The following is a 57,671-nucleotide window of genomic DNA, read 5'->3' as shown; positions in this document are numbered from 1 at the left end:
TGCTGACCGAGGTAGTTCGCTCGGCGATATAGAAAAACAAATTGAAAATTTCAAAACAGGGTTTCCTTTTTTAGATATTCAAAAAGCTGCTACTATAGGCGATGGAATTATTCAGCTTCCCTCCGAGCAGATTGATATTCTTAAGGCTAATTATGAACAGAAAATAGCTGGAAAATCTATTTTGAAGTTTGTGCCAGCTTCTGGTGCCGCAACGAGAATGTTTAAGGATTTATTTGCTTACGTTGATAATCCAGATTTAACTTCAAACAAATCAGCATCTACCTTTGTAGAAGGTTTGAAGAAATTCGCTTTTTACAAAGAGCTAAAAGGAAAGTTTGGAAACAACGGGAGTAGTATCGAGTCGCAAATTACTAAAGGAAAATATGACGTCATAGCTGATAAGCTTCTATCAGAAGAAGGTCTTGGCTATGGAAGTTTACCAAAAGCTTTGCTCTCATTTCATAAGTATGATGAAAACTCAAGAACTCCTTTTGAAGAACATCTAGTAGAAGGGGCACTTTATGCAAAGAACGAAACTGGGCAAGTAAACTTGCATTTTACAGTTTCACCCGAACATCAACCAAAGTTTGAATTATTGTTTAGCCAAGTAAAAACTCAATATGAAAAAACATATGGGGTTTCTTATAGTGTGACTTTTTCTCAGCAAAAGTCATCTACTGATACTATTGCTGTTGATGATAAGAATGAACCTTTTAGAGAGCCAGATGGATCTATTCTTTTCAGGCCAGCAGGTCATGGTGCATTGTTGGAGAATCTTAATGACCTAGATGCAGATATTATTTTCATTAAGAATATTGATAATGTCGTTACCGATGATCTTAAGGGTGATACAATTAACTACAAGAAGGCTTTGGCTTCCTTATTAATAGACTGTCAAGAAGAGATTCATGGAATATTGAAAAATGAAATCTCTGACCCAGATACCGTAGCGCTTAGATTAAAACAGAAGTACTTTATAGAAATGTCTGTTGGGTTTGAGAAATTGACCAAGGTTGAGAAAGTTGAAGCTTTAAAATCCAAGTTAAATAAACCAATTAGGGTTTGTGGAATGGTCAAGAATACTGGAGAACCTGGAGGAGGGCCGTTTTGGATTAAAGAGAAGGATGGTTCCTTTACATTGCAAATAGCTGAAACAGCCCAAATAGATATGGGAGATTCTCTGAAAGCTGATATGCTAAAGAACTCCACCCATTTTAATCCGGTAGATTTGGTATGTGCTACTAAAGATTTCGAAGGAAACTCATTTGATCTTTTGAAATACAGAGATGATACAACAGGTTTTATCAGTGAAAAGTCAAAGAATGGTAATGATTTAAAAGCTATGGAGTTGCCAGGATTATGGAATGGCGCAATGGCAGATTGGATTACTTTCTTTATAGAAGTGCCAATTTCAACCTTCAATCCAGTAAAGACTGTAAATGACCTTTTGAAAGAAGCACATCAATAGTTAATAATTTGAAGTTTTAATGAAAGTAAAGTCATTACAGCTTAGGCTTAACATTTTTTAACACCTATTAAAAAACGAACAAAACAAAACTACGGGAACTTCTCGTAGTTTTGTTTTTGGTATAAATCATATCACAATATGGAAGCAACGGTAAACACGGATTTAAAAAAAGAACATCAAGCAAAAGTCAAAGAAGTATATACTGAAGTAGGAAAAGTTGTAGTAGGGCAGAGTTATATGGTCAATAGATTGATGATTGGTCTGTTTACACAAGGACATATCTTATTAGAAGGCGTACCTGGACTAGCAAAAACATTAACAGTAAATACTCTAGCGAACGTTCTTCATTTAGATTTTAAGAGAATTCAGTTTACGCCTGACTTATTACCTGCTGATTTGATTGGTACTATGATTTACAATCAGAAAGCTTCAAACTTTGAAGTGAAAAAAGGGCCAGTATTCTCAAACCTAATACTTGCAGATGAGATTAATAGATCTCCAGCAAAGGTTCAGTCTGCATTACTTGAGGCAATGCAAGAGAAGCAAGTGACAATAGGTGAAGAAACTTATAAGCTTGATAAGCCATTCTTGGTATTAGCAACACAAAACCCAGTTGATCAAGAGGGAACCTATCCGCTACCTGAAGCACAAGTTGATAGATTCATGATGAAGATTCATATCGATTATCCGACTAAGGAAGATGAACTTGAGATCATGCGCAGGATGTCAAATATGTCATTTGATAATGAAGTGAAAACAATCTTAACTAAAGAAGATGTTTTCGCAATTAGGAAAGAAATCAATGAGGTGAATCTATCCGAGTCACTAGAGAAATATATAATAGAGTTAATTTTTGCGACACGTCAGCCTGCAGAGTACGGGTTGAAAGAAGAAGCACATTATATCCAATTTGGAGCATCTCCTCGTGCATCTATTAATATGAATTTAGCAGCAAAGGCTGTGGCATTCTTAGATGGTAGAGACTTCGTATTACCAGAGGACATTAAAGAAATCGCAGCAGATGTACTAAATCATAGAATTATACTCAACTATGAGGCAGAAGCTGATGGTGTTACCACTCATGATATTGTTAACACTATTCTTAATAAGGTTAATATCAATAGATAGATCAAAGAATCATTGTTTTATTAGAGAAGGGAGTGTCAGGTAACTGGCACTCCCTTTTTTGATCGTAATATTTGCATAATACGATATCATCTTTCTTTAACATAAAGTTAATCCTTCAGTTCATCGATGTTAATAAGTGACTGGCAGTTTTGCGGAACAATATTGAATTTCAAAACACAATAGAAAGATGAAAAAACATTATTTACTACAGTTGTTGTTCGCTGTTCTAGCTATGGCAACTATCGTTTCTTGTGACGATGACGAAGATAACAATGGTTCAAATAACGGTGGAGGAGAAGGTTCTGAAACTGAAATTACAGCTAATATTTCTGAAGATGTAACTTGGGAATCAGGAAAAGTTTATGTTCTTAAGCAAAGAGTTACAGTTCTTGACGGAGTTAAATTAACCATTGAACCAGGTACAATTATTAAAGGAGATGCTGACCTTTCTGGTGCTCAAGCTGCTGTTTTAATGGTAGCTCAAGGAGGTTATATCGACGCTCAAGGTACTGCTGATGAACCTATCATTTTCACTACTACAGAAGATGAAATTGAGCCAGGTGAGACTGTTAGCTCAGGAATTGCTGCTGGTGCTAAAGGCCTATGGGGAGGAGTTGTAATTCTAGGTAAAGCTCCTATTAGCCCTAAGACTGGTGGAGCTACTGCGCAAATCGAAGGTGTAGATGCAAATGATCAAAATGGTCTTTATGGTGGAGACAACGCTGCGGATAATTCAGGTATCCTTAAGTACGTTTCTATCAGATACGGTGGAGCTGAAATAGCTGAAGGTTCTGAGATTAACGGTTTGACTTTAGGAGGTGTTGGTAACAAAACAGTAATCGAAAATATCGAAGTTGTAGGTAACTCAGATGATGGAGTTGAGTTTTTCGGTGGATCTGTAAACGTTACTAATCTTGTAGTTACTTCTGTTGGAGATGACGCTATAGATATCGATCAGTCTTATACTGGAACTGTTAAAAACTATGTGGTATATGTAGATGAGAACTCTGATGAGGCTCTTGAAATCGATGGTAGAGAGGATGATTTGGAAGGAAGCTTTAATTTAATGAACGGTACTGCTTCTATTGCTAAGACAGCATCTTCTGATGCTTCTCTTACTGCTGATTTTAAATCAAAAGCTACTGGTACTGTATCTAATCTTTTGTTTGATGGAGGTAAAATCAAGCTAAGAGCTTCTTTCGCTGAAGAGGATCCTACAACTCACAAAGAGGACGGTGCTAAAAATGTAATCGATGAGACATTGGTTTTTACTAGTACTATGTTTGCATCATCTTCAGTATACGCTGACCAAGATGATTTTCCTTCTATGGTAGATGAAGACGAGAACTTCACTCCTACTCAGGAGGTTCTTGATGCAGTGGATGCTATTCAAACTGAAGTTGATGCTGAATTAGTATCTGCAACAGCTACGGGAGCGGATGATTCGTTTATAGGAGATTGGACTGAGACTAGCTCTCTTTTAAAATAAGAAACTTCGAAGTTAACCTTTGAGTAAAAATTTAAGCCTCGGTAATTACCGAGGCTTTTTTGTTTCCTCAATGTTAAGATCGGTATAATGCAATTAAGTCTAAAATAGAAGAGATAGCTATCTTTTGTGTTTTTATCGCCTTTATACATTAATGAATATTGTTAATCAAGTGTTAAAGAACCTGTCAGAATAAGGCAATATTTAAACTATTCTTAAATGCTCTGTTGTGATTTAAATCCTTGATTACCTTCTTCTTTGCGCAAATTTTAAATGCAGATGAAAAAAATATTTCTAAGTGGGGTTATAGTTTGCATGTCTCTAATGGCAATGGCACAAACTGGATTCGTGAGAGGGACAATTATTGATGGAGCTACTGGTGAAGGACTTTTCGGAGCAACTGTAACTAAGACAGGTACTTCTCAGGGAGCCATTACCGATTTTGATGGTAAATTTTCTTTGACATTACCGGTAGGGACTCATGACATTTCTATTTCGTTCGTGTCATATACTACACAGACCATTCAGGGTGTAGTTGTGAAGGAAGGCGAAGTATCTAGTATAGATGTAACATTAGAAGAGAATGTAGCTCAATTGGAGGCAGTAGTCGTAACTGCGGAACAGATTAGAGATAATGATGTGGCTCTTCTTTCTGTGCAGAAAAAATCAGCTAATACTGTAGACGGACTTTCTTCTCAAGCTTTTAAGAAAATTGGAGATAGTAATTTGTCTGGAGCAATGAAGAGGGTGACGGGAGTTACGGTTCAAGGAGGTAAATACGTATACGTTAGAGGTTTAGGTGATAGATATACCAAGACTACTTTGAATGGTATGGTGGTTCCAGGTTTAGATCCTGATCGAAATGATGTTCAAATGGATATCTTTCCAACTGCTATATTAGAGAACGTAATGGTTTATAAGACCTTTAGTCCTGATTTAAATGGTGACTTTGCAGGAGGGTTATTGGATGTTCAAACTAAATCTTTCCCTGATGAAGAAGAGACTAGTATTTCATTGAGTTTAGGATATAACCCATCAATGCATTTTAATAGCGATAACGTTAGTTATAATAGTTCTTCAACCGATTGGGTTGGGTTTGATAATGGTCAAAGAGAATTGACTATTAGTCAAAACGCTGATATTCCTAATCAACCAGGCTCTTCTGAAAAAATTGAAACATTATCATCATTAACTAGGGAATTCGACCCGACGTTGGGAGCTAGTAAGCAAACAAGCTTCATGAACTATGGCTTTTCGGTTGCTCATAGAAATCAAAAACCTGGAGAAAATTGGACACTCGGATATAATGTTATATTAAACTACAAGGTTACAAGTACATTTTATGATGACTATGAGAGAAATCAATTCTTAATTGATATTACAGATGAAACACCTGAGATAGCCAGAGATTATACAAGTGTTGGCTCTGTTGGTAAAGTGAATACACTTTGGAGTGGTCTAGGTTCGATAGCAATGAAAACTGACAATCACACGATTTCAGGTACTTTCCTCCATACTCAAAACGGAACAAAAAACGCCGTTGAAAGAACAATTTCGAGATCGTCTCTAAATAATCCTGGAAGATTTTACAATGATATTTTAACCTATACCCAACGCTCAATGAGTAATGCTATTCTTTCTGGAAAGCATAGAGTAGGTGATTTACAAATAGATTGGTCTAATTCATTATTGTTTTCTAAAATTCATGACTTGGATTATAGGGATACTAAAATTAACACCGAAGATGATCAGCTGGATTTTAAGAATGGTGGAGGAATCAATAGGTTCTGGAGGTATTTAGATGAAACAAGTGAAACATTCAAATTAGATTTGACTTATGAGGTGGCAGAAGGCAATAAGCTTAAAGTTGGAGGGCAAGCCGCTTGGAGGGGAAGGACTTTTGATATTGCTCAATACAATTACCAACCAGAAGAACTTTATAAGCCAGAGACAAATGATGCAAATGACCTGCTAAAAGAAGAAAATCTTATCTCTGAAGACAATATAAATGGCCTTCGTATTTCTGATAATAACAATGATTTCAACGAGTATGAAGGAACCCAATTGGTCACTGCGGGATATGTCATGAATGATTGGAAGTTTACAGAAAAATTCAGAGCTATTTATGGAGTTAGATTAGAGAAAACGGATATGTATTACTCTGGTGATTATAGAGATTCTGAAACTGGTTCTACAGAGACTTTTGATAAAGAGAAGACACTTGATGATTTAAGTTTTCTTCCTTCGGTAGGATTAGTATATAGTGTGACTGAGGATATGAATATTCGTGGCTCTTTTAATAAAACATTGGCGCGCCCATCTTTTAAAGAGAAATCTGCAGCATTTATTGATGACCCTTTGAATCTTCAAATATTTTCTGGAAATCTTGATGTAGAAATGGCAGAGATTCTAAACTATGATTTGAGATGGGAATATTACTTTACACCCTCAGAAATGGTGTCTGTCTCTGTTTTCTATAAGGATTTTACTAATCATATTGCATTAGCTGCTTCACCTTTGAGACCAGAGCAGGTTACTCCCCGCAATGTAGGATCTGCTAACGTGATGGGAGCTGAGTTTGAGGTTAGAAAAGGGTTAGGAAGTTTTACTTCTTCCCTTGAAAACTTTTCAGTAGGTATGAATCTTTCTATAGTAAGGTCAGAAGTAGATAGAAAAACAGTTGTTGTTGATTTTGAAAGAGATGGTACTCCAATAACAGAATATGATGCAGAAGTGAACTTTTTAGAGACTGAAGAAGGAGTGGATAGATACAGAACTATGACAGGTCAGTCTCCATATGCTTTAAATATCTTCATGAATTATGATATGCCTAGTACAGGTCTTAGTGCTAATGTCGCTTACAATGTACAAGGTGAAAATATTGCTATCATTGGTGTGTCAAGTGCGCCATCGGTATATAGTATGCCTTTTAAAAGCTTGAACTTAAAAGTATCTAAGTCTTTGGGACAGGATGAAAGATCAAGTTTAAGTGTATCGGTTAAAAATATACTAGATGATCAAAAAGAGATGTTGTACAAATTCAATGGAGAGGATAGAGTATTTTCTAAATACAGTCCAGGTACAAGATTTGACATTGGATATTCGTATAGATTTTAAGTCAAGAGAACTTAAACAAAAAAGGCAGCTTAAATAAATGGGCTGCCTTTTTTGTTTAAGAAACGTACTAGCATGGCTTGGACGGACAAGAACCCGTTACCACCGACGATGTACTGTACAGATCTTATCAAAAAGGAATAGTTTAAGGCCCTTGCATCGATGAGAGGGTTTTTACTGATTTAAGAAGAGATATAACATTTCCAGTCAGACAATCTTCTTATCATATACAAAAAAAAGAGACTGACTATTTAAGACAGCCTCTCATTCCTTTTATTCCAATGATAGAGACTTTAAACCTCTATATCTACTTCTTCTTCTACTGATGAACCGCCTGTAGGAGTACGATAGTGCTCTCGCAGTTCAGGACTATCAAAATAGACGAACTCAGCTGCCGCATTGAATTCCCTTAAGATTCCGTAGATACTATTTAGCCGTTTTATACGCTCAACTGTTTCCACAGATCGTTGTCCTTTATAAGTCTCTTGATCAGTTTGAGCAGATTTAAGTACTTCTGCTTGTTCTGTTATAGTATCAAGTAAAGTGCTCGGAGTACCAGAAGCTTCCAACGTAGTACGGTACTGGCTGATAGTTTCAGATAACTCGAATAGGAAACTAATCATACCAGCTTGACTTTTTGTGACCTTGTGATACCTACCTATCCCAAACTGTCTTTGAATCGCTTTACTATTTGGGTAAGTTTTAACAATCCAATACCTGAGTTGATTAAAAAGTTGGCGTGAGATATTCATTTCCGATAGAAGCTTTTCGGTACGTTGACCAAGTTCAGCTTTGTTCATGTCATCTCCACCTTCTCTTAAGGCAGTGTCAATTAGGGACTTCAGATTATTGACTTTCTCATCATTTAAATCTGCGTCCATAGTCGTGAAGTCAATTAGATTAGCTTCAAGGTGACCTATTACAGTCATTCCATATTGAAGAAGCTCATCACTGGCGAGGTTAAAATTTCTTTGCATTTAATAATATGTTAAGTTTCAATTAATTTATTTGACTCGAAACTATTTAATCCTAACGGTTTTGTTTAAATGATTGACTCGTTTTTTTAATGTATCAAACAGAAGTTGTAGACTTTGACGAATGGGACTTGACGTATAGAAGTTGAGAATTACATTATGGATTTCAGTAATTGAATTATGATATCAAGAAAGTCTGTTATGATACTTAAGGAATATATTATGGTAATTAAGATTTATATTGTTGTTGACGAGAAGTATATTATTGGATACGCTCCGTTAATTATGAAAGTATAGAAGTCTATTATGATAGAAAGTAGGTGTATTATTGAAGCAAAGAAGTGACTTTTTGGTCACAAGGTGAGTATCTGACTATTCATAATACAACACCTCCGACCGATCACAAATCACTTAATCTTACCTAATAAACTTTTCAATGAGTCTAACCTCAAGTCAGATTGATGTATTTGATATTCGAATGCGTTGATTTGTTTTTTTATTTCAATACTGTCCAATGACGCAATTTTTCTAGAAGTCTGATAACTATCCATCTCATTCCCGAGTTTTTTAGAAACCTTTTCCTGTTTGATGATTTGTGTTTCTAATAAGGTACTGAAGTATTGTGTTTTGAACTCTCGAAGTAGATTTTTTAAGCTCTCATTATCGACATCATCAGCATCTCTATAGGCTATTCGAATGATGGTTTGATTATCACTTTGATGAATGGTATTGATCAAATAAGTAGGTTCTTCTTCAGCAGATTTTGACGGGACCTTTAATACATAGTGAGAAATATGGTTGGTCAGGTACGCTTTAGACTTAATATATCTCCACCAAGCTTTTCTTACATTCTTGTACGGGTGAAGTAATGCAGTACTAGCGCCTTCATAAGACTTTCCTTCCACATGAAACTCTTTGTTGTACATTTTGAGAGAGTAGTATTCTTCTGCCCTCTGAGACAGGGCATTAGAGCAAAACGTACAGGATAGAACGATGCCTAACAGAAGATGCTTGAAAGCGTTTTTTTTATTCATGCGGATCAAATCTACAAACCATATGCCATCCTTACTAAAAAACTAATCGCGAAGCTGGTCTATATAATTTTAAGATTTTCCTTTATTTTCCAATATTGGACTATTTTTGCCGAGTTCAGGTCTAGGACGATGTGCATTTCACACTGGTGGTAATGTGCACAATGGAGAGATAAATTATATCAAACGCGACCATCCTTGTCAATGAGAAAACCCGTTTCTTTAGCAGCAGTAATAAAATATAAGTTCGATAACTACGTCTCGAAGGGTACTGCCGCCATGATCTACGGTCTATTAATATTCTCCGTAGTAGTGATTAGTCTTTTTGGAGGTCTTCTTTTACTATTAGATCTTCACCCCAATTCGGAAGGGGAGTTTGGTTTCCCAGATTCTGTTTGGGTCAACCTCACACACGTACTCGATCCTGGAGTATTAGGTAATCATGATGAAAACTGGCCTTTCAGACTGTTCATGATGGTGACAACAGTAATCGGTCTTGTGATTATCTCTACTTTGATCGGTTTGGTGTCCAATGGTATCCTTGTGAAAATGCAGGAGCTAAGAAAAGGACGATCTTTTGTGATAGAAAAAGACCACGTATTGATCCTCGGTTGGTCTTCCAAAATATTTACCATCATTCCAGAGCTAGTCATAGCCAATGAAAATCAAACCTATGGTACCATTGTTATTCTTGCCGATAAGGATAAGATTGAAATGGAAGACGAGATACGTCTCAAAGTAGGAGATACTAAAAATACCAGAGTAATTTGCCGTACTGGTGATCCTATTGATATTGATGATATTTATATAGCCAATCCATTTGATTCAAAATCAATAATTATTCTTGACAAGGATAATGAGAATTCGGATTCTCAAATCATAAAGACTATAGTAGCAATCGTTACTAACCCAGCACGAGAGGAATTGCGACCAGAGCCATATCATATCACTGCTGAGATTCAGGATAGCAAGAACTTTGAAGTAGCCAAAATGGTTGGTAAGGATGAAGTAGAGTTGATCTTATCGGATGACTTTATCTCCAGAATCATGGTTCAGACAAGTAGACAAAGTGGTCTGAGTGTAGTCTATATAGAGTTGATGGACTATGGAGGGGATGAAATTTACTTCACAGAGGAAGAATCATTGGTAGGTAAGACATTTAGAGATGTAATCTTTGCCTATGAAGACTCTGCCATCATGGGCTTACAGTTTGCTGATGGAACTGTAGCAATTAACCCGCCTATGGAAACAGTTTTCAATCACGGGGATCAAGTGATAGGTATCACTGAGGATGATGATACTTTGATTCCATCGAGGCTGCCTGATTATCGAATAGAAGTAGATAAGTTGGCTACGGCCAACGAACCTGACCCACATGAAGAAAGAATATTAATTATCGGTTGGAATGATAGAGCCAAAAATATCATTCGCGAGCTAGATGAATACGCACCTAATGGATCGACATTGACGGTAGTGTCTAAGTTTGAGGATCCAATAGTGGCCATTCAGAAGCTGAAATCTAAGCTGAAAAATTTAACCGTTGAGTTTCAAAGAGCTGAAACAACAGAACGCGAAACATTGGAGGAGTTGAATATTCCTTCTTACGATTACATTATGCTTCTATGCTATGAACAAAACTATCCAGTTCAAGAAGCAGATGCCCAAACATTGATTACACTACTTCACATTAGAAGTATCGCCGAGAAGACTGACAAACACTTGAATCTCGTGAGTGAGATGATAGATATGAAAAACCGTCAGTTGGCAGACATCACCAGTGCCGATGACTTTATTGTAAGTGATAAGTTGTTGAGTTTATTGATGACTCAGGTGTCAGAGAATAAGTACCTGATGAGAGTATTTGAAGATCTATTTGATGCAGATGGTTCGGAGATCTATATCAAGCCTGCCAAGGAGTATGTAAAGACTGACGAACCAGTTAATTTTTATACAGTACTAGAATCTGCTGCTCAAAAACATCAAGTAGCTATAGGGTATCGCATCCTAGCAAAAAGCAAGGATGCTGAGGCTCAATATGGTGTTGTAGTCAACCCTAAGAAATCTGAGATGATTGATCTCACTGATGAAGATGAAATCATCGTACTTTCAGAAGATTAAAACTCCATAGAAGTTCTGAGCGCCTTTTTTATTTCTTTCAAGGCATCTTTACGATAGGTCTCGTTTCGAGGGTCAATCGCAAAGTGCGTGAACGAATTTTCAGTATCTGTTTTTTGAGCAATTCTGCGGTTTACATGCTTTGCTATTTGCGAAGTTAGTGCTGGGTAAATCATAATTATAAGTGTTTTGGTGGTTGTACAAATGAACGAAGAAAGCTTCGGCTCAGTGATGTACTTCCTGTTAAACATTGTTTATTATATTATTACTCAATTTATAATCAACGCGTTATCTCTGAAATAAGTAATTCTTGGAAAAAAGCAATTAGGAGATTTACTGATCCTGTCAAAACGAGCTTAGAATAGCTTTTTCTACCTAAAAAGCTTAAATCGCCGATATTTGATTTTCTGTCAGATGGAATATTTAGGGTATTCATCTATCTTTGGCTCACAAACTATAAATCTATTAGATATGGCAATGTTAGGATTGATCGTGGTATTGTTCGTAGCAGCAATCGTTTGTTCGTTCGTTTTACCAAACGAAAAAGTAAGCAACCACAAAAAAGACTGGGAGGTTTAATTCTTTCAGTCTTTTTTATTTCACCTTGTCTACAATAGTTTGTCAGCACCCGATTTTTAAATCTTAAATAATATCCAGTGTATCTTATCCATTAACCTCTCGTTATTGAGTTAACACAAGATTAACGTACATACATATGGGTGAAAAGAATTCTAAGTTCGTAGTTCGATTACCAATCATTATTGCAGTATCACTTGCTCTAGGAATAGTACTTGGTGCTTATATGCCTAGAAATGCAGCTCGACCTGTAAGCTTTTCTAAAAGTGTAGGTAAGTTTCGAGAGATCATGGATCACATCCAACGAAATTATGTAGACGAAGTCGAGACAAATGAATTGGTTGAAACGGCTATCACTACCGTTCTAGAAGATTTAGACCCTCACTCTACATATATTCCTGCTAAAGACAAAGAGTATAGTCAGGCAGAGCTTAAAGGAAATTTTGATGGAATAGGTATTGAGTATGGTATTTTTAGAGACACCATATATGTAGTTACTCCCCTGAGTGGAGGGCCATCAGAGGCGGTAGGTTTGATGACTGGTGACAAGATCATAGAAGTTGACAACGAACTTGTGGCTGGAATAGGCATAACAAATAGAGGAGTACTTGACAGGTTAAGAGGTCCGAAAGGTACCGAAGTCACAGTGTCAATTCTGAGAAAGAACTCAACTTCTCTTATGGATTTTGTTATTGTTCGTGATAAAATCCCTCAGTTTAGTGTTGACGCACACTATATGATAGATGATGAAGTAGGGTATATCAAAGTTAATCGTTTTACTGCCACCACCTATGATGAGTTTAAGACCGCTTTGGTTGATCTCAATGAGCGAGGCATGCAAAAGCTTATGCTAGACCTGACAGGAAACCCAGGAGGATATATGGACAGGGCTATCAGTATGGTAGATGAGTTAGTTGCTGGAGATTCAATGATTGTATTTACCAAGGGAAAGGAATACAGATATAATCAAGAGCATCGGGCTGGTGATACTGGAATATTTGAAAAGAGACCTCTCATAGTGTTGATTGACGAAGGCAGTGCCTCTGCTTCAGAAATTGTTTCTGGTGCAATACAAGATAACGATAGAGGTCTTATTGTAGGTAGAAGGTCTTTTGGAAAAGGACTCGTACAGATGCCAATTGATCTATCTGATGGTTCTGAGCTAAGACTTACCATATCTAGGTATTATACGCCAAGTGGCCGTTCAATTCAGAAAGAGTATGATGGGAACTTAGATGAATATTACAAGGATATTTATGATCGCTACAATAGTGGTGAAATGTATAATGAAGATAGTGTTAAAGTAATTGATTCATTAGCATTCAAGACTTCTAAAGGACGTATCGTATACGGAGGTGGAGGAATCGTACCAGATCATTTTGTGGCTATAGATACGACTGGAAATTCAGTATATCTAAACAGATTGTTTACCTCTGGATCTATTCGTGAGTTTGCTTTACAATATGCCAATGAGAACCGTTCAAGACTTGAAGATATGGGATATGATCATTACTTCGATCGATTTGAGGTTTCTCAGTCGATGTTGAATGATTTGATAGAGCTGGCGGATAAAAATGGTCTCAAGTATAAAGAGAGTCAATTTGATAAATCAAAGGACAGAATCAAAATATACCTTAAGGCACAAATAGCCAGAGGGATTTGGGATAACAATGGCTTCTATCCTATCTGGAATCAGACGAATGAAATCTATGTTGAGGCACAAAAACTGTTTGATGAGGCCGAGAATATTCTTCAACTGTGAGGCTGAGGGATATAATTCACTTAATTAAATGGTGTTTTAAGGGAATGGGAAGGCCAGTTGTTGGGTTTAATTGTCTGACCGAGGGGTGAGCATTTAAATAGAATTCCTTAGATACTCCGTTAATTTGATATGGATAACTTCATAGCTCTTGGGTTTTCAAGGAAATTAAGTTTAAGATAAGAGTTAGTTTTCCCAACTGAATCTTTTGATGACCTCTTCTTGAGTTTCTTTTATAAAGTGTGTTTTTTCAACAAATTTTGTCTCTTCAGCAGTTTTTAAGATCATCGTAGAACAACGTGTACCATAACCTTTCATCTCTATATACATAGGAGATAGATTTCGTTCTACTGACAAAGGAACTCCTGTATTGGGTAAGTCTATATCTGCAGCTTGTTCATGATCAATAAGAAGTGGAAAGATTTCTTTGCTACTTAAAGAGTCGTTTGACTTGAGAAATTCCATTTTCCTTTTACCGTTTAGAACTTTTGGCCAAGGTGTGTCGAGTACGGCATTGCTAAGTCCATATGTCCCAGGTGAAAGTGATTTCAAGTCGAAGTTCACATTGTTGAAATACCATAGGCTATCTCGGTTTCCTACGAGAAGGTTAAAACCATTATATTGATCCGCGTCCGTTTTTATTTTATTAAGGTATTCAGATGGGCCGATTTCTCCGGTTATAAAATCAGTGGTAAGCTTCCCTCTTGAAGGAGCATCAGGTTTGATGTTAGCGGGATCTCTATAGTTAGTTAGTGCGGCAAATCTACCTGTCTCTTGATTGATTCCGAGCCATGTACCTCCTCCTAGTAAATCACGACCACCAATTATATTAGGATGTTCTTCCCAAGAGTCTGCTGGTATCGTTTCTCGTTCGTAGAACTCGTCTCTATTGGCTGCAAGTACCAATTCATATGCAGGGTGATCTTTCCAAGAAAAAAGTATTAGACACATAGCCAGTTTTTATTAGAATATGGTGAAAATAAAACGAAGCAATACTGAACATGTTTTATTCAATATTGCTTCGATTATATATCGAGGAGATAACTTCGTTGTTATCTCATATCGATGAATTCTTTACCGTTTAATTCTGCCTGACTAAACGTAAAGTCATTGTCTTTTAAAGTTGAAAGCGCCTGATAAGTTTTTACAGTATAAATGTATTTACTGCCTGATTTGTCAAACACTTTAAAGCTCCTTAGTTCCTTAGTGGTAGCATTGATTTCCATTCTGATTTTAAAGAAACTCTTATTTAGATCGTTAGGAACTAAATCAATAACGTCTGTTTTACCACTGTTTTTAGATTCTAGATATAGATACTTATACCCTGTCTTATAAAGATCAAAGATGTTGGAGATTGATATTTCCTCTTCTTCATCTTCGCTAGATGTAACGGATACTTCTTCAAACTCCGCTGAGTAGGTCCAGATATTTTTACCATCAAACCTCATCTCTTGACCTTCCATCAGGAGTTTATAAAGATCCCCTTTTACAAAAACAGTCCCTTCAAAAGTTTCATTGATATCCTCTTCAATGTTTTCCATTTTGTAAGAAAAATCAGCTTTGAAAGCTGGAGTTTTTCTATACTTAGCACTCATGGCATCTAGGATTTTACCAGCTTTCGGGTCTTGTTGTTGAGCGTATACCGAAGTGAGTACTAATATGCTAAGCGTAATTAATGTGATTAGCTTTTTCATTGCTTAATGTGTTGTTTACGAATTAAGGTCATTCAATAATTGTTCCAAAGCGTATTCATCGCTTACCAAAACTTCTCTAGCCTTGCTACCTTCGAAAGGTCCGACGATACCTGCGGCTTCAAGTTGATCGATTAATCGGCCAGCTCTGTTGTAGCCAAGCTTCAGTTTTCTTTGTATTAGAGAGGTACTTCCTTGTTGGTGTGTGACGATTAGTTTTGCAGCTTCTTCAAATAAAACATCACGATCACTTAACACGCTAGCATCAACTCCACCGTCAGCATTGGGGTCGTTATATTCTGGAAGCATATAGGCTGAGTCATAGCCTTGCTGATCTCCGACGAATTCACAGATTCGATCTACTTCGGGAGTGTCTACAAATCCACATTGTAGACGGATGATGTCCGAACCGAGTGATAACAACATGTCTCCCATACCGACTAGCTGCTCAGCACCACCGGTGTCAAGAATGGTTCTAGAGTCTATTTTAGAAGTAACTCTGAAAGACAATCGTGCAGGGAAGTTTGCTTTGATTACACCAGTGATCACATTGACAGAAGGACGCTGAGTGGCTACTACTAAGTGAATACCAATTGCTCTGGCTAGTTGAGCTAGTCTAGCGATAGGAGTTTCTACTTCCTTACCTGCTGTCATCATTAAGTCTGCCAACTCATCGATCACTAAAACGATATACGGCAAGAACCTGTGCCCTTTTTGTGGATTAAGCCTCCTTTGTGTGAATTTGGCATTATATTCTTTAAGGTTTCTACAGCCAGCATCTTTTAAGAGATCATAGCGTGCATCCATCTCTATACATAGTGAATTTAAAGTATGGATTACCTTGGTCGTATCTGTGATGATAGCTTCTTCACTGTCTGGAAGCATGGCTAGGAAGTGCCTTTCTATCTTATTGAAAAGTGTCAATTCCACTTTCTTAGGATCGACCAATACAAACTTGAGCTGTGATGGATGTTTTTTATAGATCAGCGAAGTAAGAATGATATTCAAACCAACAGATTTACCTTGTCCTGTAGCACCAGCCATCAGTAAGTGAGGCATTTTAGCAAGATCCGTAACGAAAACTTCATTAGATATCGTCTTGCCGAGTACCACTGGAAGTTCAGCCTTGCTTTCCATGAACTTTTCAGTGGTGAGGACGGATTTGATATCCACCATCTCACGGTTTTTGTTTGGTACCTCGATACCTATTGTTCCTTTACCAGGAATAGGAGCTATGATTCTAATTCCTAAAGCTGCTAAACTTAATGCAATGTCATCTTCAAGGTTTTTGATTTTAGATATCTTGACACCAGCTTCAGGCACGATTTCATACAGTGTTACCGTTGGTCCTATCGTAGCTTTGATACTTGAAATACCAATCTTGAAGTTGATTAACGTCTCTACAATTTTGTCTTTGTTGAGTTCAAGCTCTTCTTTCGATACTTGAATGTTTTTTGGAGGGTATTCTATTAAGAGGTCTGGATTCGGATATTGATATCTTGGTAGATCTAAAGTAGGGTCGTAATTTTCTTGCGTTTCGACGACTACTTCATCTCGTTTAGGCTCTTTGACTTCCATTTCCAACTTTTCTTCAGGAGCAGGAGGAAGTTCTACATCTAGTTCTAGGTCCGCAGTTTTTTCAATTTTAGGAGTGGGTTTGGGTTTGGTGACTTCCCAAGAGTTTTCATCTGATTTTTCCCCTCTATCGGTCGTAGCCAATTCTTCTTCTTCAACTTCTTGCTCTATAGATGCTACTACAGCTGCTATATCTACTGAATCTTTTGTCTTGTTTTCTTTCGTGATTAAAACCATTTCGTCTCCCTCATCTAGAGAGTCTTGTGAAGAAATGGTGTTTGATTCATTTTCTTGAGTAGTAGAATGAGGTTGAATACTTTCTTTGATTACAGAAGACTTGGTTAATCCTACAAGTTCAGTAATGTTGAAGAAAAAGATATTAAAAACTAGAAACCCTAATATTAGAATCAATAAAGTTCCCCAACCCGTGAGACTATAGAGGAAAAGAGCAATCTCAAACCCAGTAGCTCCTCCGATAAATCCCCAAGTCAAAAGCGCTTCGGAATTGATCATAAAGTAGCCAATAAGGGTACTGATCCAAACAATGAAAAATGAAGTGAACCAGAAAGTCTTTGAGATAGATAGGATTTCTACTTTGAAAACAATCTTATATCCAATGAAAAATAGTAGTGGGGGAATCAAGAATGAAGCAATTCCAAAGTAGAGATAAATAAAGAAGTGTGAAGCATATGCTCCAGTAAGTCCCAGCCAATTTTCGGCTTCTAGTCCAGCATTTTGTAACCCTTGTTCGGCAGCATGACCTATTAGGCTTTGATCCGCCCTTCCAGTGAATAAATAGGATATGAACGCTGTCAACAAGAATAAACTGAAGATCAGTAGAAATAATCCGAAAGAAAGATGCAACCGTCGATCGTTCAGGAATCCTATAGATTCTATCGAAAAAGTCGGTAAACTAAGTTTCTTTTTCTCTTTGCTTTTCTTTTTGAAAGTATTTTTAGCCATTAAGGGGATTTTTACGGCTTGTAAATTAATTAAAACAGAGTCAAAAGACAGATAAACATTGCTGCTATGGATTGCTGATGACTTTGATTAAAGTTTAATCTTTTTGAGAATATCATGAATTAAACCTGGTCCTTCATATATGAAGCCACTATAGACCTGTATTAGACTGGCGCCTGCATCAATTTTTTCTTGAGCCGACTGGGCTGAATTAATGCCACCTACTCCTATAATTGGGAAAGTACCTTTAGATTTTTCATGGAGGAATCTAACGACCTCTGTTGATCTTTTTTGTACAGGCTTTCCGCTAAGTCCACCAGCTCCAATCTCTTCTATCTTGATTTTAGGCGATTGTAGACCTCCTCTGTCAATAGTTGTATTAGTCGCGATGACACCAGCGATTTTCGTTTCTTCCACGATCTCTACTATATCCATTAGTTGGTCATCAGTCAAATCAGGAGCAATCTTAAGTAGTATTGGTTTTGGAGTATTTTGTTTATTGTTCTCTTCCATTAGGCGATTCAGAATATCAGATAGAGGTTTTTTCTCTTGAAGTTCTCTCAACCCCGGAGTGTTTGGTGAGCTTACATTGACGACAAAGTAATCCACCACATCAAAAAGTTCATTAAAGCAGATTAAGTAATCATTGACAGCTTCTTCGTTTGGTGTGACTTTGTTTTTACCTATGTTACCACCGACTAGAATATTGGATTTTCTCTTTAACAATCTTTGCTTAGCAGCTTGAACACCATCATTATTGAAACCCATTCGGTTGATTAAAGCTTCATCTTTTGGGAGTCTGAATAATCTTGGTTGCGGATTACCAGGTTGACCTTTAGGAGTGATTGTGCCAATTTCAACAAATCCAAAGCCCATAGCAGCGAAAGCGTCAATAGCCTCTGCATTCTTGTCAAGTCCTGCAGCTAGTCCTACTGGATTGGGAAATTTTAAACCAAACAACTCCTTTTCCATGTTTTTTGATTTGCCACCGGATATAGCTTTTATGATACTTAATCCTCCAGGTACGCTATTCAAAAACTTTAACATACCAAAAGTCATGTGGTGTGCTTTTTCTGGCTTGAAGTTGAAAAGGAATGGCTTGATAAGAGACTTGTACATGGGTTTTCAAATTTGCTGCAAAGGTAATTTTTAAGGTCAAAGCAAGAAAAGAAAATTGCTCCTGATCTAGAGAGTGAAGCTGTAATTTGTTTCAAAAGCGAAAAGTTGTCTTGACGTGAAGTGGATTAGGAAAAGTACTTTGAATTTACCTTGCTTTTAACTGGTTAATGTGTGCCTAGAGACAAAAAAAGCCTTGTTCGATACTCGAACAAGGCTTTATATCAATATGTAAACTTAATTCTTAGTGATTAGAAAGGTAATCAGCAACACCTTCTTTAGTTGCTTTCATAGCGTCTTTACCTTCTTCCCAGTTAGCAGGACATACTTCACCATGTTTTTCCACATACTGAAGAGCGTCTACTAATCTGATCATTTCATCAATGTTTCTTCCCAATGGTAGGTCATTGATAGTTTCATGTCTTACCACACCTTCTTTGTCAATCAAGAAAGATCCTCTAAATGCAATAGGAAGACCAGTGAAAGCTAAGTTACCTTCTTCATCGTAATCCCAGTCTCCAGCTAAAACACCATAGTTGCTAGCGATAGTTTTGCTAGTATCTGCTACTAAAGGATAAGTAACACCTTCAATACCACCATTGTTTTTAGGAGTCATCAACCATGCAAGGTGAGTCTCCTCAGTGTCAGTAGATGCACCTACTACAGCCACACCTCTTTTTTCGAATTCAGCTAATTTTTCTTGGAAAGCCAAAATTTCAGTTGGGCATACAAACGTGAAGTCTTTTGGGTAAAAGAAAAATACTACTTCTTTTTGACCAATATACTGGTCTAAAGAAAATGATTCTACGATTTCATCTCCATTGATTACAGCTGGAGCATTGAATACAGGAGCTTTTTTACCTACGAGTGACATTTTAATTTCTTTTTAGTGTTTAAAATTTGTGATACAAAAGTAGAAGCATCAATTAGCATATCATCTAGTATCAGATAAATTTTGTTTATCGAAGTATAGATAGGTTTTGATCATGAATTAATGTCACTTTAATCGAGTAAGATCAGTACCTTTTATATTTATGATTAGATTTAAACCCGAATTTAGAATAGAACTAAACTAAATAATTATGAAAACTATGACTTTAAAGGTAAGTCTCGGAGCATTGCTTCTAGCTTGTACTTTAGGTTCAGTTAGCGCTCAGACTACCGTTCCAGATCCCGATGAACTAGATATTTCTCAATTTTTAAACGTACCATCAGAAGATGCAAGTAAATTGATTGGTGCTTATATGTCTCCACTCATGAGAGGCTTTGGTTTTGCTTCCAATGGTGGGTGGTACAATACTGCTAAGACACACAAAACTCTAGGGTTTGATTTAGGGATTACGTTATCTGCCGTCAAAGCTCCTGAAGAGGATTGGTATTACACCATTGATTCAGATGACTATGAATCTTTTAATGTTCGAAGTGGTAATAGAGGAGCTACAATATTCGGAAGCCCTGATCAGTCATATGAATTAGAGACTGATTATGTTATAGAAGGAGCTTCTTATACTTTACCTGATGGAACAGTTATTTCGAGTGGTGATATTACGGTTAGACAACCATTTTCAGCTCCTCCAGGAGTAGACTATGAATCTATTGGAGCTGGACAGGCTAGAGGATATGCAGTATTGCCCATGTTACAAGGAGGTATTGGTTTGATAAAGAATACTGATTTAAAAATTAGATGGATGCCTACAAGAGACTATTTCGATATCGGGCTTGAAACTGGGATGTTCGGATTAGGAGTGATGCATGATGTCAAGCAGTGGATTCCGGGTATTAAACATGTTCCAATAGATATTTCAGTTTTATTAGGATATAACAGAATCTATAATACGCTTGATTTGTCTCAATATACTACTGATATTTCTTATGTAAGCACAGAAAATGGTGAAGGAGAATTCAATATCAATTCATTTACCTACCAATTATTAGTTTCTAAAAAAATATCAATTCTGACTCTTTATGGAGGCTTTGGGTTGAGTACAGCTTCTATTGATTTAAAAGTACTGGGAGATTATGAATTAAGAGCATCAATAGTTGATGATTCAGGTACATCATATGATAACGTAGTCATTGAATTAGACTCTGACCCCGTAAACGAAAGCTTCACGGCGAATGCATGGAGTGGTAAATTGGGAGCTAGGTTGAATTTAGCAGTATTAACGTTACATGCAGACTACACTTTTCAGAATTATGGAATGTTGACATTTGGTTTAGGGTTTTCAATTAGATAATTCTACAAAAAATTGAAATTTGTTGAAACCGAGATGAGTAATCGTCTCGGTTTTTTTGTGTCACAATTTTGCTTTTTAATATGATTAAAGTCTTACCGTCTTAATTTTTCTTAAAAACGCTAGATCAAAGAAAAATTCTCAAGGTGTGATTCATTCATATTGCTAAATTGCGGGCAATTTTAATATTGCCGTGAAAAAACTCTCATTAGCCACTTTTCTACTTGGTTTTGCATTTTGTGCCCTTGCTTCCCAAGAGCCTAAGAATTCTTACTTTACAAAAAGGGTAGAAGGTGAAGTACCTTCGATTGATGGTGACTTCAAAGATCAGGCTTGGCAACAAGTAGATTGGTCTGTTGAGTTTACAGGTCATAGACCTAATTTTCGATCCATACCGAGCCAAGCTACTCGTTTCAAAATTTTATATGATGCTAAATTTCTATATGTAGCTATTAGAGCAGAGGATACACAGCCAGAGTTGATAGCTCAGCGTATGTCCCGTCGAGATGGTTTTGAGGGTGATTGGGTAGAAATTAATATTGATAGCTACCATGACCAAAGAACAGCATTCTCTTTCTCCGCTTCGGCGTCGGGTGTGAAAGGGGATGAATATGTTTCTAACAATGGTGAAAATTGGGATTCAACTTGGGATCCAATCTGGTATCTAGCTACCAAGGTGGATGGAGAAGGGTGGAATGCTGAGTTTAAGATTCCATTGTCTCAACTAAGGTTTGCGAATCTTCCAGAGCATGTTTGGGGTATTCAACTTACTCGAAGGCTGTTTAGAGAAGAGGAACGTTCAACTTGGCAGCCAGTAGATCCAAATGTAATTGGTTGGGTACATCATTTTGGTGAGCTGCGAGGAATTAAAGGGATTAAGCCTCAGAAACAACTAGAAGTACAGCCTTACATTGTTACGCAATTAGATACTTATGAGAAGGAAGAAGGGAATCCGTTCTTGGAAAGTGGTCAGGAGTTCAAAGTCAATGCAGGAATAGATGCTAAGTTTGGAATAACCTCTGATATCACACTTGACTTGACAGTTAACCCAGATTTCGGTCAGGTTGAGGCAGACCCGTCGGTTGTTAATTTATCTGCTTTCGAACAATTCTTTAGAGAGCAAAGACCTTTCTTTTTGGAAAGTAATAACCTCTTCGATTTTCCTACTAGCGGAGGTCCCAATAATCTGTTTTACTCGCGTCGAATCGGAAGATCAGCCCAAGGTAGTGTGGGGGATGATATAGAGTTTGAAAGTCGTACACCTCCGACCCGTATCTTGAGTGCTGGTAAGCTTACGGGCAAAAATAGTAAGGGCTTTTCTTGGGGATTTTTGACATCTCTTACCAATACTGTTCAATTAGAAACTAGAGATACGCTAGGTCAGGATAGCAAACAAAAAGTAGAACCCTTGACATTGTATAACTCAGGAAGAATACAGCAAGATTTTAATCAAGGTCAAACCGTGGCAGGAGCAATGCTTAATTACATGCAGCGATTTGATAATGAGGGTAATGACTTAGAAAAGTTACATGATAACGCCTTGTCAGGAGGATTAGATTTGATTCATTTTATTTTCAATAGGAAATATGGTTTTAAACTTCAAGTCAGTGGTAGTCAAGTTAATGGTAGCAAAGAGGCCATATTAAAAACTCAGGAGTCAAATGTTAGGCTCTATCAGCGACCCGATAATGATTATCGAAATGTAGATTCTACAAGAACAAGTTTGACTGGTACATCTAGCCGTTTTCAATTTGGTAAGAAGAGCGGAAGTTGGATTTGGGATGTAGGTTTTAATCATCGTTCACCTGGTCTAGAACTTAATGATATGGGTTTTTTGACCCATACCGATAATATTAATGCTTGGGCTTGGAATAGATATCGTATTCAAAAACAGACTAACTTTTTTAGACAACAGAGCTATGACTTTAGTTTTGAACAAACCTGGGACTTTGGAGGTAACCCAACTTATACGGGAGTAGGAACTAATATCAGATTAGAGACCAACGCACTTTGGCGAATTATTATTAATACTTGGCAAGATATTATGGTCGTTAGAAACGCTGACCTTAGAGGAGGGCCAGCTTTGAGAAGGCCTAATATTGGAGGATACGGGATTTCAATTTTTTCTAACAACCGAAAGAAATTCTTTGCTGGGTTTACTCCTAGAGTCAACATTGGAGAAAAGGATATGTTTCGCAGTGTCAGGCTATCTGGGAGAGTTATTTATCGTCCCACTGATGCATGGATGATCGAAGCAAGGCCAACTTATAGGTTTTATCAGGACAAACTTCAATATGTCGATGTCTTAAATGAAGAGACAGATCCCATTTATCTAATGGCTCAGATAGATGGGCATGAATACAGCGCGTCTTTTAGAGTTAATTATAACCTAACTCCCAATTTGACATTGGAGTTGTGGGCACAGCCTTTTATATCTATTGGTGAATACACACAATACAAAGAGGTGACGGATAGTAAGGCAGATAAAATATCTAAGCGATTTAGAAACCTAGGAGAGCATGTTCAGCCGAGTTCAGATGAAGATGACGTATTAACTCTGGTAGAAAATGGACAACAACTTGCATCATTTGATGATCCAGATTTCAATGTTGTCAATTTGAGATCCAATTTAGTTTTGAGATGGGAATATATTCCTGGGTCGACTCTGTTTGCGGTGTGGTCTACTAATGGCTCAGAGGATATAGATTCTAGAAGAAATGATTTTAGAAATTTATCTCCACAGCTATTCGAACTTGGAGGAAGTAGCACTTTTTTGATAAAGTATACTTATAGATTTGTAAGATGAAAAGGTTAGCACCAACGATGCTAACCTTTAACTAATAGAGTTATGTTATGCTAAGTCCATTCATTTTGTGAATCATCTTTTTGGAACGTTGTCGATGCTTCTTTTTAATCATGAGCATGGCATCTTGACCTTCAATCACCTTGAATTTTCTTCCTTTAAAAGTGACGTAATGATGGTTAGACTCCTGTGTAGTAACTAACTGATAACCATTAATGGTCTCCTTGAAGTTGAGATAATCCTCTTCTCCTTTGTCAAATCGAATTTTCAATACTTTGGGATCAATGTCCTCAGCAAGGCATTTTGTGTTTCCCTTAATTTTGATTTGATAATAGGTGATACCATTTCTGGTTTTGAGCATTCCTTCTGAAATATTCTCAGATACCAACCGAGACTGAATTTCTAGTAGAATTGTTCTATCTACATAGAATTGAATTTTTTCTATGTTCTTGGCATCATCAGATTGGATGACTTCTCTTGCTCCTTGATTGAAATAAGTACGGCAAGAAGATAATAATGAAACAAATAATAATACGATAGCGACTTTTAATATGTGCTTATTCATAGGATGAATTTTGGTTTACGAACACCCCTATGCCAAACACTATGCCGCTACTGTAAATCTGATTGCTAAAAAATGTTAAAGTTACTTTGCTGAATATTTTCTAGCGTGATATTAGTATTGGATAACCAATTCTAAGTATACTATTTTTAGCAATTGAATTAAGTCTACATAGGTAATCAATTGTAACCCCATACATGATTGAGATGTCCCAAAGTGTATCGCCAGACCTAATAATGTGTATTTTTTTTACCTTGCTTTTCATGGCTTCATCATAAGATTTACAGACTACGATTTCGCTTTGTTTTTTTGAACTGTGAAGAGCAGGACTAGCCCACTCTTTAGTTACCCAAATACTATTAGCCCTAATTTTATTGGAATTGTCAAACTTGAATAGGTACTCTGGGTTGATAAATACACCTTGATAGCTAACTTCTAAGTGCAGGTGACTTCCTCTAGAATTGCCAGTATTTCCCCCTTTACCTATGACTTGACCTTTTTTAACTAATTCATTGGCTTTTACTAAGGTTTTAGAAAGATGTGCATATCCTGTTTCAAGTCCGTTTGGATGTCTGATTACTACGATTTTACCATGTCCACGTCGGTAACGAACATAGCGCACTTTTCCTTCAAACATTGATTTTACATCATCACCAGTTATTAAGTCTATGTCAATACCTCGGTGAGCACGGTTATTTCTCCACCCATATCTAGAGGTGATTACTTTGTTCCTTAATATAGGCGAAGCATAGGTTTCACTCAAAAATGAGATACAGAATGGAAATTTTTGAGAATGTGATTTATAAGGATTGTAAACTTCATTTTGCCAAAAATCGGAGTTTACTTCTAGTTTTTGAGCAGTGTCTCTTTTAAGAATGAGTAAACTAGAGTCTAATGAAAAGCTAGTTGAGTCTTTAGGGTGAGCTGAGCTGATAAATACAACGGAATGTAGAATAAGCAGGAAAGCTAGATTTCTAATAAGTTTCATAGTCGTCGTGTTTTAGATTTATTCAAATTGAATTTCGGAGCAATTATAAATATATTGTTACGACTATAACTATAGTTGTAGTTATAAAATTATAAAAATAGTTTTACTACTACCTATATCGTTATATACTTGTATTATGAAAGAGTTGACAAAAGCAGAAGAACAAGTAATGCGTATTATATGGAAGCTAGAAAACGCTTTTTTGAAAGATGTAGTGGAGGAATTTCCGGAGCCAAAACCCGCATATACTACAGTTTCTACAGTGATTAGGGTTTTAGTTAAGAAGGAATTTTTAGGTTTTAAGACTTATGGTAAGGTAAATGAGTATTTCCCTAAAGTATCCAAAGATGTCTATTTCAAAGATCACCTTGGAGGAGTGATAAAAAATTTCTTTGATGGATCATCAAGAAAGTTCGCATCTTTTTTTACCGAAAATCAGGATATGAGTATTCAAGAATTAGAGCAGATGAAGGAACTATTAGAGTCTAAAATTGATGAGTTAAAGAAGAATGATGAGTAATCTAATCATCTATTTATTGAAAGTGAGCGCGGTATTTTCACTGTTCACATTGACATACATAGTGTTCTTTAGAAAGCTGACTTTTCATGGACTGAATCGAATTATTTTATTGCTTTCAATTCCACTTTCATTCTTAATACCAGTGTTGAATATTGACTTTCATTCTTCCATCATTCATTCAATTGAAGCGACGGAATGGATCGAGGATGAATTTTTTCCAGTAATAAATGAAGTCAAAGAAACGACTGAATCTGCTTCGATATCGTTTTGGCCGTATCTTCAATATTTTTACGGAATAGGCTTGTTGGTTTACCTATTAATACTCATTGTAAGCGTTTGTAAGCTCTTTCAATATACGCGTAGCTCTGTGAATTCTTCATTTCAAGGATATTCAATAGTAAAATCAAATGTACGGAGTGTTTTTTCATGCTTTAAATGGATTTTCGTTCCTGAAAATCAGCATCTCGATAGTGATCATCCAATGATGAAACACGAACTGGCTCATATAAGATTAAAGCATTCAGTGGACTTATTGGCAACAGAATTATTTATTGCTATCACTTGGTTCAACCCTTTCGTTTTTCTTTTTCGAAGGCTTCTAAGATCTGTACATGAGTTTCAAGCAGACGAGCAGGTGATAGCCAATTCAACTTCCAAATCTGAGTATCTCTCACTAATGCTTAAAAGTGTAATACCTGAGGAGCGTCTTAGTTTGACAAGTAGTTTCGGTAGTTCAAATACTATGAAAATTAGGGTTGAAATGCTGGCGAAGAAAAAGAGTAAAAGACTTAAGTTGGGTATATATAGTTCTTTAATACCGGTATTGATGTTGTCAACTATGGCTTTTAAGCAAAGTCATATTTCAAAAGTTGAAGACTATTTGCCAGAGTTTAGTGTCTTAGAAAGTGACTCGGTAGAAGAGTTGTTAGCTATTTCTGACAATGCTGTACCAAGTATTTCTCCTATTAAAGATGAAGATCTTACTCGTCTTTCTTCAGGGTATGGATATAGGATTCACCCGATATTCAAAGTAAGAAAATTCCATTCTGGAGTAGACTTTGCTGCTCCTAAAGGCACAAATATTTACGCTACAGCTGATGGAATTATTGTTCTGCTAAAGTCCGATTTTGATAAATTTGGTAAGCATATGCAAATCAACCATGGAAATGGTGTCTCTACATTCTATGCTCACATGGATGGCTTTGAGGTACAAGCAGGCCAAAAAGTAAAAAAAGGTGATATTATCGGCTTTGTTGGAAATACTGGAAAGTCCACTGCTCCACATTTACACTATGAAGTAATTGTAAATGGTGAAAAGGTAAATCCAGTTAAATATATGAAACCGAAAAGAGATAATTCAAAAAACTAAAAAACCAAAGAGTCCTTTCTGACCAAGTCTGGAAGGGCTCTTTGGTTTCCGTCACATAATTTAAAGTTGATTACTTATGCCTTTCTTCTAGGACTTTGACGACATCGTTCAGTTCATAACCTTTAGCTCTAAGCAGAATTAAATAATGATAAAGTAAGTCTGCAGATTCATTGAGGAAAAGCTCCTCATTATCATCTTTCGCTTCGATTACAACTTCTACCGCTTCTTCACCTACTTTTTGAGCCACTTTATTAATTCCCTTTTTAAAAAGAGAACTAGTGTATGACTTCTGCTCTTGATTGTCATAGCGGTCTTTGATGACTGATTCTAATGTGTTTAAAAATCCAAAATTTGGATTATTATCTTCTGCCCAGCAAGTATCGTCACCTTTATGGCAGGTAGGGCCGACTGGATTAGCCTGAATCAGCAGTGTGTCGTTATCACAGTCTAGTTTGATATTTACAAGTTCTAGGAAGTTTCCACTTTCTTCTCCCTTAGTCCAAAGTCTTTCTTTGGTTCTACTAAAGAATGTCACTTTCCCTTTTTCTTTGGTAGTGGCCAATGCTTCTTCATTCATGTAGCCAAGCATTAATACATTTTTAGTAGTGGCATCTTGTACTACCGCTGGAACTAGTCCATCTACCTTTTTCCAATCAATTTCCATAATTTGATATTGATGGTCTATAGATTATAGTATCAACCAAGGAGATTGGCTATGACTATTATCTATTGACTAATTTAAATTCTTATTGCAATTCCCTGATCTTTCAGTTCCTGCTTGAGTTTTGGTATTTCAATTTCTTTAAAGTGAAAAACGCTGGCCGCCAATGCTGCATCAGCCTTTCCTTCTTTGAATGTATCTGCAAAGTCTTGCATACTACCAGCTCCTCCTGACGCGATCACAGGAATATTGACCATATCAGAAATTTTTGCCAGAGCCTCATTTGCAAAGCCATTCTTAGAACCATCGTGATCCATTGATGTGAAAAGGATCTCTCCAGCGCCTTTATTTTCGGCTTCCTTTACCCAGTCAAATAAGTCGATCTCTGTGGGGACTTTTCCTCCAACTAAATGAACTTTCCATTTGCCATCAATTTGTTTGGCATCTACAGCAAGTACCACACACTGACTTCCAAATTGAGTAGCTAACTCCTCCAATACCTTAGGTTCTTTTACTGCCCAAGAGTTGATTGATATCTTGTCAGCGCCTCTATGGAGAAGTGTGTACACATCTTCTACCGATTTGATTCCTCCTCCTACGGTAAATGGTATATTAACCTTTTCGGCAACTCTTTCTACTAGGTCAGCAGTAGTTTTACGACCATCACCAGTCGCAGTGATATCAAGAAAAACTAATTCATCAGCTCCTTGTTCAGAGTAAGCAGCAGCTAATTCTACGGGGTCACCCGCATCACGTAAGTTGACGAAGTTGACTCCTTTCACGGTGCGACCGTCTTTGATATCCAAACAAGGAACTATTCGCTTAGTCAGCATAAGCTTCTAATTGTTTCAATGAAATTTTATTTTCATAGATGGCCTTACCTATAATAATACCGTCCATACTTAGCTCAGCAGCATCCTCTACATCTTTGATGTCTTTTACTCCACCACTAGCTATGATTTTTTGACTTGGGAATTCTCCGATCAAATCACGATACAAATCTACAGCTATTCCTTGAAGCATGCCGTCTTTGCTGATATCCGTGCATACCATATATTTATTACCCATAGATTCATATTCTTTGACAAGGTCGAACAAGTCTACTTTGGATTCTTCTTGCCACCCATTGATAGCAATTTTCCGATTTGTTGAATCTGCACTAAGAATAATTTTTTCAGCACCAAACCTCTTAAGCCATTCTTCAAATAGCTCTTTATTTTCCAGTGCAACACTTCCTAAGTTCACTTGAGAAGCACCAGCATTGAAAGCTATATCAATGTCCTTATCAGAACGAATACCACCGCCAAAGTCAATAGTAAGTCCAGTATTAGAAGCTATAGTTTCTAATACTGCAGCGTTTTTGATCTCACGAGCTTTTGAACCATCAAGATCTACAAGATGAAGATATTTGATACCAGCATCTTCAAATTCCTTAGCTACCTCTAATGGGTTTTCGTTGTATATTTTCTTTTGGTCGTAGTCACCTTTAGTTAAGCGAACACATTTACCATCTATCAAATCAATCGCTGGAATAATTCGCATGATTACATTTTTATGAAGTTTTCTAAAATTTTCTGACCTGCTAAACCACTTTTTTCAGGGTGAAATTGACACCCGTAGAAGTTATCTTTATGCAAAGCAGCACTGAATGCTTCTGGATAGTTAGCTTTAGCTATTGTCCATTCGGAAGCAGGAACGAAGTAGGAGTGTACGAAGTAGACGTGCTCGTTCTCTTTTAATCCTTCCATGAGAGGAGTTTTAAGCCCTTCGATTTGATTCCACCCCATATGCGGAACTTTGACTTCATTACCTTCAAAAAGATCTACTGATAGAGGGAAGATTCCCAATCCATCTGTATTTCCTTCCTGCATATAATTACACATCATTTGCATACCTAGGCAGATGCCTAAAAAAGGCTGTTTGGCCTCTTTAATTACATCTATAAGGTTGTTGGCTTTCAAGTCTCGCATAGAGGAACTAGCTTCACCTTGTCCAGGGAATATTAGTTTGTCAGCAGATTTGATAACTTCAGGATCGTTGCTAAGCTCTGCATTGAGCCCCAGTCGTTCGCATGCGAACTTTACAGACTTTACGTTTCCAGCCCCGTAATCGATTATTACTACTTTGCTCATTGTATTTGTGTCAGTGTCATTGCGATAAAGAAGAGGTCTGTTTAGTTGACAGATGGTTTAGCTTCATTTCTTACCTGCATTGACTAATATTTTATAGCATCCCCTTCGTAGAGGGTAATATCATTTTGTCCTTATCTCTTTTTACAGCCATTTTGATAGCTTTAGCAAAAGCTTTGAAAATACCTTCAATCTTATGATGCTCATTGTCACCTTCAGCTTTGATGTTTAGGTTACATTTTGCTGCATCAGAAAATGATTTAAAGAAATGAAAGAACATTTCAGTAGGCATCTTACCCACCATTTCTCTTTTAAATTCTGCGTCCCATTCAATCCAATTTCGACCACCAAAATCCAATGCTACTTGGCATAGACAGTCATCCATTGGAAGGCAGAACCCATATCTTTCGATGCCTTTTTTATTACCAAGTGCTTCATTAATAGCTTCCCCCAGAGCAATACCTGTATCTTCGATTGTATGATGCTCGTCCACTTCAAGATCTCCTTTTACATGGATTTTTAAATCCAAGAGACCATGCTTAGCAATTTGATCCAGCATGTGATCGAAAAATTTCAATCCAGTATTTACGTCAGCTTGACCAGTTCCGTCAAGTTCTACCTGTATATCAATATCAGTTTCTTTCGTTGTTCTCTTTACAGAAGAAGTGCGGCTTCCTTTACTTACAAGATTATAGATCTCTTCCCAGTCTGTAGTGGTCAGTGCAATAGTTGGCTGTAGGTCTTCTATTTTATTAGCAAGTTCTTCTGCGCCTAAACCTTCTTCATTCTGTATAAAAATAGCTTTTGCTCCGAGATTCTTTGCTAATTCTACATCGGTAATTCTATCCCCGATTACGAAAGAATTGGCTAAATCATAATCGCCTTCTAAATACTTAGTTAGCATACCTGTCCTAGGTTTACGAGTTGGAGCATTATCTGCGGGGAAACTTCTATCGATTTTTACGGCATCAAATATTACGCCCTCGTTCTCAAAGGCCTTCATACATTTGTTGTGTGCAGGCCAGAAAGTGTCCTCTGGAAATGAGTCAGTGCCAAGTCCGTCTTGGTTTGTGACCATTACTAATTCATATCCAAGTTTGGAAATTTTTGCCATCCACTGAAAGGCTCCAGGATAGAACTCCAGTTTTTCAAGTGAATCTAGTTGGTAATCGACTGGTGGTTCGAGAACCAAAGTACCGTCCCGATCTATGAATAAAACTTTTTTCATGCTTATTTTTTTGTTCTCCTGATCAGTTTTTAGTCTGAATTTGAGAATAAGAGCGCAAAGTTACTTTATAATCATGAACATGGGAATCTAAAAAAGTATAAGAGACAATGCGAATCACTGCATTTTGAATTAATGAAAGAAAATACAATTTGAGTCATTCATAAATATTGTATTATCCATGTCATAAAGTAAATAAATCAATGATAGTGTAACTATTATTATTGATGATAGTAATATTACCGTGACTAACTAAAAAACTATTTTTGATAATATGCCTGCTATTCAACTACTCTTGAATAAAAATCTATTTGTGAAGGATCCACAGGAAACAGAACTTGGCAAAAAGATAATTAAAGAGAGTGTAACCATGATTGATGAATTGGGTTTTGAAGGTTTTACTTTCAAAAAACTAGCAGCTAAAATTGATTCAACTGAAGCTTCTATTTATCGATATTTCGAAAATAAGCATCGACTGTTAGTATACGTAATAGCTTGGTACTGGAATTGGCTTGAATATAAAATCGATTTTGGTACTCACAACATTGAAAATCCAGTAGATAGGTTGAAAGTAGCTCTCAAAATAATCACGGAAAAAAAAGAGCCAGATCCACTATTTCCTCAGGTCATGGAAGATGCGCTTCATAGAATAGTAATTTCCGAATCCAACAAAACTTTTTTGACTAAGACAGTAGATGAGGATAATAGAGATGGTTTATTCAGAGGTTTTAAGTCTCTTTGCGAAAAAGTTGCTTCTATAGTGACAGAGATTGATGCTTCATTTAAATATCCACATTCACTTATTAGTACAGTGATGCAGGCAGCACACCAACAAGTGTTCTACGCGGAACATATACCTACGCTTACTGATCTAAACCAAGAAGAAATGAATATCTATCAAAAGAATGAAGATTTTCTACAGAACGTAGTGTTTAATTGCATAAAAACCAGCTAAAGCATTTATGAGAAGTGATCATATAGTACAAATAATAAAAGAGTCTGCTGCTATTCTTCAGCATGAAGACTTTACAGTTACTAATATTCAGCCCACACCTAGGCACTATGAAGTAGTGGATAGAGCTGAATTTAAAAGAGACTTGATAGAAGCTGCTAATGGGCAAGGCATCGTTTATCTAGAAAATACATTGGGATATGACGAATTCGTATCATTTTTATGCGAATCACACATTCCAATAGTTGCTTTCGAAGAAAATGAGGATCAATTGACTCCTTTGATATTTTATAATGTCAAAAGGAAAAATATGATGCTTAGAATTCGCGAAAACTCTTCTGAGGTGGTAGAAATCAGTAGAGAAAATCTTCCCAAGATTCACGTAGAAGATGGTATAGTGATTTTTCTTGGAGTCTTTGCATATAAAAGTTTAGTGAGTAATGATGAAGAGAAGACTCCTCTTACTCCCTTTCAGCGACTGATAAGACTACTTTCAGAAGAGAAAAAGGATATCATATACATTTACTTTTATGCTGTTTTAGTCGGGCTTATAAGTTTGTCACTACCAGTTGGTATTCAAGCCACTGTTGGTCTTATATCTGGAGGTGTGTTTTTTAGCTCAGTCTATGTTTTGATAGGCCTGGTGATAGTAGGAGTTTTAGCTGCTGGTGGATTGCAGATCACACAGATAACCTTAGTGGAATATTTACAACGGCGAGTATTTACGAAAGCTGCATTTGAATTTGCATTTAGAATTCCTAGGATAAAATCTGAAGCACTCTTAAAGTACTATGCTCCAGAGTTGATGAATAGATTTTTTGATGTTTTGACCATTCAAAAGGGTCTTCCTAAACTTTTGATTGACTTATCAGCTGGTGTGATTCAAATTCTATTTGGTCTCATGCTGCTTTCTTTCTATCACCCGTTTTTTGTCTTCTTTAGTTTGTTCTTAGTAGGTCTACTTACTTCTATATTTTATGCCACCGGTCCAAAAGGGCTCAGTTCTTCAATTAAAGAGTCTAAGTTCAAGTACAGAGTGGTCTATTGGTTGGAAGAATTAGCTCGAACAATTAATTCTTTTAAGCTATCTGGTAACACACCACTTCCAATGAGAAAGACGGATTTTATGGTGAATAACTATTTGAAAAATAGGAAAATACACTTCCGAATACTGCTGAGTCAATATTCATTTGTTCTATTATTCAAGACCTTAGTTACAGGAGGGTTGCTGATCATAGGTACGATGTTGGTAGTACAAAGAGAGATTACATTGGGGCAGTTTGTTGCAGCAGAAGTGATTATCATTTTGACCTTAAGTTCTGTTGAGAAGATTATCATGTATATGGATGTTGTCTATGACATGTTGACCGCAGTGGATAAGATATCTCTAGTTACTGATTTACCACTAGAGAAAAGCGGAGGATTGGATATTCCACCTTCGCATATAGGAAAAGGGTTTGCCGTTCATATGAAAGGGTTGAAATATAAGTTTCCAGGTAAGTCTAACTACGCACTGAATAATATAGATCTCAAAATCGAAAAGAGAGAACGAGTTTGTATAGCAGGAAGAGGCGGATCTGGTAGAAGAGTATTGACTAGTACAATTTCTGGATTTAATAATCATTTTGAAGGTTTGCTGACCATTAACAACTATTCTCTGAGAGATTTAGATTTAATGAGTCTAAGGGACTTGATTGGTAAAAATGTTTCTCAGGATGATATTTTTGAAGGGACAATTTTAGAGAATATCATATTGTCTAAACCAAATGCAATTCCTGAAGATGCGCTGTGGGCATTAGAGAAAGTAGGTATTCTTGATGCGATTAACGCTATGCCTGACGGATTGAATACTACTATGATGAGTAGTGGAAAAGGTTTGTCTAGGGATTTAATAAATAAAATCATTTTAGCAAGGTGTCTGTCCAAAAGGCCAGAGCTTTTGATTTTGAATGATTTTTTCAATGATTTCTTGAGATCTGAACGAAGAGAACTCATGAATATGCTAGCCGACCCGGATAACCCTTGGACACTTGTTGTAGTATCGAACGACCGTTTGATAATGGATAAGTGTGATAGAGTGATAATAATGGAAAAAGGAACTATCAAAACAGAAGGTACTTATCAAGAACTTCTGGAACAAGGTGAGCTAGATGCTTTAATTAACTAGGACATGGAGAATAAAGCCCAATATACAGAGACTGAGATCTATACACTAAGAACACTCAAGACTCCAGGGACAGGTAGAGTGCTTGCCAGATGGTTGATGGGACTGTCAGCCGTTTTTATTATTCTACTCTTCCTACCTTGGCAACAAAACATTCGTGGTACTGGAAAAATTACTGCATTTACTCCAGCGAATAGGCCACAATCGGTAGAATCGGCCATTGCTGGTAGAATAGCAAATTGGAATATTAGAGAAGGACAATTTGTGAACGAAGGAGACACTATTTTGACTTTAAGTGAAATAAAGGACAAATATTTTGACCCTGACTTACTTTTAAGAATGCGGGAGCAATTAGAAGCAAAAGAGCAAAGTATCTCTTCTAAAACTTCAAAATCTGAAGCTTTGAGAAGTCAAATTAGGGCTCTGAATCAAGCAAAAAACGTCAAGTATAAACAAGCACAAAACAAGCTGAAGCAAACTAGACTAAAGTTGACTAGTGATAGTGTTGATTTTCTTGCTCAAGAAGTAAGGTTTCAAAACTTCAAAAATCAGTATGAGCGAAATAAAAAGCTGTACGAAGCAGGAAACACCACACTAACTAAGTTTCAGGATAAAGAATCAAAATATCAGGAGGCAAGAATGAAAATCGTTTCTTCTGAAAACAAATATCTTCAAACGAAGGCGGAGGTAATCAATGCAGAAGTGAATCTAGCAGGTGTTCAAGCAGAGTATCAAGACAAAATCAATAAAGCAGAGTCAAATCTGAATGCCACTTTAGCTGATATGTTCGATAGCCAAGCTTCTCTTTCTAAGTTAAGAAATGAGTACTCTAACATGCAGATTAGAAACGAACAATACCAAGTGTTGGCTCCACAATCAGGGTATCTGGTTAAGGCTATGCGAGCAGGTATTGGGGAAACCATCAAAGAAGGAGAGGCTGTCGCTACCATCATGCCTGCTGATCCAGATATAGCAGTAGAGATGTATGTACAAGCTATGGATGTTCCTTTGATCTCCATTGGAAGAAAAGTTAGAATTGAATTTGATGGATGGCCCGCATTGCAGTTTAGTGGATGGCCTAGTGTGTCAGTTGGTACATTTGGAGGTGTTGTTCAAGTCATAGATTTTGTACAGAGTAAGCAAGGTAAGTTTAGAATTCTTGTTACTCCGGATCCAGATGATGATCCTTGGCCAGCTTTATTGAGATTTGGCTCTGGCACCAATGGTTGGGTTATGCTGGATAGTGTTCCTTTATGGTTTGAACTTTGGAGACAGCTCAATGGATTCCCTCCTAGCTTGTACATGGAACCAGATGAAGAAAAAGAAAAGAAATCTAAGAGCCAAGTAGCACCTAAACTGAAGGTTAAGTAGATGAGAAGTTATTTATTGACCACATTACTTTTCGTAGCTTGCTTAAGTGTCAAGGGGCAACCTGTTGAGAAGGACTCAGGTAGTCTATCCGATTCAGTGGGTGTATTGACATTTGATGTGTTTTACGCCTATGTTATTGACAATCATCCGATAGTCAAACAGGCAGCATTGCTCAGTGAAAGTGCAGCTCAGGAGCTTAGACTTGCAAGAGGTAGTTTTGATCCTAAATTAGAAGGGTCGTGGGACTATAAAGAGTATAAGAGTAAAGAATACTACAACAAGATTGGAGCTGGATTAAAAGTCCCTACTTGGTTTCCTATAGATCCAAAGGTGGGGTTTAAGCAAAACCAAGGAGTGTTTGCCGATGGAGACGGTCCAGATTATATCTCGGATGATACCAATAATCAGCAACTATACGCGGGAATCTCTTTACCGATAGGAAAAGGTCTTTTTATTGATGAAAGAAGAGCTCTGGTAAAGAAGGCTAAAGTGCTTCAAAACATGGCTGATGCTGAGCAAATTAAGGAAATAAATAAGATCTTGCTTACTGCGGCCAAGGATTATTGGCAATGGTATTTTGCGTACAAGAATTACGATTTGCTTGAGCAAAGTATCACATTGGCACAAGATATATTTGACCGTTCTTTAATGGCATTTGAATTAGGAGAGCTTGCAGCTATTGATACTATGCAAGCAAAAATTACTTTGCAGACAAGAAGTCTTGATTTTCAACAAGCTAATATCGAGCGAATTGATGCTGGTTTAAGACTTTCAAATCATCTATGGAATGAGGGAGGTTTTCCGTTAGAAATTCCAGATGATGTAAAACCAGAAGAGTCACAGTCTGAGACTATGGACGGTGAAATTTTAGGTCAGTTAGTAGAGATGGCTAGGGATAATCATCCTGAATTGGTTAAGCTTGACTTAAAAAATGAGTCTTTGGCGATTGATAGAAAATTAGCAAAAGAGAACTTAAAGCCACAGTTGGATCTTGATTATACTATTCTTGATCAGCCTTTGACACCTCAATCTGATAATGTAGGGATAGATTTTACAGATAATTATAAGTTCGGTGCTACTTTTTCATTTCCTTTATTACTCCGAAAAGAGAGGGCTAAATTGAAACAACTAAACATTAAGATTGATCAGAATCAATTCGAAAGAAGTTTCAGAGAAAGAGAAATTGTAAATGATATATCTGCAAGATATAGATCAGTATTGGTCACTGGGAATATGTTGGAACAGCAAAAAGATATGGTAAGAAGCTATGAATTGATTTTAGAAGCCGAACGCTTGAATCTAGAAAATGGAGAAAGTGATTTATTTAAAATCAATGTCCAATTTGATAAAATGCTAAAATCTCAGACCAAGCTTTTAAAACTTAGATCTCAATATCAAAAAGACGTGGCAGGTTTATACTGGGCAGCTGGTATAGCAAACCTTGGTATTGAATAATAACTATTCATGCATTAAGGCTTTTTCAAGAGAAGTCTATTGTGTGTTTCAAGAGGTATCTTTTAAACTCGAATCAGTAGTAAAAATTTATATACTGCTGCTCTTCTATCTTTCAGGAATTCTTAAAATAAAAAGTTAACTCTAAAAAATTCTGTTGTATTAACAACGTTCTTTTTGAAGGTTGTAGCGTTTTTGTCTAGTCCAGTTCTTCTTCATGCTATACTGAAAATTAATTAATTGTATCACTTAAACTAGTGCAGACAGACGAGTGATGACACTCGTTATTATTTAATTTTCAATTATTAGCTATGAAAAATGTTTACCTATTTACGGTAGCTTGTATGCTATTGTTCAATTATCAAAACGCTTTTGCTCAGTATGAATGGGATAATATACCGATACCAGCGAACCCTGGCAACGGTAATGTGTGGAGTCTAGAAAACTCCTTGTCAGACGATTTTAGTTACACTGCGTCCTTTGGTGCTGGTGAGTTTGCAAGTAGATCTAATTTTGGTCCAAATAACCAGTGGTATAATTTCTATCACAACCCATGGGATGGGCCTGGTTATACTTATTGGGATAATTCTAATGTTTCAGTAGATGGTGATAACCTCGTGATTACCGTAGGATATACACCTGAAACTACTAAAGGAGGTACACATGGTGTTGCTTCTGGCTGTGTTACTTCAAATGCTAGAGTTAGTTATCCAGTATATGTAGAATCATCACTAAGTGTAGCCAATATTTCGTTGGCTTCTTGTTTTTGGCTTTTGAGTCCTGATGATACTGAGGAGATTGATATTATTGAAAACTATGGAGGCGTAGATTGGTTTAAAAATTACACTCACATTAGTCATCATTCTTTTGTAAGAAACCCTTTTACTGATTATCAGCCAAGAGATAGGAATAGTTGGTATCCAATCCCTCAAGTGACCGCTGCTGGTGGTTGGGGACCATATTGTTGGAATGGAGGTAATCGCCGGTATATGAGGATGGGAGTGAATTGGATAGGTCCAAAGCATTGGGAATATTATATTAATGGAGAGTTGGTAAGAGTGATGTATTATAACGCCATGGCGACCAAAATAAATGGGACTTGGCAATACACTTATTATAATTCAGTAACAGCTAATGCCAATGGATACTTTTTTCCTACAAATGGAGGGGATGGCTATTCACTGGTTACCACCCATAGTACTAGTAATAATTACAGCTTTAATACCCTAAAGGCTGCTAGTAATGCTTCAAACGGTTATAGTGTGATTGATACAGGGTGGTTTCAAGGAGGAGATAATACTGATGAAGACGGTAATGGAATTACAGTCGAAGCTAAAGGTTTCACAAAAGAGTTAGATATTATAATAAATATGGAGTCTCAAAGTTGGTTGACTAATGCTACTCCATCGCAATCTGATCTGAACTCGGCGTCTAAAAATCAGATGAAAGTTGACTGGGTAAGAGTATATAAGCCTGTAGGCTCGAATTCTGGTGGCGGAGGTGGGGCCAGTTCCATAACAATAGAAGCAGAGGATTTATCTTCTCATGGTGGTACTTTTGATGATGGTTATGTACCATTTGGAGTAAACATAAATACTGGAACTGGAATCAATTGGGTAAATAAAGGAGACTATGCAGACTATCAAATTACTATTCCTGAAGATGGGGCTTATGAAATTACATACTACGTTTCGTCTCCTATGACAGGTTCAACAATCAAGTTTGGGATGGGGTCGAATGTCTGGAACTCTACCATAGTTCCTAACTCGGGTTCTTGGGAAAACTATCAACCTTTGAAAGCTATTGCCAAGGCAAACTTTACAAAGGGAAAACATGTGGTTAGGCTTTCGGCAGGAGGAACCAACTGGACATGGAATCTAGATAGGTTTGCATTGAAAAAAGTTGGAGCAATTAATTCAAGGGCAATAAGTATGGGAAGCGAATCATCGATGAATGATCAACTCCTTTTGGTACCCAACCCTGCAACGGATTTTGTTGGTATTCAAGGATTAGGACAGGGGAGGTATGAGGTCTCGATATTCTCTATGGAAGGGATAAAAGTTTCGACTCAGACTATAAATGGTTCTTTCCCTAATCTGTCATTGGACAATTTATCTCCTGGCCTCTATCTAGTTAAAGTATCAAATAAAACAATGAGACTAGTAGTAGAGTAATCACATCAATTCAAGAGGAGGGATTTTATCAGAATTTCCTTCTCTTGAATTGTACATCAAAGCAATGGACTTGATGTACATATTGAGATATCATTCGGTTTATGCTGTTCCAATAGAATTTACTAAGTTCTACTATTTTCAGTCTTCTATTGAGTAACCTTAGAATCAATGCAATGTCTTTACCTCCCCTATGCGGGACAAGTGTTGGACAGCATAGGGGAACAAATCTGTCCTGCATAAGGGACAATTCTCTTCGAAATTTTATCAAAGTCTCAAAATCTCTTTTGAATAGATTGTTATTAATCTAAAACTACTATAATTCATACTTAAAGAACTATCATCAAGTCACATTACCAGTATCATCCATTTCTAGAAATGGATTGAAAGCTATTTCCCAAAGGTTATCATCAGGATCTGCTATATAGCTACTGTAGCCACCCCAGAAAACCTCTTGTGGTTCTTTTACTATTTTGACGTCTTTAGATCTTAAATTAGCTATAGTCTTATCCACATCTTCTTTGGATCTACAGTTGTAGGCCAACGTAAACTTTTTGAAGCCTATTCCTTCGGGTGATACTTCAGCATCTTCTGCTAATTTATCCTCAGGATAAAGAGATAATAATATTCCATTCAATTGAATAAAAGTGATTGACTCTGTACTGCTTGGTAGTTTGGCCCATCCAAACTTTTCTTCATAGAACTTAGTTGATGAGACTAAGTCTTTTACTCCCAATCCGATAATAGTTAGTCGTTGATCCATATTCCTTTTATTTGAAAGCCTTTATCCCTTCTATCAATTTAACATTCTCCTCAGGGGTGCCTATTGTGATTCTAATACAATCCTTACACAAATACTCCTTGGTTCTATTTCTAACAATGATCTTGTGTTCAAGCAAGAATTCATACAATGCATTTGCATTTGGTACTTTGACTAAAAGGAAATTAGCATCTGATGGATGAATTTTTTCTATCAATTCAATCTTAGCAAGAGCTGATTCCATCTTGTCTTTTTCTTCCATGATAGTTGCCAAGTGCTTATCAAATTCATCTTTATTATTTAATGCTTCTAGGGCTCTTTGCTGAGAAAGCTCATTAACGTTGTACGGAGGCTTAATTGCATTGAGTATAGTGATGATTTCTTTGGATGCATAACACATACCAACTCTTAACCCGGCTAATCCCCAAGCTTTTGAAAGTGTTTGGCAAACAATCAAGTTTGAGTATTGTTTAAGCTTGGTAATCCATGAATTAGCATGCGCGAAATCAATGTAAGCTTCGTCGATTACAACGATTCCTTTTTTACTTTCAAGAACCTTGGTGATGGCTTCCTCTTGAAGCAAATTACCTGAAGGGTTATTAGGAGAACAAATAAAGAAGATCTTAGTACGTTCGTCTGATGCGTTAATTATTTCTTCCGCATTCAGTATGAACCCTTCTTCTAGATTCACTTTTCTCAGTTCTACATCATTGACTTCACAGAGTACTGGATACATTCCGTAGCTAGGGTTGTGAGAAATGATGTTGTCCTGTTTTGGCTCGCAAAATACCCGGAATATTAAATCTAGTACTTCATCACTACCATTTCCAATCAACATGTTTTCGGTAGGAATTCCTTTGATTTCACTCAAGCGATTTTTTACCTGCATTTGGTACGGATCAGGATAGCGATTGACACCATTTTCAAACGGATTCTCATTGGCATCTATATACACTTCTGCTATCTCCGTGAATTCGTCTCTAGCAGAAGAATATGGAGTTAGAGCAAGAATATTGGGTCTTATTAGTTTTTTTATATCCACTTCTAGATAGAAGAATAGTTTTTCGACTTAAGGTAGGGACTAAACTTTTAAAAATGTAATTACATCTCTTTTTTAGATTCCTACAGAAAGTCGAAAAAGCAGTTAATTATTTATTTAAATAATCAAGCCTTACTGTTACGGCATTTTTGTGCGCTTGCAACAGTTCAGCTTCGGCCATATGCTCTATTGCTGGGCCAATGTTCTGAATGCCTTCAGCACTGATTTTTTGGAAAGTGATTTTCTTAAAATAGGCATCCAAGTTTACACCACTATATGATCTAGCATAGCCATTAGTAGGAAGTGTATGATTCGTGCCAGAGGCATAATCACCTGCACTTTCAGGAGTGTAATTCCCGATAAATACGGATCCAGCGTTTTTCAATCCATTCAAATAGAAATCTTCATTTTCTACGCAAAGGATATAATGTTCAGGAGCATAATCATTAATGAAGTCAACGCAACTTTGATCATCGCCAATACAAATGATTTTAGAATTGCTAATTGCTTTCTCGGCAATTTCCTTTCTTGGCAAAACTGATATTTGTTTTTCCAATTCTTTTTGTATTTCAGCAATCTGATCTTCGGATTTTACAACACAGATTACCTGACTATCTACGCCGTGCTCGGCTTGAGAAAGTAGATCGGACACCACAAACTCAGCTTTGGCTGATTGATCTGCCATTACTAAAAGCTCTGATGGTCCAGCAGGCATATCTATTGCTACGCCCAGTTGGGCAGCTCTTTGTTTGGCCGCTGTGACATATTGATTACCTGGACCAAATATTTTATCTACACTTGGAATAGATTCCGTTCCAAAGGTCAAAGCTCCTATTGCTTGAATTCCTCCCGCTTTGAATATTTTTTTCACGCCAGCGTATTGAGCAGCAAAAAGAATAGCAGGGTTAACACTACCATCAGAAGATGGTGGAGTGCATAGTACAATTTCTTCACAACCTGCAATCTTAGCAGGGATAGCCAGCATCAAGACAGTCGAGAATAAAGGAGCCGTTCCTCCTGGAATATATATACCTACTTTCTGTATTGGTCTTGGCTCTTGCCAACATTTTACTCCTGATGCAGTTTCGATTTCTACATTAGACGGCATTTGAGCTTTGTGAAACACCTCAATGTTATTCGCCGCTAACTCAATTGCATCTTTTAGTTCATTGCTGATTAGACCGGCTGCAGCTTCGACTTCTTCACGAGTAGTTGCTAATCCTTCTAACTGAGCTTTATCAAATTTTGCAGTGTATTCTTTGACTGCGCTATCTCCTGCTTTTTTAATGTCTTCAAATACACCATTTACCAAGGACTGAAGATCTTGTTGTTCTAGTTCAGGTCTTTTGACCAAATCGCTCCACTCGGATCTTTCGGGATTGATAGAGACAATCATAGTACCATTTTTTCGATTGGAACGATCAATAAACCTTCAGCACCAGCACCTTTCAGCTGATCTATTACTTCCCAGAATTTACTTTCTTCCATTACAGTATGTACGGAAGACCATCCTTCCTCTGCTAATGGCACTACGGTAGGGCTTTTCATTCCTGGTAATACTTTGATAATCTCATCAACTTTGTCATTAGGAGCGTTCATCAACACATACTTAGACTTTTCACCTTTTTGAACCGCATCTAGTCTAAAAAGTATAGTTTCTAGAAGTTCTTCTTGCTCAGCAGTGAGATTTTTGTTTTTTACTAGAACCGCTTCCGATTGTAGAATAATGTCTTTTTCTACCAAACCATTTTTAAACAAAGTACTACCTGAACTCACTAAGTCACATATCCCTTCTGCTAAACCAATATTGGGTGCAATCTCTACAGAGCCCTTGATGACGTGTACTTCAGTTTTCACACCTACTTTTTCCATGTATTGCTTCACCGTATTAGGGTAGGAAGTAGCAATCTTTTTGCCTTCGAAGAACTCAGGTCCAGGATAGTTAGTGTCCTTTGGAACTGCTAATGAAAGTTTACACTTAGAAAAACCAAGCTTCCTTACTACTTCGACATCGTTGCCAGTTTCAACTAGTAAATTTTCTCCTACAATAGCTATATCTGCTACGCCATCTTCTACATACTGAGGAATATCACCATTGCGTAGGTATAGCACATCAAGAGGGAAGTTGGCTGCACTAGCTTTTAATTGATCCTTTCCGTTTTCGATTCTTATGCCGCAGTTCTTAAGCAACTTGATCGAGTCTTCATTTAATCTTCCTGACTTCTGTACCGCAATTTTTAATGTACTCATTGTGTTTTTAGAGTTTGTCGTCTGAGTTATTTGGGTGGTATAAAAAATCCCGTCCAAAATTAATCAGACGGGATTGAATTGAATATTTTAAGACATTACAATATCACCTCGCCTGAGCGAATGGATGGTGATGATGATGTAATGTTTTGTTGTTCATGTTTTATTATTTCGTGGCAAAGATAGAAATGTTTTGTTAATGAACCATTCTATAGATAATGACTAACGATGACATAGCATATCTATTCAGTTATGTAGTTTTGAACCAGTGACCAATCGATATTTAAACTCTCTTCTTTAAAATCTTCAGGAAGTTCTTTCTCAGCTGATTTTTTTATCCTGTCATTGTTCATGGGATGGGTTTGAATAATCTCTATGTCTGGTATTATGTCATGATCATGCTGTTTCATCTTCAGAAAAAACTGACCAAGTCTTCTTGGGTTTAGCCTACTTTTTATTGCTAACTCTAGTGCATAATCATCAGCCTCTTCTTCATTTTTGCGATCGAAGGCCGTTGAAATACTCAATTTAGCTAGTTCTGAGATTAGCACTGGATCACCGCCAGTAGCGATAGAAAATAGAGTTTCCATTCCAATAATCTTTACCATTTTTTCGATTACATGCTTATTCTCAGCATGACCGATTTCATGAGCTAAAATCAAGGCCATTTCTTCCGCATGATCGAGCTTTTCTATGAGTCCGGTGAAAACATAAAGTTGTCCATTCAATGATGTAAAAGCATTTACCTGTGAGTCTCTGATAATGGTAACTTTGTAATCATAAGATACAGTATCCATTGACTCTGTTAGTCGATCCATGATGATGGAAAATGACGAATCTAATTTTTGATTTTCGATGACATCAAAATCATTCATCAAATAATCTGTAAGAAGCTCAGACATGTCTTCTTCCATTTCTTTTGAAACCGAGAATGGATTTTTATCTACCTTGAAATTGTATAGAGAAAACCCAGCCCATATTCCCCCGAATATTAAGAGGAGGATGATTAAGTCTCTCCAGATTTTGGTGCTCATATTTTGGGTGGCTGATTGACTGGCTCTTTACCTTCTTCATCGCGGATTTGGTAAACAGCATGATAGCACAATTTTCCGAAAAACAGGAAATAATACATCTGACCTTTTCTAGCTTTTACTGCACCGACTATGCTGAAAATGAAGTATGCAATGTTTAGAATAGCACCCATGATTAGATATCCCAAGTACATATCAGTTACTTCCATATTCTTAAATAAGAATATTTGTAAAGTCCAAAATACTGCACCAGCATTAACAAGGGTGGTAGGAATCTGACTATACAAAGATTGCATACTATGAAACCTAACAAAACGAGAATTTTTTTGTTGGACAAAATAGTACACGATAGCGGCAATTAGATTGATGATGGGCAATGGGAGACCTGCCCCCATTGCTGCAAACATCATTAAATAAGATCCCATAGCATCTTCCTTCTCTTTTTTGGAAAGACTGCTAGGTTGTTCCAGTTCGTGGTATTCCATAGATTATTTACCTGAGAACGGAGGGTAATCATCAGACATATAGCTTAGGTATAAGTTCAACCTCAAGCCCCATCTCAATGTGCCTACATTAAACCTAAACCATGATTCTGGATAAGAGCCTGTGAATAATACTACCCAAAATGCAAGAAAGTTTAAAAATAGAGTAGCATAGCTTCTAAGTCCTAAAGCAATTCCATGAGGTAATAGAACATATAACCACCCAAAGAAAGCCTTTAGTAAAAGAGTTCCTCTACTAAGGTTTTCTGGATATGGAATATCAAGTTTAAAGGCCTCATCTTCAGCTGATAATCCAAATGCAGGATAGCCGTCTGACAGGTTATATAGTCTTAAATTTACTCTAGTACTCCATTGCATTAGTTTCACTTGGAAATCAAAAAATGATTCTGGGTAACTACCCGTAAATAAAATGATCCAAAAAGAAATGAATGTCAATATCTGGCTCCAGATACTTAGGAAGAGTAATAAAAAAAGATGAGGTAAGGCTATGTAAAAGACTCCAAATAGAGATCTTAATAATAATTCACCACGTGAATATGATTCTTGGTACTTTACTTCAAAAGTCATAATTAAAGAAAATTAGATTTATAATGTTTTTGCCAATTTATCTCAAAGTCTGGTAGATTCCAACCTTCACTACATATTGGCTAGTTTTATTCAGTTACATCAGTTTCTTTAATATTATTCAATTATCTTACTTGTTTTTCTCTTTTTTTGACCACTCCAAGCTAGCCTAATGTTTAGTTCATTACTGAACTGTTATAGGTGTTGTTAGCTGAAAATTCGAGATGACATAGTAGTAGTAATCTTATACGAGTTAGTCTAGTCAAAATTATTGGACATGATTATAGTCATGCTTGAAGTAGTATGATTTAAGGGAATCCTCTATTTTCATTCAGATTCATCAAATCTTATTTTGCCTGTTTACAGTATAAATTCAACAACCAGTCAAGATTATGAGTGAACAGAGTTATGAGAGAGTACAGCAGAGTTATGGTAGATGTATAATTTCAAATGGGTTCTTTGACGATTTTTATAAAAAGTTCATGGACTCAAATAGCGAAATCAAGAAAATGTTTGAAAATACGGATATGACTCAGCAAAAGAAACTGGTGCGTCATGGTTTGAGCTTTGTGATTCAATTTTCGAGTGATTCTTCTATTGCCAAAAATAAAATGAAGGATTTAAGAAAATCACATGCCGCAGATGCAATGGATATTCCAAAATGGATGTATCAAAATTGGCTTAATTCCTTGCTAGAAACCGTGCGGAGCCATGATAAGAGTATAGATACTATTACTTTGAAAGATTGGAAGGTAGTACTCCAAAAAGGTATAGCACAAATATCCGGGGAATAACTTTTTATGTAATAAAAAAACCGCCATGGATTAAAATAGAGACATGGCGGTTTTTAGAAAGTCTCTTTGTATTAGCTTGAGACTAGAAAGTTATAAGTTTAAAACTTAACCTTTTTCGTTTTAGCCATTGCATCCAATACCCAACCTGGAAGTGGTTTGTGAGGATCTCTTCCTTTTAGTTTAATGTTCCAGTTGATGGCTTTTATCAATGGTACTTTATGAGTCTCTACGAACTCTACTAATGTGCCATCAGGATCCTCAATGTATCCCCAATGCCCATTAGCATCACCCATGTCAAAGTCTGAATTACTTAGCACCTGGAAGGGAAATCCAGCATCTTTACACTCCTCCACTAACGATTTCATATGCTTAATATCGAAGCATAGATGAATAAAACCAATATCTCCCCAGAAACGGCCTTCAAATAGTTTTTTTCCCGAGTAATCAATTGCTTGGACCAGCTCAAGTTGACTCGTACCCAAAAGAGGACTGAATCCACCGGTTTGTATTTCTTTTTGTGTCAAGACTACCCTTCTGAACTTTTGGTCTCCATTGGGAAGTCCTTTTAAGTCGTCGAATACACCTGTTTCATCATAAATAACTTCGCTATATCCTATTACATCAGCATAGAGCTTTAAAGAAGCTTCAATATCACTCACTCCAATCGTGGCTCCAAAGATGCCGCCTACATCAGTTCCTTTTTGATTTCTCCATGAGTCGTGCTCTTTAATATGAAGAATATTGTCCCAAGGATCCATAATGTAAAATCCTTTAGTTCCATTAGGCTCAGTTCCAATATCTGTAAGAACTTCTACTCCTAGACCTTTTAGTCGGTCATAGCTAGCTTGAATATCTTTTGATTTGATCTTTGCGGCTAACAGTCCAAGATCTCCAAAGTTCAAAGGTTCTTCCAGTTTTAGAGGAGTACGTCCAGTGTGTTGCCAGATTTCATATCCACTACCCCCTTGTGCATTCATCGCTAGGATGGCTCGTTTTTCACGAGGTTCACCACCCATATACTTAGCCATATAAGTGGCTGTATTGTCATCATCGAAGATACTTAAGTCAGCTCCTAGTCGAGTGGCATACCAGTGAAAACCTCTTTCTGCATCGTCCACACCCACGCCCATTTGCTGGATGCCGTATATTATTTTTTCTTCCATTGATTTAATCTCCGGGCGATAGCCCATAGGGTTTAATTTCTCGACCTAAAGACCGAGTTTAAAAAAAATCCAAAGATACCCCATACCCTTCGGTCGGAGGAGTTTCATTTTGGAAAATCCAGCACAATTATAATGAAGCCGTGACTTCTATTTCGATTTTCATTTTTTCATCCATGAGATCAGCAATGATAGCGGTAGCTGCTGGACGACTTTCTCCAAAGTATTTTCTTAGTATAGGCCAACACGGTTCGAAGTGCTCTCTTTTGGAGAGTATGTATCTGACTCTAACAACTCGATCTAGGCTAGTGCCAGCTTCTTCGAGTACCTTGATGATGTTTTGAATGGTTTGCTCTGCCTGATCAACTACTCCATCAGAGATTGTCATAGTCTCATAGTTGTAACCAGTAGTTCCAGAGACGAAAAGAAAATTGCCTTCTTTTACGGCTCTGGAATATCCTATTAATTTTTCGAATTCTGATCCGGATGAATAATGTTTCATCCGCTGAAATTAATAACAGAAATCGGGAGTATCTAACTTCTTGGCAATTCTATTTGCCGCATTCAAAAGTCCGACGTGACTATATGCTTGAGGGAAGTTACCCCACATACTACCGTCAGTTTCTTTAACGTCTTCGCTTAATAGTCCTACATGGTTACTATAGCTTGCTAGATTATCAAAATACTTAATAGCTTCATCAATACGTCCTACACAAGCCAACGCCTCAACATACCAGAAGGCACAGATCAAGAATGTAGTCTCAGGCTCTCCAAAGTCATCTTGATGTTTGTATCTGTAGAATAGTCCATTTGATGCTAAAAGATCTTTTTCCATAGCTTGTAGGTGAGCTTTGGCTACCTCAGAATCTCCTTTAAGATAATTCATATTGATAAGCTGTAGGCAACTAGCATCCATGCGGTCAGTTCCCATAGCCTGAGCATATCCTTTCTTAGCAGGAACATAGCAGGCTTCTACTTTTTCCTTTGCTATTTTTTTGAGCTTACCAGCAAGTGCAGCCATGTCGTTATCTTTCACCACTTCAGCGATTTTTTCTGCTGCTAAGCAACCAGCCCAATGGAAGAGGTAGGTATAGCAATGATATTGCTGTAAGTTTCTAAATTCCCAAAGACCAGCGTCTTTCTGCTCCATAGTAGCCTCTATTAGCTTCAGTGTTTTCATGATCAGGTTGCCACTATCAAACTTCTCTGTGAAAATGATACGTTGATCATAATAAAGAGGAAGTAATGAAACTAATACTTGTCCATACACATCATTTTGAATGTGTTCATAAGCTTGGTTTCCTACACGAACCGGTTTGTTATCGCCTTGATAGCCTGCCAGCGAAGTTTCAATTTCAACTAATTTTTTTTCTCCACCGATGCCTACTAGCGGTTGATACCTATCATTTTCACCGATGAGAATGTTTTGGATATAGTGAAAATACTGTTCAAGTTCTTCAAAGTGACCAATGTTATTGAATGCATTCAAGGTATAATATGTGTCACGCATCCAGCAAAATCTATAGTCCCAGTTACGAGTAGATTGGGGAGATTCTGGTAAACTTGTTGTCAATGCAGCTACAATAGCTCCTGTATCTTCATATTGATGAATTTTCAATGCAAGCGCCGATCTAATAGCAGCCTTCTGATAGAAATTTACTACTGAGGCAGTCTTGATCCAATCCCTCCAATATTTAACCGTTCTATTTAGAAACATTTGTGAAGTTTCTTTCATTTCGGTTTCCATAGGTTGACCATATGTCAGAACACACCACTTAGTCTCATTGAGAACAAATTCTTGATCATGCATGAGGTAGTTTAATGAGATGTTGGTGGTTAATCTCACTTGTGCATCTAGACCTATAAACCTTATGTGGTTACTTCCTTGGCTTCTTTCAGGTGTAATATTGCCATAGTCTCCTTTAGGGTTGCATTTTACCTTAATTTGAGGTTGACCAGAGATAGGTTCTATCTTTCTGATCATCATAAGTGGTTTGTAATATCTGTCGAACTGCTCGAATCGGGGAGCGAAGTCAGTAACCTTGTATTTACCGGTACTACATTCTATTTCTGTGCAGAGTACGTTAGTATTTTCTATATAGTATTGGTTTGAATCAAATTTGCCGTTTTCTGGTAAAATTGAAAATTCACCACCTTTCTCTTCATCCACTAGGTTTCCAAAGATGAAGCTGCTATCGAATCTTGGCCAGCACATCCACGCGATATTCGTGTCAGTCTTGATGTGTGCTGAGAAGGCGCAGTTGCCGATGATTCCATAGTCGTAGACGTGTCTGCCCATAAGTAATATTGGTTTTAGTTTATTTCAAATATAGTTTGGTAGTATAAAATCGCCCAAAACCTGCACTAATGCATGTTTTGGAGATTTTGAGATTATTCGCTAAGGTGTCTATTTAAAATAAAATATATCTTTTTTTAAGTAAAAATATTGTTTCAATTTTCACTGACTTAGTTCATGCTTTAGAGCCAAAAAGTTAGAAAGGTACACAAGATTTTGAATCAAAATGCGAAATACAATAAGAGGTAACTTCTAGATCAAGTTTCTTAGTTTTGACATTTTGAATTTATTGAAAATAGTCTGATGAATCGAAGCTTCTTTTTTTTATGTATCTGTCTTAATTTGTTTCTTTCGGGACAAGGATTTTCTCAAAAAAAATTCTTAGCAAAGAGCAGAACAAATGATGCTGTACTAAAAGTAAAAACAAAGAAAGTACTTGGGACAGTCTCTTTAGATGGGGAGTACTTTAAGGGTAAACCAAAGATCAGTGGCAACTATTTTACTTATGATGATTATAGACGACTATCTTTTTCAGAAATAGGAGTGATTGAAGTAAAGAAAGTGACCTTGGGGAAAGTAGCTGGAGCACCCTTTAAATGGATAGGTGGCGCCTTGGCTGCAATTGGTTTAGTTACCACCGCAGCTGCAGTGGAAGATGATGAATCAGATGATGATTTAGCTCTCTTTGGTCTATCAACACTAGTAGCGGGAGGAGTTATCTATTTTATTGGTTACTCTATAGGGAATGGGAAATACGAACCCTTCAATAGTTTGGAAGCTAAAGATTGGATGTTTGAACCAAAACCATAAGATTTTAAGAAATTTTAGTTAGGATTTAACTCAATAATAAACACAATCATTTTCTCAATTAACCATAAATAGTTGTATATAATCGACAACTTTGTCCATCTTAAAATTGCATTTTTATAAACACAGAACAATGAGAAAAAAAATCGTTGCAGGAAACTGGAAAATGAACACCAGCCTTGAAGAGGGAAAAGCGCTGGCTGCTGATGTATTAGCTAAAACTACAGGCTCTGAAGAGGCTCAAATCGTATTGGGTGTACCTGCTACGCACATTACTGCTGTTGTAGAAACTTTAGGTGGTAAAAATGGAATTGGTGTTGCCGCTCAGAATTGCAGTGACAAAGTATCTGGAGCTTACACAGGTGAGATATCTGCATCTATGGTTAAGTCAACAGGTGCAAATTATGTGATTTTAGGGCACAGTGAAAGAAGAGAGTATTTTAGCGAGTCAAACGAAGAATTGGCGGAGAAAGTCAATCAAGCATTGGCTAATGATTTAATTCCTATTTTCTGCTGTGGAGAGCCATTAGAAGTAAGAGAAGCAGGTGATATGTATCCATTTGTCAAGGAGCAATTGACGGAAAGCCTTTTTCACTTGTCTGCTGAGGATTTCTCAAAGATTGTTATTGCTTACGAGCCAATCTGGGCTATTGGAACAGGTAAAACTGCAACTTCAGAACAGGCACAAGAAATGCATGCTGAGTTAAGAGCACACTTAGCATCAAAGTATGGGCAAGAAGCGGCTGACAATTGCTCTATATTGTATGGAGGTAGTGCTAAACCAGCTAATGCTCCTGAGTTATTTGCTTGTCCAGATGTAGATGGAGGTCTGATTGGAGGTGCTTCTTTGAAAGCAGAAGATTTTGTAGCTGTAGTTACATCGTTTTAAAAGAATAAATTTTGATTAGCCTTATACTTTCCTTCTGGCTTCATTTCATAGTTCCAAATGCTGCAATAGATCCTTGCAAGGTATACGGGCAGATATATGAAGTAGAGCTAGAGGGAATGGCTGATTATATTGTTTACATAGAAGACTCCGAGTACTCTGCCGATCTAGTAGTCTATGAACATGAAAATTCCCTTTATGCGGATCATCCAGGGCAATGGCATTTTGTAGAAAACAAGAGATTCGCGAATGCTTATGTATACTTTACAAAACGCAAAAATATGGCAGATTTCATCATCGCATTTACAGATACAGAGTCCTTCGCAGGATGCAATAGATAATGAGCTTCATCAAAGTAAGTATTTCTACTACTCCCGAATTTGGAGAAATATTCACTGCAGAACTTGCAGAAATAGGCTTCGAAACGTTTGAAGAAACAGCAACAGGTATAGATGCCTATATTCCCCAAGAAAATTTTAAAGAAACCGATCTTAAGACTGTTATTGAGCAATATGCATCCATGACAAAGGTTTCATATGAGCTAGAGGAGGTTGCAAAACAAAACTGGAATGAGGAATGGGAGAAGAACTATGATCCCATCGAAGTTGAAGGAAAGTGCAGAGTAAGAGCTACTTTTCATGATCCGGATCCTTCATTTCAGTATGAAATCATTGTGATTCCTAAAATGTCTTTTGGTACAGGTCATCATGCCACTACCTATAATATGATTAAGCTCGAAATGGAGCATGATTTTGTGGGGAAAAGTGTTTTAGACCTTGGAACTGGAACAGGTATTTTGGCGATAATGGCCATGAAGCTTGGAGCTAAGTCTATTGAATGCACTGACATCGATGAGTGGTGTATAGAAAATAGTGCTGAAAACTTTGGTTTGAATGATTTAGTAGATATTCCTTGTCATCTTGGTACTGTCAATAATGTTAGCTTTCGGCAGACAGAGTATCATGTGGTACTAGCTAATATTAATAAAAATGTTTTGTTAAGTGAGATGCAGTATTATGCAAATCTTTTGTCTTCTGGAGGTGCTCTTTTTCTAAGTGGATTTTATGAACAGGATATAGATCAAATTAAAAATGAAGCACTAAAACATAATCTTTCAGTGGTAGACTCAGTTATTAAGAATGACTGGGCAGCTTTGAAATTGATCAAATCCTGATATTATCTCATTCGCTTGCTTATCTTTAGCCATTAGATCGACCATTATTGTTCGAATGTATAGGTATGTAATTTTTGTGTTGTGTATGTTGAGTACCTCTGTGGTTTCGAAGGCTCAGTACTTTCGATTTTCTACAGAGCCAGACTCTTTTGCTGTGGACGTTATTCGTGGATTGAAATCTGTAGAGCTTGAAGCCACTAATAAGGTAGCATATGACTTTCGTGGTGCGTGGGATGGATCGCTTACCAACCTTCAAAAACAAAAAGTAATTGACATCTGTGAGAAGATGCGAAAGCGAGGTATGCGTATGAATCCTCACTATAGATATCTTTTTAGTCTTCTTACCTATTCTATCACACAGGAAAACGCGGATCAAGAAGATATTGATAGTATCCTAGCTGTCATGGAGCACGCAGTTGATAATTATAGTGACAAGGAAGTAGTCAATTTGAGTCAGACCTTAACCTACTTCTTTGCTAGAGGGTACTTGTTTTTTTCCAAATACAACAAGTTGACTACAGAAGGAGGGCAGTATTCTCTTAAACTCTTAGAAGATGTAAAGCCGTCGGAAAATGTACAGTTTAATTTAGAGGAACAAGTAGAGGAAGACGATCCTGAAGAGGATATTATCAGCGAAGATGATGAAATGTTTCAAGCGAATGATTTTGGTGATAATGATGATTGGGCCTCTGATTCGTCCAATGATGGTTGGGGTAGTGACGATGACAGTGGCTGGGGATCCAATGATGAGGGAGACTGGAGTTCTGACTCAGATTTAGGATTCTTACCTGATCCAGATGAACAAAAAGAAGAAGTTTTTGAAAGGAAGACATTCCAACTAGAAAAGACAGATTATGTAGCACAGTACAAGCTCAATGATTTTATTCCAGAGGTGGGAGGGGCTGTAATAGAACTTCAAGGAATGGAGTTTAAAGTATCTACTCCTTTTGATACGATTAGAATTAAGAATGTGAAAGGATCCTTGATGCTTCGTGATGGAGTGTTTGTAGGAGAGTCTGGTTTAGTCGAGTGGCCAGGTGATATCAGAGGTACAGATGGTGTGTTAGTAGACTTAACAAACTTCTATTTTGAAATAAAGAATCCAGTTTTTAAATCTTCAAGGGCAAGAATGCTCTTTCCAAAAATGTTCGAAGATTCTTTAGCCGGAGCCTTCGAATTTAAAAGTTTAAAAAGAAGGAAAAAGTCGGTTAAGCCATATCCTAGGTTTACTTCCTTTTACTCAGATAAAGTTCTTAACCTGCCTTACGATAACATGAGTTATAAAGGAGGTTTTGGTCTATGGGGAGGGCAAATGGTAGGAACCTCTATTTCAAAGATTCCGTCTACGTTGGAGGTAAGAGGTGCTGATCCTAGATCGATGAAAACCAGAGCAGAGCTCTATTATTTCAACAACGACTCTACCATTAAAACAGACCTAGCTGAGCTTACTATATATCACGGAATAGGGGATTCTATTTATCATCCAGCTGTTAAAGTGAAACTAGATGCTGGGAAAAATTATGTCTCTATTTATAAGGATAAAGGAGATTACAAGAATACTTATTATTACTCTTCATTCTTCAAGATGGAATTCAAAGCCGATCGGATTAGGTGGGATATAGAATCTGATAGTTTGGACATTTCTATTATGAATGGGGCGCAAATGATCCCCGCGGTATTCGAGTCAGAGGACTTTTTTAATTCTGTACGTTTTGCAAAGATGTCAGGATTGTCAGGCTTTCACCCTATCAGGCTGGTTGTAAACTACGCTCGTAAAATCCATAATTCAAGCTATAATGTCATGGAACTGGTGAGTACTTATGATATCAAACAGTCTCTCATATTTACAGCAGTCGAGTACTTACACCAAAACTCTTACATCACCTACGACAAGGAAACAGGGGATATAACGGTGCTCAGAAAGGCATTTCATTATATAATGTCAGTATCTAAAAAGAAAGACTACGATAACTTTTTGATTTCATCGATTTCTCCCGATGAACCAAATGCTTCTTTGAATTTTGATAGAAAAGAAATGGATGTTCGAGGTGTAAGAAGAGTAAATATTACACCTGACAACGAAGTCTATTTAGAGCCAGATGACAAAGTGTTGACATTGATCGAGGATAAAGGGATGAAGTTCAATGGTATGGTGAACGCAGAAGGATTTCAGTATAAGGGAAAAGAGTTTGTCTTTGACTATGAGCGTTACCTAGTGGATATGAGGAAGATTGATTCTATTAGGATACAGGTTCAAAAAGAAGAAGGAGAAGAAAGAACACCACTAGCGCAGCATCTTGAAACCACTTCTGGAGTACTTTATATTAACCATCCAAATAATAAGGCTGGGTTAAAAAAATATACTCAATACCCTTACTTTGAATCTGATTCTGAAGCAGTGGTATACTTTGATAGTAAGGAAATATTGGATGGTAACTATGATCGATCTGTTTATTTCTTGATACCTCCTTTCAAATCTGATACTGTAGGGCAAGAAAGTATAGATTCTTTGTCATTTACAGGTACTTTTTATTCAGGAGGTATCTTGCCTCCGATTCAGGAAGTTCTGCATATTATGCCTGATAGATCACTTGGTTTTAAACACACTATTCCTAGCGAAGGATACAATCTCTATAAAGGAGATGCAGTTCTCTATGATTCTCTGAATCTTGATTTTGGTGGATTAACAGCTAATGGCCGCGTTACTTATCAAACCGCAGAGATCCACTCCGATAAGTTTACGTTTTACATGGATTCAGTTACTGCAGAGGGACAAGAGAGTTTCATGAAAGAGGGACAAATCGGTTCAGCGTCTTATCCTCAAGCTGAGATGAAACATTTCAGAATGCTATGGCTTCCTAATAAGGACAGTATGTATATCGAAAACCTTAAGGATCCATTTATGTTTTATGAGCAATCAGCAAGCTTAGATGGAAAAGCAAACATCACAGGAAATGGTGTATATGGGTCTGGTACAATGTTCTCTAGAGGTTCAAAAACTATATCACAAGAATATCATTTTGAAAGTGATAAATATTCTGGTCGTCATGCGCATTTTGAGGTTCTAACGGATGTTCCGGGGAAACCAGCGATGGAAGGTGACGATGTTAAGTTGAAATTTGATTTGACTGAAAATCAAGCAAAAGTACAACCAGAAGAAGCGGGTGTTGCTGCAATCAGTTTTCCTTATTCACAGATGAAGACGTCCATGTCAAATGCTACATGGTATCTTGATTCAGCTAAGATTTACATGGAAAAGCCTGAGCAAGTTGATATTAAATATTCGTATTTCTATACAACTAGAGAAGATCTCGATTCTCTTGCTTTCAATGCTTCGGGAGCATATTATGATATGGAGACTTATGATTTGAATATTTATGGTATTCCATACATCAATGTAGCTGACGCTAGATTGATCCCTGAAGGTAATCAAACTACAATTCTAGAGAATTCAGTATTGACACCATTTACCAATATGAAACTGGAGATGGATTCATTGAATCAATATCATCATTTCTCCCAAGGGAATATCACAATCATCTCAAGGAAAAAATTTGAAGGAGATGCTGTCTATCATTTAGTCAATAGTGCTGGAGAGACTTTTGACATAGTCATGCGGGATTTTGCTGTCCGAGTTGTTGAGCAATCCAATGGAGAACTAGATTCTATGACAACTGCCTACGGTCATGTCGGAGAAGATTTGAATGTAATGAGTTCGCCAGGTTTTTTCTACAAGGGTGAAGTTGAGTTGCAGGCTGCCAATAAAAAACTATATAAGGAAGGGTATATCTCACCATATTTCAAAACTTTAGGTCGTTATGATTATTGGATAGAGTATAATGCTCAAAATGATACTGCTAATGTGTATATAGACATTGCTAATTCTAAAACTGAGAATGGTGAGGAACCGATTGCTGGATTGTATTATGATTTAGGCAATGACGAACTTTACATGTCTTATTTACATGAGAAGCGCACACCAGAAGATGAGACATTTTTCAAGGCAGAGGGAATGCTTTCATATGAAGAGAAAAGTCAGGAATTCATTATTGAAGATTCAGTTAAGCATAATGGCAATTCCTATGTAGGTAAATCATTTATTTATAATGACCAAAATGGTCAATTGAGTTATGAAGGCAAAGTAGACCTACTTGAACAGTCCAGTCAATTCAATGTACAAACAGCTATTGTAGGAACAGGTATTCCTGAGACAGGATTATTTAGAATCAATGCTATGATGATGATGGATTTCAAAATATCCGATGACCTGATGAAAATGATGGCAAAGGATATTCTGAAAGAACTTGACAATACCGATGTGAAAGAGGCTAATGGTAGCAATTCAGAGTTGGTTCTAAACCTAGCTCAACTTACAGATGATGAGTCTGCTAGAAAGTATGAAAGCAAATTGCTTAAAGAGTATACACCGCTTTATAAAATAGATGATAAGCTTGAAAAAACTTTGGTCTTGACGAATGTAAAGATGAAACGAAATCAAGAATACGCAGCTTGGTATAGTACTTCTAAAATTGGTTTGTCCCATAGTTTTGATAATGATATCAATGCTATGCTAGATGGATTTCTTGAAGTGAAAAAAGACGACGAGGGAGTAGATGTTTTCAACCTTTTCTTTGAAGTGAACGCGGGTACATGGTATTATTTCAGTTATAGTCAGGGTAGGTTGTTAGTATATTCTTCTAGTGAGGATTTCAATGAGAGAGTAGTGGAAACGTCTAAGGTTGAAAAAGTAGGCTTTGGTGAATATGCAATTACCTTAGGTGACGAATTTGAGGTGTTAGATTACGTAGAAGGCTTC

45 protein-coding genes (2 of these 45 only partly in view) are annotated in these 57,671 nt (G+C 37.0%); 21 read left to right on the top strand and 24 right to left on the bottom strand.

Annotated elements, in window-relative coordinates; genetic code table 11:
• From DKG80_RS12445 to DKG80_RS12430, 4 genes are all read left to right on the top strand, one after another.
• Positions 1 to 1,468 carry the 3' portion of a DUF4301 family protein gene (locus DKG80_RS12445; RefSeq protein WP_109831669.1) on the top strand. Its footprint begins 29 nt before the window's first position, so 1,468 of the gene's 1,497 nt are visible here — the last part of the coding sequence; its start codon lies beyond the left edge, outside the window; the stop codon is at positions 1,466 to 1,468.
• Positions 1,469 to 1,606: 138 nt separating this feature from the next.
• The gene (locus DKG80_RS12440; RefSeq protein ID WP_109831668.1) at positions 1,607 to 2,596 is read left to right on the top strand and encodes an AAA family ATPase; all 990 of its coding nucleotides are present in this window, start codon (positions 1,607 to 1,609) and stop codon (positions 2,594 to 2,596) included.
• A gap of 187 nt (positions 2,597 to 2,783) precedes the next feature.
• Complete coding sequence (locus DKG80_RS12435) at positions 2,784 to 4,085, top strand: right-handed parallel beta-helix repeat-containing protein (RefSeq protein WP_109831667.1); 1,302 nt, start codon at positions 2,784 to 2,786, stop codon at positions 4,083 to 4,085.
• Positions 4,086 to 4,361: 276 nt separating this feature from the next.
• The gene (locus DKG80_RS12430) at positions 4,362 to 7,199 is read left to right on the top strand and encodes a TonB-dependent receptor domain-containing protein (protein WP_162555856.1); all 2,838 of its coding nucleotides are present in this window, start codon (positions 4,362 to 4,364) and stop codon (positions 7,197 to 7,199) included.
• Between the two features lie 290 nt (positions 7,200 to 7,489).
• Here the strand turns inward: DKG80_RS12430 and DKG80_RS12425 are convergent, their stop codons facing one another.
• Together DKG80_RS12425 and DKG80_RS12420 are read right to left on the bottom strand one after the other, a co-directional pair.
• Positions 7,490 to 8,173 (bottom strand): hypothetical protein, encoded by a 684-nt coding sequence (locus DKG80_RS12425; protein WP_109831665.1) that lies wholly within the window; start codon positions 8,171 to 8,173, stop codon positions 7,490 to 7,492.
• Between the two features lie 404 nt (positions 8,174 to 8,577).
• Positions 8,578 to 9,204: a hypothetical protein gene (locus DKG80_RS12420; RefSeq protein ID WP_109831664.1), complete on the bottom strand. Its 627-nt coding sequence runs from the start codon at positions 9,202 to 9,204 to the stop codon at positions 8,578 to 8,580.
• A 201-nt stretch (positions 9,205 to 9,405) separates the two neighbouring features.
• On the opposite strand from DKG80_RS12420, the gene DKG80_RS12415 reads away from it, so the two are divergent.
• Both DKG80_RS12415 and DKG80_RS12410 read left to right on the top strand, forming a co-directional pair.
• Entirely contained in the window at positions 9,406 to 11,319 is a 1,914-nt protein-coding gene (locus tag DKG80_RS12415; RefSeq protein WP_109831663.1) for a CASTOR/POLLUX-related putative ion channel, read from the top strand.
• A 712-nt stretch (positions 11,320 to 12,031) separates the two neighbouring features.
• The gene (locus DKG80_RS12410; protein WP_109831662.1) at positions 12,032 to 13,654 is read left to right on the top strand and encodes a S41 family peptidase; all 1,623 of its coding nucleotides are present in this window, start codon (positions 12,032 to 12,034) and stop codon (positions 13,652 to 13,654) included.
• A 183-nt stretch (positions 13,655 to 13,837) separates the two neighbouring features.
• Here the strand turns inward: DKG80_RS12410 and DKG80_RS12405 are convergent, their stop codons facing one another.
• The 5 genes from DKG80_RS12405 to DKG80_RS12385 form a co-directional block, all read right to left on the bottom strand.
• The gene (locus DKG80_RS12405; protein ID WP_109831661.1) at positions 13,838 to 14,602 is read right to left on the bottom strand and encodes an NRDE family protein; all 765 of its coding nucleotides are present in this window, start codon (positions 14,600 to 14,602) and stop codon (positions 13,838 to 13,840) included.
• A 101-nt stretch (positions 14,603 to 14,703) separates the two neighbouring features.
• A complete protein-coding gene (locus DKG80_RS12400) occupies positions 14,704 to 15,345 on the bottom strand; it encodes a LolA family protein (protein WP_109831660.1) in 642 nt (213 codons plus the stop codon).
• Between the two features lie 15 nt (positions 15,346 to 15,360).
• Complete coding sequence (locus DKG80_RS12395; protein WP_109831659.1) at positions 15,361 to 17,880, bottom strand: FtsK/SpoIIIE family DNA translocase; 2,520 nt, start codon at positions 17,878 to 17,880, stop codon at positions 15,361 to 15,363.
• Between the two features lie 87 nt (positions 17,881 to 17,967).
• Entirely contained in the window at positions 17,968 to 18,996 is a 1,029-nt protein-coding gene (locus DKG80_RS12390; protein ID WP_109831658.1) for a quinone-dependent dihydroorotate dehydrogenase, read from the bottom strand.
• A gap of 241 nt (positions 18,997 to 19,237) precedes the next feature.
• Positions 19,238 to 19,867, bottom strand: a complete 630-nt coding sequence (locus tag DKG80_RS12385) for a peroxiredoxin (protein WP_109831657.1) — start codon at positions 19,865 to 19,867, stop codon at positions 19,238 to 19,240.
• A gap of 208 nt (positions 19,868 to 20,075) precedes the next feature.
• On the opposite strand from DKG80_RS12385, the gene DKG80_RS12380 reads away from it, so the two are divergent.
• Complete coding sequence (locus DKG80_RS12380) at positions 20,076 to 21,230, top strand: DUF6588 family protein (RefSeq protein WP_109831656.1); 1,155 nt, start codon at positions 20,076 to 20,078, stop codon at positions 21,228 to 21,230.
• Positions 21,231 to 21,420: 190 nt separating this feature from the next.
• Positions 21,421 to 24,033 carry a DUF5916 domain-containing protein gene (locus DKG80_RS12375; protein ID WP_162555854.1) on the top strand — a complete coding sequence of 871 codons (2,613 nt, stop codon included), beginning with the start codon at positions 21,421 to 21,423 and terminating at the stop codon, positions 24,031 to 24,033.
• Positions 24,034 to 24,073: 40 nt separating this feature from the next.
• On the opposite strand, the gene DKG80_RS12370 is transcribed toward DKG80_RS12375, so the two are convergent.
• Both DKG80_RS12370 and DKG80_RS12365 read right to left on the bottom strand, forming a co-directional pair.
• Positions 24,074 to 24,595 carry a hypothetical protein gene (locus DKG80_RS12370; protein ID WP_109831654.1) on the bottom strand — a complete coding sequence of 174 codons (522 nt, stop codon included), beginning with the start codon at positions 24,593 to 24,595 and terminating at the stop codon, positions 24,074 to 24,076.
• 100 nt (positions 24,596 to 24,695) lie between these two features.
• Complete coding sequence (locus DKG80_RS12365) at positions 24,696 to 25,580, bottom strand: M23 family metallopeptidase (protein ID WP_109831653.1); 885 nt, start codon at positions 25,578 to 25,580, stop codon at positions 24,696 to 24,698.
• A 136-nt stretch (positions 25,581 to 25,716) separates the two neighbouring features.
• Here DKG80_RS12365 and DKG80_RS12360 point away from each other — a divergent pair, with 136 nt between their 5' ends.
• The gene (locus tag DKG80_RS12360) at positions 25,717 to 26,100 is read left to right on the top strand and encodes a BlaI/MecI/CopY family transcriptional regulator (RefSeq protein ID WP_109831652.1); all 384 of its coding nucleotides are present in this window, start codon (positions 25,717 to 25,719) and stop codon (positions 26,098 to 26,100) included.
• Positions 26,093 to 27,469 carry a peptidoglycan DD-metalloendopeptidase family protein gene (locus DKG80_RS21375; RefSeq protein ID WP_245907005.1) on the top strand — a complete coding sequence of 459 codons (1,377 nt, stop codon included), beginning with the start codon at positions 26,093 to 26,095 and terminating at the stop codon, positions 27,467 to 27,469. Before DKG80_RS12360 ends, DKG80_RS21375 begins: the two co-directional genes overlap by 8 nt.
• Positions 27,470 to 27,539: 70 nt before the next feature.
• On the opposite strand, the gene hisIE is transcribed toward DKG80_RS21375, so the two are convergent.
• The 5 genes from hisIE to hisB all read right to left on the bottom strand — a co-directional run bounded on the left by hisIE (position 27,540) and on the right by hisB (position 31,487).
• Positions 27,540 to 28,133: a bifunctional phosphoribosyl-AMP cyclohydrolase/phosphoribosyl-ATP diphosphatase HisIE gene (gene hisIE, locus DKG80_RS12350; protein ID WP_109831651.1), complete on the bottom strand. Its 594-nt coding sequence runs from the start codon at positions 28,131 to 28,133 to the stop codon at positions 27,540 to 27,542.
• A gap of 74 nt (positions 28,134 to 28,207) precedes the next feature.
• Positions 28,208 to 28,963 (bottom strand): imidazole glycerol phosphate synthase subunit HisF, encoded by a 756-nt coding sequence (gene hisF / locus DKG80_RS12345; protein WP_109831650.1) that lies wholly within the window; start codon positions 28,961 to 28,963, stop codon positions 28,208 to 28,210.
• Positions 28,953 to 29,672 carry a 1-(5-phosphoribosyl)-5-[(5-phosphoribosylamino)methylideneamino]imidazole-4-carboxamide isomerase gene (hisA, locus tag DKG80_RS12340; RefSeq protein WP_109831649.1) on the bottom strand — a complete coding sequence of 240 codons (720 nt, stop codon included), beginning with the start codon at positions 29,670 to 29,672 and terminating at the stop codon, positions 28,953 to 28,955. The genes hisF and hisA overlap by 11 nt, the downstream gene beginning before the upstream one ends.
• 2 nt (positions 29,673 to 29,674) lie before the next feature.
• On the bottom strand, positions 29,675 to 30,262 hold the full coding sequence (gene hisH, locus DKG80_RS12335; RefSeq protein ID WP_109831648.1) for an imidazole glycerol phosphate synthase subunit HisH: 588 nt from the start codon (positions 30,260 to 30,262) through the stop codon (positions 29,675 to 29,677).
• A gap of 91 nt (positions 30,263 to 30,353) precedes the next feature.
• Positions 30,354 to 31,487, bottom strand: coding sequence for a bifunctional histidinol-phosphatase/imidazoleglycerol-phosphate dehydratase HisB (hisB, locus tag DKG80_RS12330; protein ID WP_109831647.1), 1,134 nt, complete (start codon positions 31,485 to 31,487; stop codon positions 30,354 to 30,356).
• Positions 31,488 to 31,797: 310 nt separating this feature from the next.
• Here hisB and DKG80_RS12325 point away from each other — a divergent pair, with 310 nt between their 5' ends.
• The 5 genes from DKG80_RS12325 to DKG80_RS12305 all read left to right on the top strand — a co-directional run bounded on the left by DKG80_RS12325 (position 31,798) and on the right by DKG80_RS12305 (position 39,597).
• Positions 31,798 to 32,439, top strand: coding sequence for a TetR/AcrR family transcriptional regulator (locus tag DKG80_RS12325; RefSeq protein ID WP_245907004.1), 642 nt, complete (start codon positions 31,798 to 31,800; stop codon positions 32,437 to 32,439).
• Positions 32,440 to 32,446: 7 nt separating this feature from the next.
• Entirely contained in the window at positions 32,447 to 34,603 is a 2,157-nt protein-coding gene (locus tag DKG80_RS12320) for a peptidase domain-containing ABC transporter (RefSeq protein ID WP_109831645.1), read from the top strand.
• 3 nt (positions 34,604 to 34,606) lie between these two features.
• On the top strand, positions 34,607 to 35,971 hold the full coding sequence (locus tag DKG80_RS12315; protein WP_109831644.1) for an HlyD family secretion protein: 1,365 nt from the start codon (positions 34,607 to 34,609) through the stop codon (positions 35,969 to 35,971).
• Complete coding sequence (locus DKG80_RS12310; RefSeq protein WP_109831643.1) at positions 35,972 to 37,426, top strand: TolC family protein; 1,455 nt, start codon at positions 35,972 to 35,974, stop codon at positions 37,424 to 37,426.
• 308 nt (positions 37,427 to 37,734) lie between these two features.
• Positions 37,735 to 39,597, top strand: coding sequence for a T9SS type A sorting domain-containing protein (locus tag DKG80_RS12305; protein WP_109831642.1), 1,863 nt, complete (start codon positions 37,735 to 37,737; stop codon positions 39,595 to 39,597).
• A gap of 340 nt (positions 39,598 to 39,937) precedes the next feature.
• Here the strand turns inward: DKG80_RS12305 and DKG80_RS12300 are convergent, their stop codons facing one another.
• From DKG80_RS12300 to DKG80_RS12270, 7 genes are all read right to left on the bottom strand, one after another.
• Positions 39,938 to 40,357 (bottom strand): VOC family protein, encoded by a 420-nt coding sequence (locus DKG80_RS12300; protein WP_109831641.1) that lies wholly within the window; start codon positions 40,355 to 40,357, stop codon positions 39,938 to 39,940.
• Positions 40,358 to 40,364: 7 nt separating this feature from the next.
• Positions 40,365 to 41,396 carry a histidinol-phosphate transaminase gene (gene hisC, locus DKG80_RS12295; RefSeq protein WP_109831640.1) on the bottom strand — a complete coding sequence of 344 codons (1,032 nt, stop codon included), beginning with the start codon at positions 41,394 to 41,396 and terminating at the stop codon, positions 40,365 to 40,367.
• Positions 41,397 to 41,502: 106 nt separating this feature from the next.
• Entirely contained in the window at positions 41,503 to 42,789 is a 1,287-nt protein-coding gene (gene hisD, locus DKG80_RS12290) for a histidinol dehydrogenase (RefSeq protein WP_109831639.1), read from the bottom strand.
• A complete protein-coding gene (gene hisG, locus DKG80_RS12285; RefSeq protein WP_109831638.1) occupies positions 42,786 to 43,643 on the bottom strand; it encodes an ATP phosphoribosyltransferase in 858 nt (285 codons plus the stop codon). Before hisG ends, hisD begins: the two co-directional genes overlap by 4 nt.
• 239 nt (positions 43,644 to 43,882) lie before the next feature.
• Positions 43,883 to 44,674 (bottom strand): M48 family metallopeptidase, encoded by a 792-nt coding sequence (locus tag DKG80_RS12280; protein ID WP_109831637.1) that lies wholly within the window; start codon positions 44,672 to 44,674, stop codon positions 43,883 to 43,885.
• Positions 44,671 to 45,156 (bottom strand): DUF4870 domain-containing protein, encoded by a 486-nt coding sequence (locus tag DKG80_RS12275; RefSeq protein WP_109831636.1) that lies wholly within the window; start codon positions 45,154 to 45,156, stop codon positions 44,671 to 44,673. Before DKG80_RS12275 ends, DKG80_RS12280 begins: the two co-directional genes overlap by 4 nt.
• 3 nt (positions 45,157 to 45,159) lie before the next feature.
• Positions 45,160 to 45,741, bottom strand: coding sequence for a DUF4389 domain-containing protein (locus DKG80_RS12270; protein WP_109831635.1), 582 nt, complete (start codon positions 45,739 to 45,741; stop codon positions 45,160 to 45,162).
• A 389-nt stretch (positions 45,742 to 46,130) separates the two neighbouring features.
• Here DKG80_RS12270 and DKG80_RS12265 point away from each other — a divergent pair, with 389 nt between their 5' ends.
• Positions 46,131 to 46,532, top strand: coding sequence for a globin (locus tag DKG80_RS12265; RefSeq protein WP_109831634.1), 402 nt, complete (start codon positions 46,131 to 46,133; stop codon positions 46,530 to 46,532).
• A 98-nt stretch (positions 46,533 to 46,630) separates the two neighbouring features.
• Here the strand turns inward: DKG80_RS12265 and DKG80_RS12260 are convergent, their stop codons facing one another.
• From DKG80_RS12260 to DKG80_RS12250, 3 genes are all read right to left on the bottom strand, one after another.
• On the bottom strand, positions 46,631 to 47,695 hold the full coding sequence (locus DKG80_RS12260; protein ID WP_109831633.1) for a VOC family protein: 1,065 nt from the start codon (positions 47,693 to 47,695) through the stop codon (positions 46,631 to 46,633).
• Positions 47,696 to 47,822: 127 nt separating this feature from the next.
• Positions 47,823 to 48,194: a RidA family protein gene (locus DKG80_RS12255; RefSeq protein WP_109831632.1), complete on the bottom strand. Its 372-nt coding sequence runs from the start codon at positions 48,192 to 48,194 to the stop codon at positions 47,823 to 47,825.
• A gap of 9 nt (positions 48,195 to 48,203) precedes the next feature.
• Positions 48,204 to 49,991 (bottom strand): glycoside hydrolase family 15 protein, encoded by a 1,788-nt coding sequence (locus DKG80_RS12250; RefSeq protein ID WP_109831631.1) that lies wholly within the window; start codon positions 49,989 to 49,991, stop codon positions 48,204 to 48,206.
• 300 nt (positions 49,992 to 50,291) lie between these two features.
• Between DKG80_RS12250 and DKG80_RS12245 the strand changes: the two genes are divergently transcribed.
• The 5 genes from DKG80_RS12245 to DKG80_RS12225 all read left to right on the top strand — a co-directional run.
• The gene (locus DKG80_RS12245; protein WP_109831630.1) at positions 50,292 to 50,798 is read left to right on the top strand and encodes a hypothetical protein; all 507 of its coding nucleotides are present in this window, start codon (positions 50,292 to 50,294) and stop codon (positions 50,796 to 50,798) included.
• A 130-nt stretch (positions 50,799 to 50,928) separates the two neighbouring features.
• Positions 50,929 to 51,684 carry a triose-phosphate isomerase gene (gene tpiA, locus DKG80_RS12240; protein ID WP_109831629.1) on the top strand — a complete coding sequence of 252 codons (756 nt, stop codon included), beginning with the start codon at positions 50,929 to 50,931 and terminating at the stop codon, positions 51,682 to 51,684.
• 11 nt (positions 51,685 to 51,695) lie between these two features.
• A complete protein-coding gene (locus DKG80_RS12235; protein ID WP_109831628.1) occupies positions 51,696 to 52,022 on the top strand; it encodes a DUF6150 family protein in 327 nt (108 codons plus the stop codon).
• Positions 52,022 to 52,855, top strand: a complete 834-nt coding sequence (gene prmA, locus DKG80_RS12230) for a 50S ribosomal protein L11 methyltransferase (RefSeq protein ID WP_109831627.1) — start codon at positions 52,022 to 52,024, stop codon at positions 52,853 to 52,855. Before DKG80_RS12235 ends, prmA begins: the two co-directional genes overlap by 1 nt.
• A gap of 85 nt (positions 52,856 to 52,940) precedes the next feature.
• Positions 52,941 to 57,671: the 5' portion of a hypothetical protein gene (locus DKG80_RS12225; protein ID WP_109831626.1), read on the top strand. Its footprint extends 231 nt past the window's final position; 4,731 of the gene's 4,962 nt are visible here — the first part of the coding sequence; the start codon lies at positions 52,941 to 52,943; the stop codon falls past the right edge of the window.

It is taken from the genome of Reichenbachiella versicolor, from assembly GCF_003171675.1.
Taxonomy (GTDB): domain Bacteria; phylum Bacteroidota; class Bacteroidia; order Cytophagales; family Cyclobacteriaceae; genus Reichenbachiella; species Reichenbachiella versicolor.
This window is presented reverse-complemented; position numbering and strand designations above follow the sequence as displayed.

Excerpts from the sequence above, each read along its gene's own strand:
- DKG80_RS12440 (WP_109831668.1), top strand. The coding sequence starts at position 1,607 with ATGGAAGCAACGGTAAACACGGATTTAAAAAAAGAACATCAAGCAAAA.
- DKG80_RS12435 (WP_109831667.1), top strand. The coding sequence starts at position 2,784 with ATGAAAAAACATTATTTACTACAGTTGTTGTTCGCTGTTCTAGCTATG.
- DKG80_RS12430 (WP_162555856.1), top strand. The coding sequence starts at position 4,362 with ATGAAAAAAATATTTCTAAGTGGGGTTATAGTTTGCATGTCTCTAATG.
- DKG80_RS12425 (WP_109831665.1), bottom strand. The coding sequence starts at position 8,173 with ATGCAAAGAAATTTTAACCTCGCCAGTGATGAGCTTCTTCAATATGGA.
- DKG80_RS12420 (WP_109831664.1), bottom strand. The coding sequence starts at position 9,204 with ATGAATAAAAAAAACGCTTTCAAGCATCTTCTGTTAGGCATCGTTCTA.
- DKG80_RS12415 (WP_109831663.1), top strand. The coding sequence starts at position 9,406 with ATGAGAAAACCCGTTTCTTTAGCAGCAGTAATAAAATATAAGTTCGAT.
- DKG80_RS12410 (WP_109831662.1), top strand. The coding sequence starts at position 12,032 with ATGGGTGAAAAGAATTCTAAGTTCGTAGTTCGATTACCAATCATTATT.
- DKG80_RS12405 (WP_109831661.1), bottom strand. The coding sequence starts at position 14,602 with ATGTGTCTAATACTTTTTTCTTGGAAAGATCACCCTGCATATGAATTG.
- DKG80_RS12400 (WP_109831660.1), bottom strand. The coding sequence starts at position 15,345 with ATGAAAAAGCTAATCACATTAATTACGCTTAGCATATTAGTACTCACT.
- DKG80_RS12395 (WP_109831659.1), bottom strand. The coding sequence starts at position 17,880 with ATGGCTAAAAATACTTTCAAAAAGAAAAGCAAAGAGAAAAAGAAACTT.
- DKG80_RS12390 (WP_109831658.1), bottom strand. The coding sequence starts at position 18,996 with ATGTACAAGTCTCTTATCAAGCCATTCCTTTTCAACTTCAAGCCAGAA.
- DKG80_RS12385 (WP_109831657.1), bottom strand. The coding sequence starts at position 19,867 with ATGTCACTCGTAGGTAAAAAAGCTCCTGTATTCAATGCTCCAGCTGTA.
- DKG80_RS12380 (WP_109831656.1), top strand. The coding sequence starts at position 20,076 with ATGAAAACTATGACTTTAAAGGTAAGTCTCGGAGCATTGCTTCTAGCT.
- DKG80_RS12370 (WP_109831654.1), bottom strand. The coding sequence starts at position 24,595 with ATGAATAAGCACATATTAAAAGTCGCTATCGTATTATTATTTGTTTCA.
- DKG80_RS12365 (WP_109831653.1), bottom strand. The coding sequence starts at position 25,580 with ATGAAACTTATTAGAAATCTAGCTTTCCTGCTTATTCTACATTCCGTT.
- DKG80_RS12360 (WP_109831652.1), top strand. The coding sequence starts at position 25,717 with ATGAAAGAGTTGACAAAAGCAGAAGAACAAGTAATGCGTATTATATGG.
- DKG80_RS21375 (WP_245907005.1), top strand. The coding sequence starts at position 26,093 with ATGAGTAATCTAATCATCTATTTATTGAAAGTGAGCGCGGTATTTTCA.
- hisIE (WP_109831651.1), bottom strand. The coding sequence starts at position 28,133 with ATGGAAATTGATTGGAAAAAGGTAGATGGACTAGTTCCAGCGGTAGTA.
- hisF (WP_109831650.1), bottom strand. The coding sequence starts at position 28,963 with ATGCTGACTAAGCGAATAGTTCCTTGTTTGGATATCAAAGACGGTCGC.
- hisA (WP_109831649.1), bottom strand. The coding sequence starts at position 29,672 with ATGCGAATTATTCCAGCGATTGATTTGATAGATGGTAAATGTGTTCGC.
- hisH (WP_109831648.1), bottom strand. The coding sequence starts at position 30,262 with ATGAGCAAAGTAGTAATAATCGATTACGGGGCTGGAAACGTAAAGTCT.
- hisB (WP_109831647.1), bottom strand. The coding sequence starts at position 31,487 with ATGAAAAAAGTTTTATTCATAGATCGGGACGGTACTTTGGTTCTCGAA.
- DKG80_RS12320 (WP_109831645.1), top strand. The coding sequence starts at position 32,447 with ATGAGAAGTGATCATATAGTACAAATAATAAAAGAGTCTGCTGCTATT.
- DKG80_RS12315 (WP_109831644.1), top strand. The coding sequence starts at position 34,607 with ATGGAGAATAAAGCCCAATATACAGAGACTGAGATCTATACACTAAGA.
- DKG80_RS12310 (WP_109831643.1), top strand. The coding sequence starts at position 35,972 with ATGAGAAGTTATTTATTGACCACATTACTTTTCGTAGCTTGCTTAAGT.
- DKG80_RS12305 (WP_109831642.1), top strand. The coding sequence starts at position 37,735 with ATGAAAAATGTTTACCTATTTACGGTAGCTTGTATGCTATTGTTCAAT.
- DKG80_RS12300 (WP_109831641.1), bottom strand. The coding sequence starts at position 40,357 with ATGGATCAACGACTAACTATTATCGGATTGGGAGTAAAAGACTTAGTC.
- hisD (WP_109831639.1), bottom strand. The coding sequence starts at position 42,789 with ATGATTGTCTCTATCAATCCCGAAAGATCCGAGTGGAGCGATTTGGTC.
- hisG (WP_109831638.1), bottom strand. The coding sequence starts at position 43,643 with ATGAGTACATTAAAAATTGCGGTACAGAAGTCAGGAAGATTAAATGAA.
- DKG80_RS12280 (WP_109831637.1), bottom strand. The coding sequence starts at position 44,674 with ATGAGCACCAAAATCTGGAGAGACTTAATCATCCTCCTCTTAATATTC.
- DKG80_RS12275 (WP_109831636.1), bottom strand. The coding sequence starts at position 45,156 with ATGGAATACCACGAACTGGAACAACCTAGCAGTCTTTCCAAAAAAGAG.
- DKG80_RS12270 (WP_109831635.1), bottom strand. The coding sequence starts at position 45,741 with ATGACTTTTGAAGTAAAGTACCAAGAATCATATTCACGTGGTGAATTA.
- DKG80_RS12265 (WP_109831634.1), top strand. The coding sequence starts at position 46,131 with ATGAGTGAACAGAGTTATGAGAGAGTACAGCAGAGTTATGGTAGATGT.
- DKG80_RS12260 (WP_109831633.1), bottom strand. The coding sequence starts at position 47,695 with ATGGAAGAAAAAATAATATACGGCATCCAGCAAATGGGCGTGGGTGTG.
- DKG80_RS12255 (WP_109831632.1), bottom strand. The coding sequence starts at position 48,194 with ATGAAACATTATTCATCCGGATCAGAATTCGAAAAATTAATAGGATAT.
- DKG80_RS12250 (WP_109831631.1), bottom strand. The coding sequence starts at position 49,991 with ATGGGCAGACACGTCTACGACTATGGAATCATCGGCAACTGCGCCTTC.
- DKG80_RS12245 (WP_109831630.1), top strand. The coding sequence starts at position 50,292 with ATGAATCGAAGCTTCTTTTTTTTATGTATCTGTCTTAATTTGTTTCTT.
- tpiA (WP_109831629.1), top strand. The coding sequence starts at position 50,929 with ATGAGAAAAAAAATCGTTGCAGGAAACTGGAAAATGAACACCAGCCTT.
- prmA (WP_109831627.1), top strand. The coding sequence starts at position 52,022 with ATGAGCTTCATCAAAGTAAGTATTTCTACTACTCCCGAATTTGGAGAA.